We start from the raw sequence: 56414 nt of genomic DNA on the forward strand, positions 1-56414 counted from the left end.
CAAAGCCATCCTCACCCTCGAACAAACACGATGAAAAAGGCTCAATGAAGGGGCCTTTCATAGCGTTCGGGGACGAGTTAAACGGGCGTCGACTCCTTCACGTCCGGCTCCGCGAGCGGGTCCTCACTGCGGTGCCGCAGCGAGAGCAGCCCACCCACGACGAGCGTGATCACCACGCCGCACAACGTGTACCAGGGCCACGCCAGCGCCACCTTGGTCCCGGCGGCCCGGCCGAAGTCGATGCCGATCAGGCTGCCGTCCGGTTTGTTGAACTTGACGCCGAGGATGATGAACGCCATCACGATCACCGTCGACACGAACGCGACGATCGCGTCCGCCTGCCTCGCCCGCTTGAACAGCAGGCCCAGCAGGAACGCGCCGAGCAGCGCGCCATAGGTGTAGCCGGTGATGCCGAGCGCCTGCACCACGATCGGGTCGGCCGAGGTCTTGTTGGACGAGGCGAAGAAACCCGCGCACAGGATCAGCGCGCCCGCCCAGACGATCGTCCAGATCCGGCCGTGCTTCAGCCGGTCGGCTTCCGGCAGCTGCCTGCCGATCACCCGTTCGTAGACGTCGGTCACCGTGGACGAGGCCAGCGCGCCGAGTGACGAACTCAGTGCGGCGGCGAGGATCCCGGCGATCACGAAGCCGGACAGACCACTCGGCAGGTCGTTCACGATGAAGTTCGCGAACAGTTCGTCCTTGTTGGCGAGGCCGAGTCCTTCCGGCTTCGGTTTCGTGGGGGCCAGGCCGTTGTACAGCGCCCACAGCAGCACCCCGATGAACAGGAACAGCGCGAACTGGACGAACACCACGAAACCGCTGGCGACCAGCGCCTTCCGTGCGGCGCGCAGGTCGTTGGTCGCCTGCAGGCGCTGCACGATCAGCTGGTCGGAGCCGTGCGACGCCATCGAGAGCACCGCGCCGCCGATCACGGCGGTGAAGAAGGCGTACTGCCCGGTGAGCATGTTCGAGGTGAAGTCGAAGAGCTGGAACTTGTTGGCGTCGACGGCCTTGCCGAACCAGCCGTCCGGCAGCCGCCCGGCGATCACCCAGATGACCACGACCGCGCCGAGGATGTACCAGAGCATCTGGATCGCGTCGACCCAGACGACGGCGCGGACCCCGCCGAAGAAGCTGTAGATCACCATCGCGATGCCGAGCCCGACCACGATGGTCCAGTACGAGACCGTCAGGCCGTAGGCGGCGAGCACCACATTGATCGGGATGGCGGTGGCGAACAGCCGGATGCCGTCGGCCAAGGTGCGGGTGAGCAGGAAGGTCACCGACGCGGTGCCCTGCAACCCGTTGCCGAACCGTTTGCCCAGGAAGGCGTACGCGGTGACGAGGTTGCCCGCGACGTAGCGCGGCAACAGCACCATCGACACCACGATCCGGCCGGCGATGTAGCCGACCGCCAGCGCCAGATAGGTCATCCCGCCTTCGCCCGGGGTGGCGATGTAGGCCACCGTCGGCACGGAAAGCACGGTGAGGGTGGACGTCTCCGCGGAGACCACCGACAGGCAGGCCACCCACCAGGAGATCTTGCCTTCGCCGACGAAGTAGTCGGAGCCGGATTTCTGTTTGCCGCCGATCCAGATGCCCAGCAGGGGCATGCCGACCAGAAAAAGCCCGATGATCGCGAGGTCAAGTGCGCGCATCCGTATCTCCTATCGCTCGCCGGTCGCCGCCGCTACCCGTAGCCGGGTCACGGTTGAGGCATGAGGCGCGGGAAGCCGCAGGGATCCCGCGCCCGGGGTGATGTTGCCGAGAAGCCGGTCGCCACGGGCACCGGTCGCCGACGGGAGGTTCCCCGGGACGCCGGACCAGGTCAGCCAGCCGAGCAGAATGGTCAGGTATGCCTCTTTGCCCGCTCGTGGCAGGCCGTGGTCGTCGCTGGTCTTCAGTGCCGTACCGGGCAGATTCCGGGCGAGCGCGGCCATCAGCGCCGGGTTGTCGGCGCCGCCGCCGGAGACGATCAGCGTCGCGATCGCGTGGCGTCGGCATTCCGCGGCGATCGTCACGGCCGTGAGTTCTGTGAGGGTCGCCAGGAGGTCTTCGGCGCCGACGGGTGGGAGACCATCGAGCGCGGTGTCGAGGTAGGTGCCGTGGAACAGTTCCTTGCCGGTCGACTTCGGCGGCGCGGCCGCGTAGTACGGGTCGAGCAGGAGTTTCGCCAGCAGGTCGGGCCGGATGTCCCCGCGCAGGGCGAGCGCTCCGTCGATGTCGGCACGCCGTCCGGTGGCGCGGTGCGCGACGAGGTCCATCAGGGCGTTGCCGGGCCCGGTGTCGTAGGCGAGGACGTCGCCGTCGGCGGGGACCACGGTGATGTTGGCGATGCCGCCGATGTTCAGTGCGGCGATGGGGCCGGAATCGGCCATCTCCCGGAGCCACAACGCGTCCAGCGTGCTGGCCAGCGGTGCGCCGTGCCCGCCCGCGGCGACGTCGCGCACGCGCAGGTCGGCCACCACGGGTAGCCCGGTGCGCTCGGCGATCCACGCCGGATTCCCCAGTTGCAGCGTGCCGCGCGCGGTGCCGTCCTCGACCCAGTGGAACACGGTCTGTCCCAGTGAGGCGACGACGTCGGCTTCACCACCGGCCAGTTCCTCGATGCCCCGAGCGGCGGCCTCGCCGAAGGCCTGTCCTACCAGGGTGTCGAGTTTTGTCAGCTGCTCGGCGCTGCAGGGATTCGGCGGCAGGGCGGCGAGCAAGGCGTCACGGAGCGGTCCGGGATAAGGGACTTCGAGCTGACCGAGCGGGGCAAGCTCCACAGTGTCCCCGTGGGCGCGCAGTTCGGCGGCCGCCACGTCGATCCCGTCGATCGACGTGCCGGAGATGAGTCCGATCACCCGGACCCCAGTGCCGGAGAAAACCGTCATTCTTCAGTGGTCTAGCCCTCGTTCCGGAGACCGCGCAAGCAGGACTGTTTCTTCTTGTCCGAAATGAGTCCTATCCAGTGGGTGTCTGACGAGATCGGCTGCCTCGCAGTGGGGCGCCTGAGCCGGGCCGGGTGCGGATGCGAAGATGGCGCCGTGTCGAGCTCCCCCTGGTTCTGGATCGTTGTCGTTGCCGTCGTGGTTCTGGTCGCCGTCTTGGTGGCCGGGCTGTTCATCGCGCGCCGCCGCCGGATCAGCCTGGACGAGTCCAAGGCTGCCGAGGCTGTCGAGCGCGCGAAGCCGAAGGGCGGCGGATATGCCGCGACCGGCGGGATCGCCCTCGCTCCAGGCGGTGAGAAGACCGAGGAGCCCGTCGAGCCGGAGCATCCGGTCGAGGAACGTCCCGAGACCGACGGCCAGCCCGCGGTCGGGGACGACGCGTCGGTGCCGAGGGATTCCGCGCAGCGCACGGTGCGCGACGTCGAACTCCCCGAACCCGTGGAGCCTGCCGAGCCCGCCGGGGAGCCCGCACCCGCCCGCGAGGAGATCGCCCCCGCGACCGGTCGGATCGAGCGGCTGCGCGGCCGGCTTTCGAAGTCGCGTTCGGTGTTCGGGCAGAGCCTGCTGGGTCTGCTGGGTGCCGGTGACCTGGACGAGGATTCCTGGCAGGACGTCGAAGACACGCTGCTCATGGCCGACCTGGGTGCCGCGACGACCACCGAGATCGTCGAGCGCCTGCGTGAAGAGCTGAAGCGCCGCGCCGTGCGGACGTCCGAAGAGGCACGCGCGGTTCTGCAAGAGGTCCTCACCGCCGCCCTGTCGACCGACGCGGTCCGCGCCGTCCGCGCGTTGCCGCACACCGTCGACGGGGCGAAGCAGCCCGCCGTCGTCCTGGTCGCCGGTGTCAACGGAACCGGCAAGACCACCACCACCGGCAAGCTCGCCCGGGTGCTCGTCGCGCAGGGGAGCACCGTCGTACTCGGCGCGGCCGACACCTTCCGGGCCGCCGCGGCGGACCAGTTGCAGACCTGGGCCGAGCGCGTGGGCGCGGAGGTCGTGCGCGGCAAGGAAGGCGCGGACCCGGCGGCGGTCGCCTTCGACTCCGTCAAACGCGGCATCGAGGCGGGCGTGGACGCGGTACTGGTCGACACCGCCGGCCGTCTGCACACCAAGACCGGCCTGATGGACGAGCTGGGCAAGGTCAAGCGAGTCGTCGAGAAGCTGGCGAAGGTCGACGAGGTGCTGCTGGTGCTCGACGCCACCACCGGGCAGAACGGGCTGATGCAGGCGCGCGTGTTCTCGGAGGTCATCGACGTCACCGGCATCGTGCTGACCAAACTGGACGGCACCGCGAAGGGCGGCATCGTCTTCCAGTTGCAGCGCGAACTCGGGGTGCCGGTCAAGCTGGTCGGTCTCGGCGAAGGCCCGGACGACCTGGCGCCCTTCGAGCCGGGCGCGTTCGTCGAGGCCCTGCTCGGCAACTAGGACGCACGCAGGCGGGGGAGCAGCACTTCCACCAGGTAGCGGGAGACCTGAAGACGGTGGTCCAGGCAGGGTAAGTACATCCCGGCGCCCCCGCACATCGGGCATCCCGGGTTCCTCAGGCTGACCGACCGAGGAGAGGCGTGCAATGTCGGCGCCACGCCTTGCCAGGGGACAGTTCGAGGATCGACGCCGTGATCCGGTACCTGCCCCGGTTCAGCCGCACGCGGGCGGTTTCCCCCAGCACCATGGGCAAGGTCAGGATGACCGGTGCTTTCGCGCCCCGGTAGTACGGCAAGGTGTACTTCACGGTGATGTCGAGGTCGCTGGTCGCTTCGGCGCCTTGGCCGCTCAGATCGTGCCACTGTGGTTTCCGGCCGCCTGCGGTCACTGCCCGGTCGAGTGCCTTCTCCGCGAGCTTCCGCCCCACCCAGGCGATCACCGGCTCGACCATCTGACTTCCCCCTCGCTCGGCCCCTCTCGAGGTTACGGCGGAGGCCCCTCTCCCGGCTCAGCCGAAAGAGGGGCCTTCACGGACTTCGCCGTCACACGGAGACCGGAGCGTCGGCCGGGGCGGTTTTCTTGTCCTGCATCACCAGGAACGCGACGACCGCCGCGGCCAGCACGCCCACGGCGCTCACGAGGAACGTCGTCGACATCGCCGAGGTGAATGACTCGCGGGCCGCGCTCATCAGGCCACCGTCGCCGGTGGCGAAGGCGTCACCGATTGAAAGCCGCGCCTGCGCCGGAGCGGACTCGGGCATCCGCGAAGTGAACAAGCCGGACACGATGCTGCCGAGGATTGCGATGCCGAGCGCGGCGCCCAGCTGCTGGATCGTGTCGTTGAGCGCGGAGCCGACCCCGGCCTGCTCTTCGGGAACCTCGCCCATCAGCGCCGCGATCGCCGACGGCATCGCCAGTCCGCCACCGGCGCCGAGCAGGAACAGCGCGATCGCGGGCAGCAGGAAACCTTCGCTCGCCGACATCGTCGCGAGCAGGGCGAAGCCGCCGGCCATCACGATCATCCCGAAGGTGGCCAGTGCCCGGTTGCCGATCTTCTGACCCAGCGTGGCGCCCAGAGTGTTGAACAGCAGCGACGCGATGGCCATCGGGATGAACGCCAGACCCGCCTCGGTGGGGGTGTAGCCGAGCACGAACTGCAGGTACTGGGTCAGGAGCAGCAGCAGACCGCCGTTGCCGATCTGCACCAGTGTGAGCGACAGGCTGCCACCGCTGAAGTTGCGCTTGCGGAACAGCTTGAGCGGGACCATCGGCGACGGTGTGTGCCGTTCCCACACCACGAAACCGGCCAGGCTCACCACCGCGATCGCCAGCGGCACGAGCGTCCCGGCCTCGGTGAAGCCGTGCTTGGGCAGCTCGATGATCGTCCAGACCAGCGCGACCATCCCGGTCGCGGACAGGATCGCGCCGAGCGGATCCGGCTTCTGCCACGGACCCTTGGACTCGGGCATCAGCGTGAGCGCGGCGAGCACGGCGATGGCGACGATCGGCACGTTGATCAGGAACACCGCGCCCCACCAGAACCACGCGATCAGCACGCCGCCCAGCACCGGGCCGCCGACCAGGCCTAGCATCGCGACCGCGCTCCACGCCGCCATCGCCTTGCGGCGCTCTTCGTCGTCGAAGACGGTGATCAGGATCGAAAGGGTGCTCGGCATGATTAGAGCGCCGCCGACGCCCATCACCGCGCGGGCCACGATCAGTTCGAGCGGGTCCGCCGCGAACGCGGCGACGAGTGAGGCCGCCCCGAAAAGGGCCAGGCCGATGATCATCACCTTCCGGCGGCCGAAGCGGTCGCCGAGGCTGCCCGAGGTGAGCAGCAGTCCGGCGAACACCAGGATGTAGGAGTCCAGGATCCATTGCGTCTCCTGGGCGCTCGCCCCTAGGTCTTCGGCGAGCGGCGGCACGGCGACGGTCAGCACCATGTTGTCCACGACCAGCACGAGCGTGCTCAAGCACAGCACGATCAGGACCCACCAGCGGCGCGGATCGCGCCCTTCGATCACCTTCATCGGGAAACCCCCAGAGTCGTTCGCGTACATTGTTCCGTTGCTGCGCACACTGTACGCAAACTGCGAGATCGTTCGCAAGGGGGTACGTCGTGCGCTAAAGTGGGCGGTATGCCCACTGAGGAGAAGCCGATTCAGTCGGTGTGGACCCGTCCGCGCCGTAAGCGGGAGCAACCCGCGTTGAGCCAGGCTCAGATCGTCGCCGAGGCCGTCCGGCTCCTGGACGTCGAAGGCGTCGACGCGCTGAGCATGCGCAGGCTCGGCACCGCGCTCAACGCGGGCGCGACCTCGCTGTACCGGCACGTGGCCAACCGTGACGAGTTGATCGAGCTGGTTGTCGACGAGGTCTACGGCGAAATCACCGTGCCGGAAGAGGGCGTTTCGTGGCGCGAGGCGGCCGTCGTCGGGGCGCGGAGTGTGCGCGCGATGATCCTGCGGCACCCGTGGATCGCTGCACTGCTCGGCTCGGTCGGCCTGTCGTACCTGGGGCCGAATGTCATGCGGCTCAACGAGCGGCTGCTGGCCGTCTTCGTGGCCGCGGGCTTCCCTGACGACGAGGCGGATCAGGCGATCAGCGCGGTGATCTCGTACGTCATCGGCATGGGGACCACCGAGGCGGCATGGCTCACGACGGTCGCGAAGAGCGGCCGGAGCGAGCGTGAATGGGCGGAGCATCTGCGTCCCGCCGTCGAGGAGGCGGCGCGGGAGTATCCGCACCAGCGGGAGCGGCTCGTCCGCGACGACGTCGAGGCGGACCCGGAGCAGCTCCGCGACGAGAAGTTCCGTTATGGGCTGGACAGGATGCTCGACGGCTTGGAGACCCGCCTCAAACGGTGACCCCGTCACGCGAAAGGGTCGAACCGAGCGCGGTCGCGATCCGCTGGACGGCGGGAGCGATCCGCTCGACGGCCTCCATCGTGAGCCGTCCTGAGGGTCCGGACACCGAGACCGCCGCCGGCACCGGCGCGCCCGGGACCGCGACGGCGACGCAGCGGACGCCGAGTTCCTGCTCGGCTTCGTCGAGGGCGTAACCCTGCTGGGCGATTTTCGCCAGCTCGCGCAGGAGCGCGTCCTGGTCGGTGAAGGTGTGCTCGGTGTAGGAGGGCATGCCGGTCCGCGAGAGCAGGGCCGTGACGTCCTTGGGCGGCAGATGCGCGAGCATCGCCTTCCCCACGCCGGTGCCGTGCGGCAGGAGCCGACGTCCGACCTCGGTGAACATCCGCATCGAGTGCTTCGACGGCACCTGGGCGACGTAGACCACCTCGTCCCGCTCCAGCACCGCGAGGTTCGCCGTCTCGCCGACCTCCTCGACGAGTTCCGCGAGCAGCGGCCGCGCCCACGAACCGAACTGCATGCTGGCGTTCTCACCCAGCCGGATGAGCCGGGCGCCCAGCGCGTACCGGCGGTTGGTGTTCTGCCGGACGTAACCCAGATCCAGCAGTGTCCTGATCAGCCGGTGGATGGTCGGCATCGGCAGCCCGGACAGGGTGGCCAGCTCCGAAAGACTGGCCTCGCCTCCGGTGTCCGCGAGATGCTCGAGGAGCTCGAAGGCCCGCTGAAGTGACTGGACGCCGCCATCGCGTCCGTTCTTCTCCGCTGCCACCGTGGCACTCCTTACGTCGGCGTTGAGGTTCCGCTATGCAGAAACTATAGTCCGTCATGTAAAACCGTAGGGACGTCTTGCTTGTAGGAATGTCACTGTTTATCCGAACTCGGGGTGTTACTCATGTCTGAAGCTCAGGTGCTCGGCGATCCGGTCGAGCGCGGGAACGAAATCCTCACGCCGGAGGCCCTCGCCTTCCTCGCCGGCCTGCACGAGGCCTTCGCCGCCCGCCGCGACGAGCTGCTGCAGGCCAGGAGCAAGCGCCGCGAGGAGGCCAGGACCACCGGCAAGCTCGATTTCCTGCCCGAGACCAAGGAGATCCGCGAGGGCGACTGGAAGGTGGCCGAGGCCCCGCCCGCCCTGCGTGACCGCCGCGTCGAGATCACCGGTCCGACCGACCGCAAGATGACCATCAACGCGCTGAACTCCGGCGCCAAGGTCTGGCTCGCCGACCTCGAGGACGCCAACACGCCGCACTGGGCGAACGTCATCTCCGGCCAGGTCAACCTGTACGACGCCGTCCGCGAGACCATCACGCTGGAGAGCGGCGGCAAGAGCTACGCGCTGAAGGACGACGTCGAGCACGCGACCATCGTCGTCCGCCCGCGCGGCTGGCACCTCGACGAGCGGGGCCTGTCCTTCGGCGGGCGTCAGGCCGTCGGCGCGCTGGTCGACTTCGGTCTGCACTTCTTCCACAACGCGCGGGAACTGCTGAACCGCGGCAAGGGCCCCTACTTCTACCTGCCGAAGATGGAGAGCCACCTCGAAGCCCGGCTCTGGAACGACGTCTTCACCCACGCGGAGAAGACCCTCGGCATCGAACACGGCACCGTCCGCGCGACCGTGCTGATCGAGACCATCCCGGCCGCGTTCGAGATGGAGGAGATCCTCTACGAACTGCGCGAGCACGCCTCCGGCCTCAACGCCGGCCGCTGGGACTACCTGTTCAGCGTGATCAAGTACTTCCGCGACGCGGGCGAGAAGTTCGTCCTGCCGGACCGCAACTCGGTCACCATGACCGCGCCGTTCATGCGCGCCTACACCGAACTGCTGGTGCGCACCTGCCACAAGCGCGGCGCGTTCGCGATCGGCGGCATGGCCGCGTTCATCCCGAACCGCAAGGACCCGGAAGTCACCGCCGCGGCGCTCGACAAGGTCCGCGCCGACAAGAGCCGTGAGGCCGGCGACGGCTTCGACGGTTCCTGGGTCGCGCACCCGGGCATGGTCGACATCTGCCGCGAGGAGTTCGACAAGGTCCTCGGCGACAAGCCGAACCAGCTCGACCGGACCCGCGACGAGGTGTCGGTGACCGCCGAGCAGCTGCTCGACGCCGCTTCGACGCCCGGGAGCGCCACCGCCGCCGGTCTGCGGGCCGCGGTCGACGTCGGTATCCGCTACATCGCCTCCTGGCTGAGCGGGAACGGCGCGGCGGCGATCCACAACCTGATGGAGGACGCGGCCACCGCCGAGATCTCGCGTTCGCAGGTGTGGCAGTGGGTGCGCAACGGCACGTGGCTCGACACCGGCGACAAGGTGACCGAGGAGTTGGTGCGTGGTGTGCTGACCGACGTCCGCGGCGAACTGGCCGCCGAGATCAAGGCGGAGCTGCTGGAGCCTGCCGTCGAGCTGTTCGAGCAGGTCGCGCTCGCCGACGAGTTCCCGGACTTCCTGACGCTGCCCGCCTACGAGCGGATCAAGTAGCGCGATGGGGAACGGGCGGCTCACCGAGGACGTCTACACCGCCGCCGACGCGCGCCTCGCCGAGGCCGACGCGCGCGTCGCGGCCAAATACCCTGGTGAGCCGCCTGGCCGCCAGCCCGTGCACACCGTGTACGTGCCCGCGTCGCGGTACAAGACGCGGCTGGTGGCGGATTGGGGAAAACAGGCACTGCGGGTCTTCGGCGAACACGCCGATCAGCTGGGCCTGGACGCGGAGGTCGCCGACCGTGTCCGTACCAAACTCCTCACCGAGCCGATCGAGGATCTGCGGATCGACTTCGAGGACGGCTACGGCAAACCCGGCGACGCCGAGGAGGACGCCACCGCGCTCGCCGCGGGGCGGACGCTGGCCATCACGGGCGGGACCCCGTTCGTCGGCATCCGGTTCAAGAGCTTCGAACAGGCGACCCGGCGTCGTGGCATCCGCACACTGGACCTGTTCTTGGCCGGGCTGCTGGAAAGCGGGCCGTTGCCGGAAGGTTTCGTCGTCACGCTGCCGAAGGTGACCGCGGTCGAGCAGGTCGAGGTCGCGGCGGATGTCCTGGAGCGCCTGGAATCCGCGTACGGGCTGGCCGACGGCACCCTGCGGTTCGAGGTCCAGATCGAGACCGCCCAGTCCATTGTGGACGTCGATGGCACGGTCGCGGTGCCGCGGATCATCGAAGCCGCCCGCGGCCGGTGCTCGGGACTGCACTACGGGACCTACGACTACAGCGCCGGTCTCGGGATCAGCGCCGAGTACCAGAGCATGGAACATCCGGCCGCCGATTTCGCCAAGCAGCTCATGCAGGTTTCGGCGGCGGGCACCGGTGTCCGGCTTTCCGACGGCTCGACGAACAAACTGCCCGTCGGAGACGGGATCCTCCCGGCCTGGCGCGAACATCTCCGCCTGGTGCGGCGTTCCCTGGAGCGCGGGTTCTACCAGGGCTGGGATCTGCATCCGCATCAGCTGCCGACCCGTTTCGCCGCGACCTACGCCTTCTTCCGGCAGGGTTTCCCGGCGGCTTTGGCGCGGTTGCGGGATTACGCGGACCAGACCGGGCGCGGGGTGCTGGACGAGCCCGCGACGGCGCAGGCCTTGGCGAGTTTCCTGCTGCGAGGACTGGATTGTGGCGCGGTGGACGAAGGGGAGCTTTCGTTCTCGAGGTCCGAATTGGACGGTTACGCGCGACGGATTCCGTAATCGTGAGTGGCGATTCGGGTCTTGCTCGCGTGAAGTACATGATGGCCCCCTTCCTTGCGCTAGGCGCAAGGAAGGGGGCCATCATGTACTACCTGAACGACCTCGGCCAGACCCCGAATCGCCACTCACGACCCCGTGGTCACCTGCTTGCGGCTCAGCCCACCGCTTTCGCATAACGCTGACACGCGACCGTGATCTCCCCATCGGTGCCCGGCGGCTGATGTGCGAACCGGCCCTCGTCGACCCATCCGCACCGTTCGTAAAAGCGCCGCGCCCGCGCGTTCCCCGGCACCACGGCGAGCCACGCGCGGGAATGCCCGCCCGCGCTCACGCGCCGTTCCGCCTCGGCGAGCAAGGCCGGCGCCACCCCGCTCCCGCGATGAGCCGACGAAACGTAGACCTGCTCGACCTCGTCCGCGACGACCATCACGAAGCCGGCGACTTCGTCCTCGACCAAGGCGATCGCCGTATCGGCGACGCGTTTGCCGGCGCGATCCCAGAACGACTCCCGGGTCCGGGCCCACACGAGCGCGCCGGGCACGTTGCCGAGGTGTCCGTCCCGCCAGCCGTGGTACCAGATCTCCGCGACGGCGTCGGCGTCGTCCGGGGTCGCCGGGCGGATCACCACAGAAGTAGGCATGACGGGAGTTTAAACAGCCACGGAACGTAGGAAACCCTAGCGGAGCCGGGGGAGCGCGTCGCGCGCGAAATGGCTCAGTGTCCGCAGGTCCTGCGTGAACTGTTCGCGGTGGTCGGCGGGCAACGGGTCGAGGAAGAGCCGCTGGATGTTCTCGACGTGGATCCGCGCCGCCCGCACGGTCATCTTCTCGCCTTCGCTCGTCAGCCGGACGAGTTGTACGCGGCGGTCGTCGGGATCGGAGGCGCGCACGACCAGGCCGAGCGTCGTCATCCGGTCGACCAGCCGCGTCGCGCCGCCGGTGGTCAGCACCTGCTCCTGCGCGATCGCGCGCATGCTCATCCCGGCCTCGCCCTTCCGGCCGACGATCAGGAGGACCTCGAACATCAGATGCGTGATGCCGCATTCGGTCTCCAGCGCGCGGCCGAGCAGGTATTCGAGCCGGTTCGCCGCGCCCATCATCCGCCCGAACGCGACCACCCGCGGGTCGTAGGCGGCTTCCTTCGCCGTGGTGATGCCCATTTCAGCTCCCTGCCGACAAGGCCAGATAGACGTCCAGCTGCTCGGTGAACTCGGTCAGATCGACGCCGAGCAGTTCGCTCGCCCGTCCGATCCGGTACCGCAAGGTGTTGACGTGGACGTGCAGGGTCCGCGCCGCTCGCGTCGGCGAGCCGGAGCACTCGAGGAAGACGCGCAGGGTGTGCACCAGATCCGTGCCCTGTTCGGCGTCGTAGCTCAGCAGCGGGCCCAGTACCCGTCGCCGCAACGCCGCCCGCAGGTCGTCGGACGCGCCCGCCAGCAGCAGCCGGTGCATGCCGATCTCGCCGCCGGGGACGACCTCGACCGCGCCCGCCCGCTCCGCCGCCACTGCCAGCGCGTAGCGCGCGACCTCTTTCGCGCCTCGCAGCGCGGAAACCGGGGAGCGGTCACTGATCCCGATGAGCACACGACGGCACGGCAGCAGCGATTCCACGCCCACCAAGGCCGCGGTGACGGTGGCAGGCCAGTCGTCCGGCCACTCGCCGTCGTCCTCGGCCACCGCCCAGGTCGTTTCGCCGGCGGGGCCGACGAGGGCGCCGGGCGGCAGCAACTCGGTCAGGATCCCGCGCGCCGCTTCGGATCCCTCGGCACGGGCGACGACGACACGCAGATCGCCGCGCAGCCCGGTCGCGGTCAGGGCCGCGTGCGGATCGCTCCCCTCGTCGAGGGCGGCCAGCAGCGGTTCGACCACCCGGTCGGTGACCGCGCGGACCTCGTCCGCCCGGGTGCGCGCGAGCCCGATCAGCCCGGCGAGTTCTTCCGCGATCTCCGCCTGAGCGGCGGTGAGCCTGCCGCCGATCGCGAGCAGCCACGGCACCGCGTGCCGTCCGCCGACCGGCCGGATGGAGACGTCGTCGGCTTCCAGCGAGCGTCCGCCCGCGGCGACGAACCGGCGCACCAGTTCGTCCGGCGCGGTCGCGGGGACCACCCGGCAGGGGAGGCCGAGTTCCGCGCGGGCCCGGTCCAGCAGCGTCTCCATCGGCACGTCTTCGGTCGCCGCTGAAAGCAAACGTTTGCGCGCGCCTTCCGCGGCGGCTGCCAAGGCCAACACGACCCGTTCGGTGACGACCGAGAACGACAGATCCGCCGGCACCTCCAGCAACGGGATCCGGTGTCGCGTACAGGCCTCGACGAGGTCTTCGGGAATGCCGTCGGAGTCCGCGCCGGAGGCCGCCAGGCCCGCCGCGCCCGCCTTCGCCAGCGCGGCGACGAAGGCCTCGGAATCGCCGGGCCCGCGCCACCACAGCAACCCGCTCAGCACGAGTTCGCCCGCCGACACGTACCGACCGGGATCGGGCAGTTCGGTGACGTAGATCCGGGACACCGGACGGTCGAGCAGGGCCGCCCCGGCGCGAACGCGCAAGCGCAACCCGGGTAGCGAGAGCAGAGTTTTCACGGTCGTCATCAGGTTTGTAGGAAACCACAAATCGACCGGCAGGTGCTGGGGAGATTTCATGCTTCGGCACCGTTGCCGCCGTACGGGCGGAGGGCGTCTACTGAGTCAGCCGTCACAGCCCGCCGCCGAACCGAGGAGCCCGAGAGTGGATTTCCTGCGCCCCAGCTCGCTGACCGAGGCGCTCGCCGTCAAGGCCGAGCGGCCCGACGCGGTGCCCATCGCGGGCGGCACGGACGTCATGGTGGAGCTCAATTTCGACCACCGCCGCCCCGGCGCGCTGCTCGACCTCAACCGCGTCGCCGAACTCGCCGAATGGACCGAGACCGACGGCAAGATCCGGCTCGGCGCCTCGGTGCCCTACGTCCGGGTGATCGCTGAGCTGGGTGAAGTCCTGCCGGCGCTGGCGATGGCCTCTCGCACCGTCGGCTCGCCGCAGATCCGCAACCGCGGCACCGTCGGCGGCAATCTCGGTGCCGCGTCGCCCGCCGGCGACACCCATCCCGTGCTGCTCGTGCTCGGCGCCGAAGTCGAGGTTGCTTCCGTACGCGGGACACGGCTGATCCCGGCCGAGGAGTTCTACCTCGGCGTCAAGCGCAACGCCCTGGAATCCGACGAGCTGATCACCGCGGTGCACCTGCCCGCCGAGGTCGGCCCGCAGCAGTTCGCGAAGGTCGGGACGCGCAACGCGATGGTCATCGCGGTCTGCTCGTTCGCGCTGGCCCTGCACCTCGGCACCCGCGAGGTCCGCGCGGCGGTCGGCTCGGCGGCGCCGACCCCGCGCCGGGCGACCGCGGCCGAAGAGTTCCTCTCCGCCGAACTTCCCTGGTCCACCAAGGCGTCCGTCGCCGACTCGGTCAAACGCCGGTTCGGCGAGCTGGTCGCACAGGCATCGTCGCCGATCGACGACGTCCGCGGCAGCGCCGACTACCGCAAGCACGCGTTGTCCGTCCTGGCCCGGCGGACGCTGACCTGGGCGTGGAACGACTTCCAGAAGGGTGAACGCGAGTGCGCGTGAACGTGACGATCAACGGCGAATCCCGGCAGGCCGACGACGTCTGGGAAGGGGAGAGCCTGCTCTACGTGCTCCGTGAGCGGCTCGGTCTCCCGGGCTCCAAGAATGCCTGTGAACAGGGTGAATGCGGTTCCTGCACGGTGTACCTGGACGAGGTTCCGGTGTGCTCGTGCCTGGTCGCGGCCGGTCAGGTCGAGGGCCGCGAGGTGCGCACCGTGGAAGGACTCGCCGACGGCGACGAGCTCGACCCGGTCCAGCAGTCCTTTGTGGACACGGGCGCCGTCCAATGTGGCTTCTGCACCCCCGGCCTCGTCGTGGCCGCGCACGATCTGCTCAACCGCGTCGGCAAGCCGAGCGACGAGGAGATTCGCGAGGCGCTGGCGGGGAACCTGTGCCGGTGTACCGGATACGAGAAGATCCTCGACGCCGTCCGGTTGGCCGCGACCAGGGGAGAGACCACGTGAAGACCGTCATCGAGAACGCCGCCATCGCCACGGTCGATCGCGCGGGCACCGAGCACGCCTCGGGCCACGTCGTCATCGAAAACGACCGCATCGCGGCGGTCGGCGGTGGCAGGGCACCCGAAGGCGATTACGACGAACGGATCGACGGCTCCGGGTGCCTGGTGACGCCGGGCCTGATCAACACCCACCATCACCTCTATCAGTGGGCCACGCGCGGTCTCGCCGCCGACCACACGCTGTTCGAATGGCTCGTCGAGCTCTACCCGATCTGGAGCAGGCTCGACGCCGACATCACGCACGCGGCGGCCACGGCGGGACTCACCCGGCTCGCCACCACCGGCTGCACCACGGTCGCCGACCACCACTACGTCTTCCCGCGTGACGGCGGCGACCAGGTGGAAGCCCTCGCCGCCGCCCGGATCCGCGTCGGCGTACGACTGCACGTCGTCCGCGGCTCGATGGACCGCGGCGAGTCGCAGGGCGGGCTCCCGCCGGACAACCTCGTCGAGGAGACCGAGGCCGCGCTGCTCGGCACCGAGGCCGCGATCAACCGGTTCCACGACGATTCCGCCGGAGCGCATCTGCAGATCGCGGCCGGGCCGTGTTCGCCGTTCTCGGTGAGCGAGCGGCTGATGACCGGCGCGGCGGAACTCGCGCGGCGCAAGGGAGTCCGGCTGCACACCCATCTCGCCGAGACGATCGACGAGGAGAAGCAGTGCCTCGCGGAGGCAGGCTGCACACCCGCCGAGTACGCCGACAAACTCGGCTGGCTCGGCGACGACGTCTGGCTCGCGCACTCGATCCACCTCGCCCCGGAAGCGATCCGGCGGATGGGCGCCACGGGTACCGGAGCGGCGCATTGCCCGACGTCCAACGGGCGGATCGGCGCCGGAATCGCGCCGGTCCGGCAGCTGCTCGACGCCGGCGTGCCGGTCGGCCTGGGCGCCGACGGCGCCGCGTCCAACGAATCCGGCGGGCTGGGCGAGGAACTGCACCAGTCGCTGCTGCAGGCACGCCAGCGCGGCGGGCCGCGGGCCCTGACCACGCGTGAGGCGTTGTGGATGGGCACGATGGGTGGCGCACGGTGCCTGGGCCGGGCCAAGGAGCTGGGCTCGATCGAGGTCGGCAAGCTCGCCGACCTCGCGGTCTGGGATCTGAACGGGCTGAACTACGCCGGGATCACCGATCCGGTCGCCGCCCTGGTGCTCGGCACGACCCCGCCGATCGCGCGGCTGTTCGTCGGCGGCGCGACCGTGGTGACCGACGGGACGCTGCGCGAGGAATCCGAAGACGAGATCGCCCGCGAGCTGGCCGTGGCCGCCGCCCGGCTAAGGGAGACGGTATGACCTCGACTGAAACGTCCAAGCAGACCACCACCGCGACCGGTACCGCCAACGGCGTCGGCGCGAGCCCCCGGCGTCCCGACGGCACGGTCAAGGTGCGCGGTGAATTCGCCTACTCCTCGGACCTCTGGCACGAGGACATGTTGTGGGGCGCCACCCTGCGCAGCCCGCATCCGTACGCGCGGATCACCGGCATCGACCTCACCGGGGCCCTCGCGGTGCAAGGGGTTTACGCGGTGCTGACGCACGAAGACGTGCCCGGGCTGAACAAGTACGGCCTGGAACACTCCGACCAGCCGGTGCTGGCCGTCGACGTCGTGCGCTACGAGGGCGAGCCGGTGGCGCTCGTCGCGGCGGATCATCCCGAAACCGCGCGGCGCGCGATGAAGCGGATCAAGGTCTCCTACGAGGTCCTCGAACCGGTGACGGATTCCGAGAAAGCCGCCGCGGGCGAGGGCGCCGAGCTGCACCCGGGCGGGAACGTCGTGCGGCACGCCAAGATCCGCCACGGCGACCAATCCGTCACGGCCGACGTCGTGGTGTCCGGGGTGTACGAGGTCGGCATGCAGGACCAGGCCTTCCTCGGTCCCGAGTCGGGCATGGCGATCCCGGACACCGAAGGCGGTGTCGACCTTTACGTGGCCACGCAATGGCTTCACGTCGACCAGCAGCAGATCGTCGCCGCGCTGGGCCTGCCCAAGGACAAGGTACGGCTGACGCTCGGCGGCGTCGGCGGCGCGTTCGGCGGCCGCGAGGACCTCTCGATCCAGGTCCACGCGTGTCTGCTCGCGTTGCACACCGGCAAGCCGGTCAAGATGGTCTACAACCGCGAGGAATCCTTCTACGGTCACGTGCACCGCCACCCCGCGAAGATGTACTACGAGCACGGCGCGGACAAGGACGGCCGGCTCGTCTATGTGAAGGCGAAGTTGTACCTGGACGGCGGCGCGTACGCCTCGTCCACCGGCGCGGTGGTCGCGAACGCCGCCACCCTCGGCGTCGGTCCGTACAATGTGGACAGTGCATCGGTCGACTGCTGGGGCGTGTACACCAACAACCCGCCCTGTGGGGCGATGCGCGGCTTCGGCGCGGTGCAGGCGGCGTTCGCCTACGAGTCCCAGATGGACAAACTCGCCGAGGCCTGCGGTATCGACCCGGTCGACATCCGGATCCGCAACGCGATGGCCGAAGGCAGCGTCATGCCGACCGGCCAGGTGGTCGATTCGGCCGCGCCGGTCGCCGAACTGCTGGAACGCCTGCGCGCGAAACCGCTTCCTGTCCAGGACAGGGATCTCGACCTGCGCCGGATGCCCGGCGGCGTCTCCAACACCACACACGGTGAGGGCGTCGTCCGCGGGGTCGGCTACGCCGTCGGAATCAAGAACATCTGCTTCTCCGAGGGATTCGACGACTACTCGACGGCCCGCGTGCGGCTGCAGCTCGTCGGCGGCGAACCCGCGGCGACCGTGCACACCGCGGCCTGCGAGGTCGGCCAGGGTCTGGTGACGATCATGCAGCAGATCGTGCGCACCGAACTCGGCATCGAGCAGGTGACGATCCTGCCGATGGACACCACCATCGGCAACGGCGGCTCGACGTCGGCCTCCCGGCAGAGCTACGTCACCGGCGGCGCCGTCCAGGCCGCGTGCGTCGCGGTGCGGTCGGGGCTGCACAAGCAGCTCGCGGGCAAGCTCGCCGCGGACGGGAAGCTGAACGTCGTCGGGAACAAGGTCGTCTCGGCGGACGGCCGGGTACTGGCGGACCTCGCCGACGTCCTCGGTGACGAGGTCTTCGACGAGACCGTCGAATGGCGGCACCGCCCGACCGTGCCGATCGATCCCGAAACGGGGCAAGGCGACGCGCATGTCCAGTACGGCTTCGCGGCGCACCGCGCGGTCGTCGACGTCGACACCGAACTCGGGCTGATCAAGGTCGTCGCGCTCGACTGCGCGCAGGACGTCGGAAAAGCCCTCAACCCGCAGGCGGTACTCGGCCAGATCCAGGGCGGGTCCGCGCAGGGCCTCGGCCTCGCGGTGATGGAGGAGATCCAGACCGTCGACGGGAAGATCCGCAACCCGTCCTTCACCGACTACCTCATCCCGACCGTGCTGGACATGCCGCCGATGGACATCGACGTCCTGGAACGGCCGGACCCCAACGCGCCGTATGGTCTGCGCGGGGTCGGTGAACCGCCGACGATCTCGTCCACCCCGGCGATCGTCGCGGCCATCCGCGCGGCCACCGGGCTGGCGCTCACCCGGGTCCCGGTACGCCCCGAACACCTCACCGGCACCTGAGCACCACCGTACTTTTCGAACTAGGAGTCCAGCTGTGGGTACCCGTCTGTCCATTTCGGAGTCCGACGAGCGGAAATGGCTCGCCGAGGCCGTCGACCTGGCCACCGCGAACGTCGAACGCGGCGGTGGTCCGTTCGGCGCGATGATCGTGCGGGACGGTTCGGTGCTGGCCACCGGGACCAACCAGGTGACGCCGAGCCTGGACCCGACCGCGCACGCCGAGGTGGTCGCGATCCGCGCCGCCTGCCAGGCGATCGGCGACTACAAACTCGACGGCTGTGTCCTCGTGACCTCCTGCGAGCCTTGCCCGCTGTGCCTTTCCGCCGCGCTCTGGGCGCGCGTCGGCAAGGTGATCTACGCCGCCGACCGGCACGACGCGGCCGAGGCGGGCTTCGACGACCGCGAGTTCTACGAGCTCTTTTCCCGCCCGCGTGAGACCTGGTCACTACCCGTCGGCCAACTGTCCCTTTCGGACTCTTTCGCGCCTTTCCAGGCCTGGCTGTCGAAACCCGACAAGAAGGCTTACTGATTAGGCGAATCGTAGTCGGCTGGTTCGGCTGCCCACACCTGCTCCGCCGACCGTTGGCTTACTGATTTTCTTCCCGCCCCACAACGTTGTGGAGTAGGCATGACCCAATTAGGTACAGAGCGTCCCCACCTGCCCTCGCCCGAGCCGAGGCGGCTGTCCGGGCTCGACCGCTGGTTCAAGATCTCCCACCGCGGCAGCACGATCGGCCGCGAAGTGCGCGGCGGGATCACCACCTTCGTCGCGATGTGTTACATCGTGCTGCTCAACCCGCTCATCCTCGGCGCGTCGGCCGACATCACCGGCGCGCGGCTGAGCACGGAGGCGATCACCACCGCGACCGCGCTGGCGGCGGGGGTGACCACCATCCTGATGGGACTCGTGGGCAACGCGCCGCTGGCGCTCGCGGCCGGTCTCGGCGTCAACGGCGTCGTCGCCTTCCAGATGGCACCCGCCATGACGTGGGCGCAGGCCTTCGGGCTCGTCGTCCTCGAAGGTGTTTGCATCGTGTTCATGGCCGTTTCCGGGATCCGGGAACGGATCATCAACGCGATCCCGATGCCGCTCAAGGTCGCCATCACCGTCGGCATCGGGCTCTACATCGCACTGGTCGGCCTGGTCAGCGCCGGGTTCGTGACGCGGACACCGGACGCCGCCCAGTCGACGGTGCCGGTGCGGATGGGGATCGGCGGACATCTGGAAGGGTGGCCGATCGCGATCTTCTGCCTCGGCCTGCTGCTGATGATCGTGCTCGTGAGCCGGGGGGTGCCGGGGGCGGTGCTGATCAGCATCGCGGTCGCGACCGGGCTCGCGGTGCTGGTCAACAGCGTGTTTCACGTCGGCGGCTGGGGTCTGGTCGAGCCGAAGGTCCCCGAGCACGTCGTGGCGAATCCCGATTTCAGCCTCCTGGGCGACATCGATCTCTTCGGCGGGTTCGGCTCGGCGGGCGCGGTGACCGCGGCGGTGTTCCTGTTCACCCTGGTGCTTTCCGGGTTCTTCGACGCGATGGGCACGATCACCAGCGTCTCGGAGGAGGCAGGCCTGACCAAGGACGGCAAGGTCGAAGGGATGGGCCGCATCCTGCTGGTCGACGGCGCGGGCGCGCTCGCGGGCGGTGTGACCGGGTCCGCCCCGAACACGGTCTTCCTGGAATCCGCCGCGGGAGTCGGCGAAGGTGCGCGGACCGGGCTGGCCAGTATCGTCACCGGCGGTCTGTTCACCGCGACCCTGTTCCTGACCCCGATCGCCGCGATCGTCCCGGCACAGGCGGCGGCGCCCGCGCTGGTCGTCATCGGCGGGATGATGATGGCGCAGTGCGCGCGGATTCCCTGGCGGGACCTGGATTTCGCGATTCCGGTGTTCCTGACCATCGCGCTGATCCCGTTCACCTACTCGATCACCAACGGTATCGGCGCCGGACTGGTCGCCTACGTGCTGATCAAGATCTGCACGGGCAAGTTCCGTGAGATCGGCTGGATCCTGGGGATCCTGGCCGCCGTGTTCGGCTTGTACTTCGGTATCGAAGGGATCATGTCGTGGTTCTGATGTTCCTCAACGGCGGCGGGATGCGCGGCGGTCCGCTGCACGGACAACTGCAAGGCGCGCCGTTGTGCTGCGTGGCGCGTTCGGCCCCGAAGTACCGGTATTTCTCGGTGGGGGACCGGTTCCCGGCGATGTACGAGGGCGGCACCGGATCCGTGGTCGGCGAGGTCTACGACCTGCCGCTCACGGTACTGCGGGATCACCTCGTCCCGGCCGAGCCGCCGGAACTGGAGCTGGGTGTCGTCGAACTGGAGGACGGCGCGGCCTGCCTCGCGACCGTTCTGCGCTCGTCCTTTGTGGACTCGCCTGAGCTGACCGACATCACCGAGGTCGGGGACTGGCGGGCGTATTCGGCCTCCCGCTAGCGGCGGGACGGCCAGCGTTCGGCGCCCGGGGCCGAAGTACATGATGGCCCCCTTCCTTGCGCTAGGCGCAAGGAAGGGGGCCATCATGTACTGGGAAGGGAGCCTTCGCGACCCCGAATACTCACGAGCCGAGCAAGGTCCGGGCCAGTGCGACCGACGAAGCCCCGGCGACCTCGAGCGCCTCCGTGTTCCGCAGTGACCGGCTCAGCACGAACGCCCCTTCGAGACTGTTCACCAACGCGATCGTGAGCTGCCGTGCGGCAGCGGGTGCGAGGCCGTACTTGCCCAGTTTCCCGGTACCCGCTTCGATCCACGCCGTGAAGACGTCGGCCGTCGCGACCCGCAGCTTTTCGTTGGTGCTGGCGACCTCGAGCGCGACGGTCGCGATCGGACAGGCATCGGCGTAGTCGGTCTCGCGGAGTGTTTCGGCGGCGCCGGCGAAGCACGCCTCGATCCCATGGATCAGGTCCGGCTCGTCGGCGAAGAAGATGTCGAACAGCGCGACGTACATCATCCCGGAGGTGCGGATGACCTCCTCGCCGAGTTGCTCCTTGCCGCCGGGGAAGAAGTGGTACAGCGAGCCGAAGGGCGCGTTCGCGGCCTCGACGATCTGCTTCACCCCGGTGCCGGTGTACCCGTTCCGCCGGAGCAGTTCGGCGCCGGCGTTGACGATACGTTCCCTGGTCCCTGTCACCCCCTCATGATAGAGCGTTCTATCAAGAGTCGAACGTCCCCTTATCCCTTGGTTCAGCATCCGGTGCGACCTGCGGTCGATGTCCGCCCGGTATGCCGCGTCCTAGCGTCGTGAGCCGTGGGAATCCAAGGAAAAGGGGAAAGAGATGAAGCGGCTCATGGCCGTCGGCATGCTCCCGGTGATCGTGGCCGGGCTGGTCGCCGGAGCCACCCCGGCTTCGGCGAGCATCCCGGCTCACTACGCCGATCAGAAGCTTGCCTGGCGTCCCTGCGCGGAAGAGGAGCTGATCTCGTTGCCGCCGGGCACCGACATCGGCGGCCTCGAATGCGCGACCTACCGCACACCTCGCGACTGGGACCGTCCGCACGAGCGGCAGGATCTGACGATCGCGATCAGCAGGCTGAAGTCGACCGAGCCGTCGACGGCCTCGTTGCTCACCAATCCCGGCGGGCCGGGTGGCGCCGGTCGTTGGCAGCCGACGATGTTCCGCGGGCAGGCGAAGCTGCGCGAACATCAGGACATCATCGGCATCGACGTCCGGGGGACGGGCAAGAGCACCAATGTCACCTGCCGGGGAGCCGTCGGCGCCATCCGGCAGCTGGACCCGCGCGATCGCGATCCGCGCAACCTGGCCCAGATCCTGGCGAACGCCGAGTACGTCGCCAAGAGCTGTCAGAACGCCAATGGCGAACTCGGTCCGCTGATCACCACGTATCAGACGATCAGGGACTTCGACCTGCTCCGGACGCTGCTCGGTCGGGATAAGATCAACTGGGTCGGCTACTCGGGCGGCACTTGGCTGGGGGCGCATTACGCGCAGCGGTTCCCCCAGCGGACGGGGCGGTTCGTGCTCGACTCCTCGACGGAGTTCACCACGGACTGGCAGAAGACGTTCGACCGGCAGCCGGTCGGCTTCGAACGACGCTGGCGGCAGGACTTCCTGCCTTGGATGGCGCGGTACGACGCCAAGTATCACTTCGGCACCAGTGGTGAAGAGGTCCGGCAGACCTACGAGCGAGTGCGTTATGCCTTGTCCCGCAACCCGATCGACGGGAAGGGGCAGATGGACCTCGATACCGCCATCATCTACCTGCTTTACAAGAAAGCCGTGTTCCCGGCACTCGCCGACTTGCTGGTCAAGATCCGGGCGGCGGTGGAGAACGGGGCGCCGGAACAGGCCATGGCCGACGCTCGCGCCGCGGCGAAGGACGCGGGTGACTTCTCCGACGCGCAGGACGCCACCTTCTGGAACACCGTCTGTGGTGAAGGGCGCTTCATCGGTACCCGCGAATCGCTGATCCGTGAATCACAGCGGAACCTCGACCGCGGCCTGCTCCTCGCGGGCGGTGGCACGTTGAACGCTTCGGTCTGCCTGTTCTGGGACAAGGAACCGCGCCCGCTGCCGAAGCTGGACGGCAAGGGGGTGCCGCCGGTGCTCATCGTCCATTCCGAGCACGACCCGGCCACGGCGATCGAGGGTGCCAGGCGGGCACACGCGAAGTTCGCGAACTCGCGGATGCTGACCGTGACCGGTGAAGGCGACCACGGGCTCTACGCGGACGGGAACCCCGCGGTGGACGAGATCGTGAACGCCTACCTGGTCGACGGGATCGTCCCCGCCGACCAGAGCGTCCCCGGAATGCCGCTGCCCGTGCCCTAGAAAGCGGCGAGGGTGTGCCAGGCCAGGCCCGGGTCTTCCGCGTCGTCGCGGAGGACCACACCCTCGATCAAGCCGTACGGACGGTCTGCGGCGTAGAAGACCTCGTTGTCGTTCTTCAGTCCGAACGGCGACAGGTCCACCAGGAAATGGTGCTTGTTCGGCAGGGACAGCCGGACTTCGGCGACCTCTTCGCGTTCCTTGAGCACAGCCTCTCCCATCGCGTACAGCGTCTGCTGCAGGGAGAGGCTGTGCTTGTCCGCGAAGGTCTCCAGCAGGATCCGCCGGACCTCGGCGTGGCTCGTGGCCCAGTCGATCCCGTCGCCCTGATAGCGCCAGCGCGCGGTCACCGCGGTCGCGAGGATCCGGTCGTTCGTCTCGGCCAGTGTCGTGTACTTGTCACGCGGGAAACCGTGGAACTCCGAGCCGGTCGACTTGAGCACCACGAGATCGTCCAATCCGGACACCACCCACGCCTGGCCGTCCTGAATGGTCACCGCGGTGGTGCGCTTTTCGCTACCGGCCTGGGAGAACGCGTGGTCATGGCCGGAGATGCGGTTCCAGCCGTGCTCGTCGATCAGGATCCGCGTGCCCGAGATGTGCTCGAACGAGTCGACGAAATGCCGTCCGAGACGCAGGGCGAACTCCTCGATCTCGCCGACCGGCGCCTCCTTTGCGAAGGCGTAGACGGTGTTCTTCTGGGTATCGGTCGCGACGACGTCGGCGTTGTCGCCGGTCAGATGGGTGGCCGCGAGGTCACCGCGCAGCGACGTCGACACGGTGAGGTCCTTGAGGTGGTGGACGCTGCCCTCGCGCCGGACGGTGACGAGCCGGACTTCGGCCTTGCCGTACTGGTTGGGGCCCAGGGTGATGGCCACGGGCGATCAGCTCCCTCGATAGGTGGAATACGCGAACGGGCTCAGCAGCAACGGCACGTGGTGGTGCTCGGTTCCGTCGGCGATGCGGAAGGTCAGGGTGATTTCGGGGAAGAACGCGTCCGGGCCGAGGTGGGCGCCGGTGTCGAAGACCAGCCGGTACACCCCGGGTTCCAGGGTGTCCGGGCCGAGGTCGCGGATCCGGCCGTCGGCGTCGGTCCGCCCGTCGGCGACAAGGTCACCCGCGCCGGTTTCGAGCCGGACCCCGACGCCCGCCGCCGGTCGTCCCGCGGCGGTGTCGAGGATGTGCGTGGTCACGAGACTCATGCCGTCACCGCCTTTTCCAGCCGCAGTGCGGCGATCTTGGCCAGCTCGCGGCCGGCGACTTCGAGTTCCTGGTCAGGGTCGTTCGACAGCCGCGACCGGAGGTTCTCCAGCAGTTCGGCGCCGCTCCGGCCGCTCGCGCACACCAGGAAGACATGCCCGAACGTCGCTTCGTACTCGGCGTTGGCCGCGGCGAACTCGCGCGCGGCGTCACCGTCCACACCGGACTGCTCCGACCGCGACCAGCCTGCCTCGGTGCTCTCGCCGCCCGCTTTCTCCCCGATCCGGGGATGGGCGGTCATCGCCTGCCGCACCTCTTCGGGACGCAAGGGGGTGAGTGCTTCGGACATGGCGAGCAGCGCGGCCAGGTCGGTGTAGGGGCGCCTGGCCAGCAGGGTTTCCACCCAACGCGGGACGTCGAGGCAGGCGGTCAGCACCGGCCGGACGTCCTGTGCGGGCGCCTGGTTGAACTCTCGGATGGTCAGCGGCACGGGAATGGACGGTACGGTGGCGCGTCCACCGTCGTCAACATTTTGTTGAAACGGCTCTTCAGTCTTGGTCGCGATTGAGGTAGTTGTAGACCGTGAACCTCGTGACCCCCAGCGCCTCGGCGACGGTCGACACCGATTTGCGGAGGCCGAACGCGCCGCGTTCCTTGAGTAGCCGTACCGCGCGTTGCTTGGCGGCGCGATCAAGGGTGTCGAGCTTGGCGCCGAGTTCGCGTTCGACGTCGCCGATGAGGCGGGCGAGGGCGTTGTGCAGTTCGAGGGCACTGTGCACTTCGACGGCGGGTTCGCCCGTGTCGTCGCCGATCTGGCGGAGCTGGAGGGTCACGCGGGTCGCGCCGCCGTCCAGTGCCGCCCTGGCGATGGCGGGCAGTGCGTCGAGCAGGGTGTCGGCGTCACCGCGGACGAGGGTGCCGAGTGGGCCGAAGTCGGTGGAGAGCCCCGCGTCTTCCGCCTTGTCGCGTGCTTTGACGGCATGTTCGGGTGGCGGGCCCTCGCCGTGGAACGGTTCGCTGGTGAACTCGGCTTCTAACTGCACCAAGCGAAGGTAGCGCCGCTCGCGCTCATTGACGAGCACAAGTGGCCGGAGTTAATGTCGGAGTGCGAAACCTCGATTCCACTGAGTGGAAATTGGGAGTGCAGATGGACTTGGTGATCAAGGCCGCCAGGGCGATTACCGCCGCCGGTGAAGTCGCCGCGACGGTCGGCGTCGAAGGCGGCCGCATCGTCGCCGTCGAGCCCGCCGGTGCCGCGTTCGACGGCGACCGCGTGCTCGAACTCGGTGAGGACGTCGTCCTGCTGCCGGGTCTCGTGGACACCCACGTCCACGTCAACGATCCCGGCCGTGCCGAATGGGAGGGCTTCGCTTCGGCGACCCGCGCGGCCGCGGCGGGCGGGGTCACCACGATCGTGGACATGCCGCTGAACAGCCTGCCGCCGACGGTCGACGTCGCGGCGCTGGAAGTGAAGCGCAAGGCCGCCGAAGGGCGCGTGCACGTCGACGTCGGATTCTGGGGCGGCGCGATCCCGGGAAATCTCGCGGAGTTGCGCGGGCTGCACGAGGCCGGGGTGTTCGGCTTCAAATCCTTCCTGCTGCATTCCGGCGTCGACGAGTTCCCGCCGCTGGACGCGCGCGGGCTCGAAGAGGCGATGACCGAACTGCGGACCTTCGACGGCATGATCATCGTGCACGCGGAGGACTCCGAGGCGATCGACCACGCGCCCGACCCGCACGGCGAGAAATACGACGACTTCCTGCGTTCGCGCCCGCGTGGCGCGGAGAACGTGGCCATCGCCCAAGTCATCGAGCTGGCCAGGAGAACCGGTGTACGCGCGCACATCCTGCATCTGTCCTCTTCGGACGCGCTGCCGATGGTCGAGAGCGCGCGCCGGGACGGCGTCCGGCTGACCGCCGAGACCTGTCCGCACTACCTGAGTTTCACCGCGGAGGAGATTGGCGACGGCGCCACCCAGTTCAAGTGTTGCCCGCCGATCCGCGAGGCCGGCAACCGCGAACTGCTGTGGCAGGGGCTGGCGGACGGCGTCATCGACTGTGTGGTGACCGACCATTCGCCGTGCACGCCGGAGCTGAAACGCTTCGACAGCGGCGATTTCGGACTCGCCTGGGGCGGGATCGCCGGCCTGCAACTCGGCCTGCCCGCGGTCTGGACACAGGCGCGGCAACGCGGCTTCGCGCTCGCCGACGTCGTCCGCTGGATGGCCGAACACCCGGCCGAGCAGGCGGGAATGCGCCGCAAGGGTCACCTCGCGCCCGGCTATGACGCCGACTTCAGCGTGTTCGCGCCCGACGAAGCGTTCGTCGTCGACGTCGCGAAGCTGAAACACCGCAATCCGGTCAGTGCCTATCACGGGCGTCCGCTCGCCGGCGTCGTGCGGAGTACGTGGTTGCGTGGTGAGGAGATCACCGGTGACGACCCGGCAGGCGTCCTGCTGACCCGGGGTGAATGCTGAGATGGAGGCGACCGTGAACGACCGTCCTGAGTGGACAGCCCGGCCCGATCTGGCCTCGCGCAGGTTCGGCGGGACCGTGATGTGGGCGACGGACGAGTTGTTCGCCGAGAAGGAGAACCTGGTCAACCCCTGGACGCCCGCGCACCGGGCGGAGACCTTCGGGCCCAAGGGGCAGGTCTACGACGGCTGGGAGACCCGGCGGCATCGTGAACCCGGCGACGACCAGGCCATCGTCCGGCTCGGGCTGGCGGGCGCGATCACCGGCGTCATCGTCGACACCGCCTTCTTCAAGGGGAACTACCCGCCGTTCGTCTCGGTCGAGGCGTGCGCTGCCGAGGGCTACCCCAGTGCCGCTGAACTGTCCGAAATGGACTGGGACGTCCTCGTGAAACGCGGCGCGGCCGCGGGGCACACGGAGAACTTCTTCGAGATCGGCGGGAGCAAGCGCTACACGCACGTCCGGCTGACCATGCATCCCGACGGCGGGGTGGCCCGGCTGCGGGTGCACGGCACGCCGATCCCGGATCCGCGCCTGCTCGACCTCGGCGCGCTCGACCTCGCGGCGCTGGAGAACGGCGCGGTGGTCACCGGGTGCAGCAACATGTTCTATTCCTCGCCCAACAACCTCTTCTCGCCGGGGCTGGCGGCGCATCAGGCCGAGGGCTGGGAGACGGCGCGGCGCCGGGACGACGGGAACGACTGGGTCACCGTCCGGCTCGCCGGCGCGGGGGTCGTCCGGTTCGCCGAGTTGGACAACAGCAATCTCAAGGGCAACGCGCCGGGCTGGGCGGCGTTGAGCGGACGGGACGGCGACGGCGAGTGGGTCGAGCTGCTGCCGAAGACGCGCCTGCAGCCGGACACCCGGCACCGGTTCGCGCTCGCCGAGGGACCGGAAGTGACCGAGGTGCGGCTCGACATCTATCCCGATGGCGGCATGGCGCGCCTGCGCCTCTTCGGCGCCCTGACCGATCGAGGCCGCGCCGACGTCGCTTCGTGCTTCGAGGCTTCGCGCTCCTGATGCATTTCGTCCTCTGAATGCGGTGGTTCGCGATGCCAACCACCGCGTTTAGAGGACGAAACGCTGGGTCAGGGGCGCGCGCCCGGCCGGTTCAGGTACACGGAGAAGGCCGACAGGACGATACCCACCGAGAAGATGGCGGTCAGCCACCACGCGCCGCCGATGGACAGGTTCCACACCAGGGCACCCGCCATGAGCAGTGCCATGACGATGTTCCTGAGCTGCAGCGGCGTCGGTTTGGCCATGGGGCCACCTTCTCACGCGGCCGGATTTTTTCGAGCGGCGGGCGACCCTCGCGGGTATGACATGCGTAAGCGGCATGTCAACTTCACCCACCCTCAGCGGAAGATCGAAGCGGAAGCCCGAACCCGAAGAATTCCGCGGCGAGGCCTCCTGTGTTCGCCGCGTGCCTGGCCGGGAGCGCCGTGCTCACCGCTCCCGCGCGAGCGACGTCGTCCGAATCCGCGGCGCGCTCGCAGGACAAACCGGTCGAGATGCTTTCGGAACGCACCGGGACCTCGTCCACCTTCGCCAATCCCGACGGCTCTCGCACCACCCAGGTGCACGGCGGTCCGGTCCACGTCCGCCGCGACGGCGACTGGGTCCCGGTCGACCTTCGGTACGCCGTCCAGAACGCGGGCAAGTTGCTGGACCAGGGCTGCACCGCGACCCAAGGGGCACCGCTGTTCATCTGGGACCGGATTCCCGGGCGCGGCTGCCAGAACTGGCGGATGCCGGTTTCCCCGGCGAACGGGGTCACGGTGCAGTGGCTGCCGTTCACGGTGAACACCGCGGCCGGGTAGGGACTAGGGGGCGGACTGACGTCGTGAGCTGATCACGCCGGTGTTGAAACCGGCGAGATGGAGCCCGCCGGCGAACCGGGCGTGCTCGATCTTGACGCAGCGGTTCATCACGACGTCCAATCCGGCTTCCTTGGCCTGGTCGGCGACCGCTTCGTGCCACAGGCCCAGCTGCAGCCAGAGCGTGCGCGCCCCGGCCTTGACGACCTCCTCGGCGACGCCGGGGAGGTCGTCGTGCTTGCGGAACACACTGACCAGGTCGACCTCGCCGGGCACGTCGGCCAACGACGGGTACACCGGCTGACCGAGGAGTTCGTCCAGCCGCGGGTTCACGAAGTCGACCTGGTACTTGCTGGACGAGAGCAGGTAGGTCGCGACGAAGAAGCTCGGCCGCGCCGGATTGTTCGAGGCGCCGACGATGGTCACCGATTTCGTCCGCGAAAGGATGCGGCGGCGCTCGACCGCGCCGACGTCGTGGCTCATCCGGCCACCGCCTTGCCGAGTGCCTGATCGAGGTCCCACAGGATGTCGTCGACGTCCTCCAGCCCGATCGACAGGCGGATCAGGTCCGGGCCGGCACCCGCCGCGCGCAACTGGTCCTCCGAAAGCTGCTGATGGGTGGTGGACGCCGGATGGATGACCAGTGTCCGCGCGTCCCCGACGTTCGCCAGATGCGACAGCAGTTCCACGGAGTTCACGAACGTCTCGCCCGCCTCGCGACCGCCGTCGACACCGAACGAGAACACCGCGCCCGGCCCGGCGGGGAGGTACTTCTTCGCCCGCTCGTGATGCGGATGACCGGGCAGTCCCGCGTAGTTGACCCAGGCCACCCTCGGATCCGCCGCGAGGTACTCGGCGACGGCCCGCGCGTTGGCGACGTGGGCGTCCATCCGCTGAGGCAAGGTCTCCACCCCTTGCAGCAGCAGGAAGGCCGAATGCGGGGAGAGGACGGCGCCGATATCGCGCAGCTGCTCGGCACGGAGCCGGGTGCAGAAGGCGTACTCGCCGAAGTTCTCCCAGTATTTCAGGCCGCCGTAGCTCTCGACGGTCTCGGTCATCCGCGGGAACTTCCCGTTGCCCCAGTCGAACTTCCCGGATTCGACGACGACCCCGCCCAGCGTGGTCCCGTGTCCGCCGAGGAACTTCGTCGCCGAATGCAGCACGATGTCCGCGCCGTGTTCGATCGGGCGGCACAGGTACGGCGTCGCGAGGGTGGCGTCGACGACCAGCGGGATGTCGTGTGAGTGCGCGAGTTCCGCCAGCGCGGCGATGTCGGCGATCGAGCCGCCCGGATTGCCGATGACCTCGGTGAAGATCAGTTTCGTCCGGTCGGTGACCGCGGCCGCGTAGTCCTCGATGCGGTCTCCGCTGACGAAGGTGGTCTCGATGCCGAAGCGGCGCAGTGTCCCGGTGAGCTGGGTGACCGTCCCGCCGTAGAGCCCGCCGGCGGAGACGATGTGGTCGCCCGCCTCGGCGAGCGCGGAGAAGGTCAAGAACTCGGCCGCCTGACCGCTGCCGGTGGCGACGCCGCCGATCGCGCTTTCGAGGCTGGCCAAGCGTTCCTCGAAGGCCGCGACCGTCGGATTGCCGATCCGGCTGTAGATGTTCCCGTACTTCTGCAGGGCGAACAGGTTCGCCGCGTCCGCCGCGTCCTCGAACACGAAGCTCGTGGTCTGGTAGATGGGCACGGCGCGGGCGCCGGTCGCCGGATCGGGCGTCCCGCCCGCGTGCAGGGCGCGGGTGCGGAAGCCCCAGGTACGTTCACTCATCGCCCCCGACGCTACCTCGCGTCCCACCCGGTGACCATCGTTCCCAACACGTGACCTGGCCCGCTACTCGCGGTCCAGGGTGATCACGCTGCCCGGGCGGTGCCCGTTCCGGTTCGGATCGCTGCCCAGCTCGTTGGCGAGCTTCCCGGCGACCCGACCGCGCAAGGCCGCGACCCGGTCGAAGAGTTCCCGGTATTCCTTTTCCGTGCCCATCGGCTTCCTCCCGTGCGGGTGCGGCTACTGCCCGGTCCGCTTGCGCGTGGTCCGGGGTTTCGGCGGTTCCTCCGCCTCGGTTTCCGCGCATATGCGGCGGATCTTCACCAAACTGGGGGTCGGTTCCCGCGCGGCGATGGTGGCCGCGTTGACCAACGAGAACCCGTGACACTTCACCGTCCCGAATCGCGTTTAGTGGCGATTCGGGCTCTAGCGGGCCCTCGGGGCAGGTGTGGTGATCACAAAGGCCGCGAAGGCCTCCTTCCCTACCTTCGCGGTAGGGAAGGAGGCCTTCACGGCATGGCCGCTCACGAAAGGCGGCCGGTCAGCCGAGCGCCGCGCGAAGGCGCCGCTCCCGCTCCTCCGGAGTCTGCCGGGGGCAGCTGGTGCACTTCGGGTTCCCCGCCTCGTAGATCAGGCAGCAGGAAGCACGGCGCACCACGGTGTTCCGCCCGACCCGGGAGAACCGCGGCTCCGGCATCCCGAGGCCGATCGCGGCCACGAGCGGCGCCGCCAACGCCACCGCGCGTTCGGTGTCGCCGGTCCACAGCAGGCGGTTGCCGATCGAATCCGTCGCGATCGCGCCCAGCGCGCGCGGATTCGCGCCCGTGACCGCCGAGATGGTGTCGATCGCCGTACCCAGCGCCCCGGCGAACGCCTCCCCGAGTTCGGCCAGCCCGCCGGAGAGGACCCGTGACGAACGGGCGCCGGTGAAGCGGCCGTCCGGGACGAGATCGATGGTCACGGCGTCGAGCGAAGGATCCAGCGGCTCACCGCGCACGAGAGACTCGACGGAAGGAGCGACGAGTACCGAAGACAACGAGTACCACCAGATCGTGCCCAGGACCTCCGGCCGGGAGCAGCCGTAGAGCTTCGCGGCGCCGCCGACGCGGGCGCTGACCCATGCGGCGTCGGCGAGCAGGGTCGCGGGTGCCTCCATCAGGGCACCGGCCGGTACAGCGTGACACTGAACGAGGTGGTGACGTCCACCGGTTCGGTGATCGCGTCGAGCCGTTCGCGGCGACCGTCGCGGTGGAGATGGTGCGCGCTCGGTCCCATCTCGACGACTTGGCGGAGCTGGGCGGGCGACAGCGTCACCCGCTGGGTGACTTCGCGGCGGTCCACCCTGCCGAAGCGGTCACCGAGGGCTTCTTCCAGCCGCGCGTCCTTTCCGTCGTCGACGGAGATCACCAGGTCGCCCAGCTCCTGGAGATGACCGGGATTCGGCGTCGCGACGACCAACACCCCGTCCGCGGTCAGGACGCGATGGAACTGCTCCGCGTTGCGGGGGGCGAAGACGTTGAGGATCAGTGACGCGCTCGAGTCGGCCACCGGCCAGGGCTCCCACAGATTCCACACGGCCGCGCCCGCGCGCGCGTGCGCGCGGGCGGCCCGGCGCAGCGCGACGGCGGAGACGTCCAGCGCCAGTCCGTACGCGGCGGGGACGGCGTCGAGTACGTGCGCGAGGTAGTAACCCGTTCCCGCGCCGGCGTCGATGATCAGCCCGCTCTCGATGTGCTCTGAGGCGACCTTCGCGAGGGCCTCGGCGAGAGGGAGATAAGCGCCGGAGGCGAGGAGGTCGACGCGGGCCGCGACCATCGTGGCCGTGTCCGCCGTCCCTGCCGGGATGCGCGCGTGGAGAAGATTGACGTAACCCTGCTTCGCTACGTCGAACGAGTGGCCGCGCCCACAGCGCACCGTGCGGTCGGTCACCCCGACTGGGTCACCGCAGACCGAGCACAGCAGCGACCGGACGATCTCCGGGGGCAGTGGGTCATCGCCGAGGTCGCGGGGGCTCATGGGGATATTCGACCACGACGTTTCGCAACCGGACAGAACGCACCGGGTTTCCGGAAACCTGGACGTAACAACGCCGCGCCGACAGTTCACGCGGGTGAAACACCAATCGCCACCCGAGGAAACACCGCGGACCAAAAATTCCTGCGCAGTACACCCCAGGCACGGGAGGAAGATTGTGCTGAACGCAGGAGACACGGCATGGGTATTGATCAGCGCCGCGCTGGTCATGCTCATGACCCCAGGACTCGCGTTCTTCTATGGCGGCATGGTCCGCGCGAAGAGCGTCCTGAACATGTTGATGATGAACTTCATCGCGCTGGCCGTCGTCGGTGTCCTCTGGACGCTGTACGGCTTCACGATGGCGTTCGGCAACGACGTGGGCGGAGGTCTGCTCGGTAACTTCGATTTCGCCGGGCTGTCGACCATCTCCGGCAAGCTCGCCGGGTTCGCCACGGCCGCGACCGGCACCACGCCCGAAGTGGCCTGGCCCGGCGCCGACGCGCTGCCGTTGTTCGCCTTCGTGATGTTCCAGCTGATGTTCGCGATCATCACGCCCGCGCTGATCTCCGGTGCCATCGCCGACCGCGCCAAGTTCTGGGGCTGGACGCTGTTCGTCGCGGTGTGGGTCACCGTCGTGTACTTCCCGGTCGCGCACTGGGTGTTCTCGTTCAACGGCTTCATCAGCGCCGACTCGGTCGGCGGCTGGATCGCCAACCAGCTCAAGGCGCTCGACTTCGCGGGCGGTACCGCGGTCCACATCAACGCCGGTGCGGCGGGTCTGGCGCTCGCGCTCGTCCTCGGCAAGCGCCGGGGCTGGCCGAAGAACACCGGCCGCCCGCACAACGTGCCGTTCGTGCTGCTGGGTGCCGCTCTGCTGTGGTTCGGCTGGTACGGCTTCAACGCCGGTTCGGCGCTGGCCGCCAACGACCTCGCCGCCGTCGCGTTCACCAACACCACCGTCGCCACGGCGGCCGCGGTGCTCGGCTGGCTGGTCGTCGAGCAGATCAAGATCGGCAAGCCGACCACTCTCGGGGCCGCTTCCGGTGCCGTCGCGGGTCTCGTCGCGATCACCCCGGCCGCCGGGTTCGTCAGCCCGCTGGGTGCCATCGCGATCGGCCTCGTCGCCGGTGCGCTGTGCGCACTGGCGATCAGCCTCAAGTTCCGCTTCGGTTTCGACGACTCCCTCGACGTCGTCGGCGTCCACCTCGTCGGTGGTCTCGTCGGTACGCTGCTCATCGGCTTCTTCGGTACCACCAGCGTCAACTCGCTCGGCGTCGACGGCCTCTTCTACGGCGGCGGGCTCGGCCAGCTGGGCAAGCAGGCCGCGGCGGCGGCAGCCGTCCTCGTGTACTCGTTCGTGCTCACCTTCATCATCGGCTGGGTGATCAAGAAGCTCGGCGGATTCCGCGTCAGCGCGGAGGACGAGGTCAGTGGTATCGATGAGGCCCAGCACGCGGAGAGCGCGTACGACTTCACCGGTTCGGGCGGCGGCCTCGGCCAGCCGAGCTCCATCCCGGTCAAGTCGTCCACCGGCAACGCGGCCACGAAACTCGAGGAGAGCAAGGCATGAAGCTGATCACCGCGATCGTCAAGCCGTTCACGCTCGACGACGTCCGTTCCGCACTGGAGCAGCTGGGTGTGCTCGGCATGACGGTCAGCGAGGTCCAGGGCTACGGCAGGCAAAAGGGCCACACCGAGGTTTACCGGGGTGCGGAGTACTCCGTCGACTTCGTGGCGAAGCTTCGGTTGGAGGTCGTCACCGACGATTCCAACGTGGAAAAGGTCCTCGACGCGATCACCACCGCCGCCCACACCGGCAAGATCGGCGACGGCAAGATCTGGGTGACGCCGGTCGAGACGGTCATCCGGGTACGGACGGGTGAACGCGGCTCGGACGCCCTTTGACGCTCGGCGTGTGCCGGTGTCTTGGAATTGACCGGAACGGCGCTTCGCCCGAAGGGCTCGCTAACGCGGAGGCGGGCCGCCGTACAGCTGAAGGTGAGGGTTACATGCCAACGAGGGATCCGGCTACGCGTTCGCGATCGCGCCACCCGATGAGCGCGGCCCTATAGGCGTCAGGGATGGCCGACGGGGGTGAACTGGTCAAGGCCACCGAGCGATTGCTCGAGGGCAGGCACGGGAGACTGGGGGCTGCCGCGTTGCGGGCGGCGTGCGTCGATCTTTACGAATTCTGGTTGGGCAAGGGCGCCGCGGCGGCCGGCGTCGACACCGCTGATCCCGGTGTCGCGCTGGCCGCCGTCGGCGGTCTCGGGCGCAGTGAGCTGGTGCCCTTCTCCGACCTCGACCTGCTGTTGCTGCACAACGGCAACTCCCGGGTCGGCAAGATCGCCGACGCGATCTGGTACCCGTTGTGGGACGCCAAGATCGGCCTCGATCACTCGGTCCGTACGCCGGGTGAGGCGCTGAAGGTGGCGTCCGAGGATCTGCGGACCGCGATGGGGTTGCTCGACATCCGGCATATCGCGGGGGACGCCGAGATCACCGCGAGGCTTGCGGCCGCGGCTCGGGATCAGTGGCGGCGGACGGCGCGGAAACGGGTGGGCGAGCTGTCGGACGCGGTGCGGCAGCGCTGGGCCCGCAGTGGCGAGATCGCGCAGTCCGCCGAGCCCGATCTCAAACACGGTCGAGGCGGGCTCCGTGACTTCGCCGTCCTGGAGGCGATGGCCGCGGCGCAACTGACCGCGCGGCCTGGCGAGGAACTGCTCGCGGCCAAGGGGCTGCTGCTCGACGTCCGGACGGAATTGCGCCGGGAACTGCGCCGGGAGCGGGACATCCTCAGCGCGCCGGAAGCCGAGACGGTGGCTGGCGAACTCGGGTTCGGTGACCGGTTCACCTTGGCGCGCAAGCTTTCCGGCGTCGGGCGGACGATCGCCTACGCGGTCGACGTGGCGCTTCGGTCCACTGTGGAACCGCCCAAGGCGCGGTTCGGACGGCGACCGTCGCGGACACCGCTCGACGAAGGCGTGGTCCTGCACGGAAACGAGGTCGCGCTGGCGCGGGACGCGGTGCCCGCCAAGGATCCGGCGCTGTTGCTGCGGGTCGCCGCGGCGTCGGCCCGGATCCGCAAGCCCATCTCGCTCGGAACCCTGCGTGCGCTCGCGGAGACGGCGCCGGAACTGCGCGCGCCGTGGCCGGCCGACGCCCTCAAGGCGCTGGTGGAGATGCTCGGCGCGGGTGAAGGCCTGATCGACGCCGTCGAGGCGCTCGACCGGACAGGACTGTGGGCGCGGCTGTTCCCCGAATGGGGTTCGGTGCGGGATCTCCCGCCGCGGTCACCGGTGCACGCGTGGACCGTCGACCGGCATCTCGTGCGGGCCGCGGTGGAAGCGTCGAAACTGACGACCACCGTTTCGCGGCCGGACCTGTTGCTGATCGGCGCGCTGCTGCACGACATCGGCAAGGGTCGCGACGCGGACCACTCCGAACTCGGCGCGAAGATCAGTGCTCAGGTGGCGGCCCGGCTCGGTCTCCCGGAACCGGATGCCGCCCTGGTTTCGGGGATGGTGCGGCATCACCTGCTGTTGCCGCACACCGCGACGCGGCGGGACATCAGTGACCCGGCCACGATCCAGCGGGTGACGAAGACGCTCGACGAGAACCTCGTCCTGCTGGAACTTCTGCACGCGCTGACGACGGCCGATTCGCTGGCCACCGGTCCGGGGGTGTGGACCGACTGGAAGGCCCGGCTGCTCGCCGAACTCGTGTCCGGTTGCGAGGAGGCGTTGCACGGCAAGGGTTTCGTGCCACCGGAGCCGATGGGAGCCGAACAGCGGGAACTCGTCGCCGAGGCCGTCGCTTCCGGCCGCGGCGAAGTGCGGATCACGGCGGCGGGCAAGGTCGTGACCGTGGTGCTCGCGGTCCCGGCCCCTGCGGAACTGCTGGCCCCCGCCGCCGGAGTCCTCGCGCTGAACTCGCTGGAGGTGCACGCGGCGGTGCTGCGCGGGCACGACGGGGGACGGGCGGGCGTGTTCACGGCGTCGCCGAAGTTCGGCTCGCTGCCCGACGTCACGTTGCTGCGTGAGCAGTTCGCGCGGGCGGTGGCCGGGACGCTGCCGCTCACCCAGCGGCTCGCGGCGAAGGAACGGGACTACGGCGGTGCCGAGACGCCGTCGGCCGGGGCGAAGGTGATCTGGTTCGACGACGAGACCAGCGGGCAGGACACGGTCGTGGTCGAACTGCGGGCCGCGAACCGGATCGGGCTGCTGTACCGGGTCGCGGGCGCGCTGCGGCGGTGTGAGGCCGAGGTGCGCTGGGCGAAGGTGGCCACGCTCGGTGGCGCCGTCGTCGACTCGTTCGCCGTCGCGCCGCGGACCGGCCGGGTCGACCAGGCCTGGCGGTCGAAGATCGAGGCGGCGCTGCTGTCGGCCGCTTCCTGATCGTTTTGGGGGCGACGAGCCCGCTCCGGGGTGTCGCGCGGGTGGCGGACGGTAGCGGTGGCAGGATGTTCGCGGTCGGGACCCGAAGGATCCGGAGGGGCGGTGAGCGCGTGCTGGGGCACGAGCAGAACGCACCCCGACCGCAGCGGCTCACGCTGCCGCCGACGGTCGTCGCCTCCCATCTCCGCGGCTGCGCGGACGACCTCGCCGCTTCCCTGACCGCGTCGGGCACCGCCGCGACCGTGCCCGAACTGCTCCAGGTGGTCGAGCACCTCGTCGCCGGGCAACAGGCCTTGGCCACCGCGCTCGAAGGCATGGCCGTCCGGGTCGAAGGGGGCGGTGCGGGCGCGCTGGCTGCCGCTCCCCAAGTGGACGTCGAGGTCGTCGCGGAAGTACTCCGAGCGGCCGCCACCGCTGTCGGCTGTTCGGCCGACGCGCTCGCCGAAGCACGTCCGTCATTCGAATGTGTGAGCGAATCAGTAGCCCCTGACACCCGTTTGTAGCTGTCCCGGCGCTTCGCGGCCTGGATACGCTGACCAGGCGGAGGTGGGCCATGCGGGCGGTGTGGAAAGGCACGATCGGCTTCGGAACGTACGCCATTCCGGTGAAGGCGTACAGCGCGACCGAGGAGCACAACATCCCCCTCCACCAGGTGCACGAGCCGGACGGCGGCCGCGTGCGGGTGAAGTGGGTCTGCGAGGTCGACGGCGCCGAGGTCCCGCCGACGGAAATCGTCAAAGGCCACCCCGTCCCCGGTGGTGACGTGGTTTTGCTGACCGGCGGCGACTTCGCGTCGCTGATCGCCCCGACCACCCAGTCGATGGACGTCGTCGGTTTCACCCCGGCCGAGCAGGTCGACCCGACGTACTTCGCGCGCAGCTACTACCTCGAACCGGAGCCGGCGGGCACCAAGCCGTACGTGCTGCTGAGCGAGGCGCTGCAGCAGTCCGGCCGGATCGCGATCGTGAAGGTGACCCTGCGGCAGCGCGAGACGCTGGGCGCGCTGCGCGTACGGGACCAGGTGATCGTGCTCGAGACGATGCTGTGGCCGGACGAGATCCGCCGCCCGGACTTCCCGTTCCTGCACGAAGACGTCGACCTGCGGCGCGGGGAGCTGCGGAACGCGGTCTCGCTCATCGAGGACCTCACGCAGGACTTCGAGCCCGGCAGGTACACCGACCGCTACCGGGAAGCGCTGGAAGCGCTCATCCAAGCCAAACTCGACGGCGACGACGTCCTCCAACCGACCGCCGCCGAGCAGGCGGAAGGCGTGACGCGGCTACTGGCGGCCCTGCAGCGAAGCGCGGTCGAAGCCGACAGTGATCCGGTCGGGAAAGCCAAGGAAGCGTCGGGCAAGGCGCGTGAGGCGCGTACGCGCGCGAAGAAGGCTTCGGCCAAGATCAAATCCCGCGCCAAGACCAGTTGAGTAGTTCTACCCAGGGATAGTTGGGGGTCTTCACGCTGCCGTGACCCCACGGTGACCGGGCAAGGTTATGCCATCGCGCGGCGAGCGCGCGGGGATGCGAATCGCCTGGTACTGGGGGTCCGGCGAGCCGATTTCCCGCGAACTTCGCCAAGTGTGCTTACGGTCGGCTCGCGGGGAGGCGAGCCTTCCGTAGGGGCTCCGACACCGGCTTGCGAGGGGCGGCCGGTCTCGGAGCCCTTCTTCGGCCGGACGCCCGCTTCAGAGTCGCTTGGCGGCGCGGAACGCCTTGGCGTAGGTGCCTTCGCCGTCGATCAGCGACACACCGCCGGCGTCACCGAACGTCGGCCCATTGGCGACCTTGCGGCTGGACAGCACCCGACGCCTCCCGTCGCCGTCGATGCCGAGGTAGATCCCGGTGTGCGAGACCTGCGGCCCGAGGTGCGGCTCCAGATTGAAGAAGAGGATGTCGCCGGGCTGCAGGGCCGAGTAGTCCGTGGCCTGTTTCTTGGTATCGGCGATCACTTGTGTCCCGGGACCGAGTTCGGACATCGCCCAGGCGCGTCGCGGGAGGCCCGGCCCCTTCGTGTTGCCGCCGAGCATCGGATAGCCCGCGCGGTAGCCGTAGACCATCCGCACGAAACCGGAGCAGTCGAGCGAACCGAACCGCGCCGGTTCCGCTTTCTCGTGCTTGTCCGGGAAATCCCAGTCGACGCCGAGGTAGTCGTAGAAGTCCGACTTCTCGAGCCGTCCTTCGGCGCTGTCGGGACCGAAGCTGGCGTCGCCACCTATCCGGAGCTTCTTGGCCGTCTGAGGCGCGGCACCGTCGGTGTACTGCAGCGCGATGGCGAGGAGGTCCGGGGAGGTGTCACCGACGGCCTTGGGCAGCCAATCGCGGAACCATGGTTCCTTCTCCGCGCCTTCCTTCCAGGGCTGCGGCGCGAAGCGCACCCACGCCGACGAGGTGATCGTGACCGTGGTGAACTTCGGTTCGGTGAAGGTCCGGCTCCGGCCGGTCAGCATGACCGTGCGCGAGCCGTCGGTGAACGACGCCAGCTGCGTACCGGCGGAATCGCGGACGATCGTCCGGCCGGGGGCTTCGAGCCGCTCGTACGAATACTCGCCGGTCGCCGCGACACCCGGCGTCACCAACGACGCCGACATGGCGGTGATGGCTTGCTTTTCCTGCGTCGCGACGTAGACCGCGGCGGTTCCGGACACACCGATCACCGCGGCCAGTACCCCGATCCGGATCGCCCTGCGCATCGCCGACCTCACACCTCGGGGACCAGCCCGACCAGCACTCCGCTGATCAGGATCGCGTAACAGCCGAGGCTCACCCCGCCGGTGGCGAGGACGGTCGCCGCCGGTGGCTGCCGGACCAGCTGGTAGGCCACCAGGCCGGGCACCACGAAACCCAGGGTCTGGTGCACGAACAACAGCGGGAAGTCGGCCTGGAGGAAGAGCAGCAAGGTCGTCTGCAGCACTACCCCGAGCAGCACGACCGCGGCGAACAACCGCTTACCGTACAGGATCACCAGGCGCTGCAACACTTTCGTGCCCGCGTAGGTCAGCGCGGTCATCAGCACGATGATCGCCGCCCGCCGGAAGTCCTCGACGATGGTCAAGGCGATCCAGCCGGGGGTGATCATGCCGCCGGGTGAGAGGTTCGTGGTCAGGTAGCAGACCAGTGACAGCAGCAGCCCGATGGCGAGACCGATGGTGGCGACCTCGGGGGAGAGGGACGTGGTGAGCATCAGGAGGCGACCGCTTCCAGTTTGGCGAGTTCGTCGATGAGGAGTTCGCCCTGTCCGTGGATGTTGCCGATGGCGACCAGCGACGCCTGCCGGTCGATACCGCCGACGATCTTGCGCAGCAGCTCCTCCGGCGGTCGCGAGCCACCGAGGTCGAGGACGCGGTCCTGCCATTCGCTCGGGATCGCGTTCCGCGCACTGCGCGTCGGGTCGCCGATCAGCACCACCCGGTCCGGGGCGATCCGCGGGATCAGCGCGCCCATCTGGCCGTTGCGCTCGACCCGGTCGGGGCGGCAGTTGATGATCACGTGGAGCGGATCGGCGATCGCGCCCTGCGCGCGGAGCTGGTCGATGTTCATCAGTGTCGATTCGGGGTCGTTCGCGGCGAAGACGTTCGCGAAGCGGAGCTTTCGGCGCCCCGCGCGGTAGTGGTGGACCTGGAGGACGCCGGGGTCGGGTGGGGCGGCCCACATGCCTTCGAGCGCCAGCCGCCGGTTGACCTTGAGGAGGTCGGCGACGGCCAGCGCGATGGCGACGTTCTCCTTGAACGTGATCCAGCTGAACCCGCGCATCTCCTCGTCGGTGACCGTTTCGGGGTCGACGGCGATCAGACGGCAGTTCCGCTTGTCCGCCTCCTCCTGGAGGATCGCGAGCCGGTCCTTCTCCGCGGTGAGGCAGATCCCGCCGATCGGCATCGAGCGGCTCAGCGAGCGCGCGACGTCGTCCAGCGTCGGGCCCATCTCGGCGAGGTGGTCCTCGCGGACGTTGCAGAGCACGCCGATGGTGGACCGGATCAGCTTGCTCTGGTTGATCTCCTGGAGGTCCGGCATGACGGCCATGCACTCGATCACCAGCGCGTCCGGCCGGTACGCGGCGGCGCGGCGCACGATGCCGATCTGCTCGACGACGTTGGCGATGCCGAACTTGCGGTAGACCGGCTCTTCGCTGCCGTCGGGGTGGATGAACCGGGCCGCGGTGCCGGTGGTCTTCGCGGTCGTCACCAGCCCCCCGCCGCGGAGCGCGCCCGCGCAGAGACGGGTGATCGACGATTTGCCGCGAATGCCGTTGACCAGCACCCGCGTCGGGATGCTGTGCAGGTTCCGGTAATGGTTGCGCTGCTCGGCGATCCCGGCGGCCAGCATCGCCGCCGACGCGGTGAGCAGTACGAAGTAAAGAAACGTCACTTCGGGCTCCGGCCCCGTTCGGCCAGGTGTGGTTGCCGGCTTTCGCCCGGCCCTCGCTGGCGTCGTGGCGCCCGCGGCTGTTCCGGCCGGGGTTCGTCGCGGGCGGCCCGGGGGAGGTCGCGGTGCGGCCGCGCCGGGCGACGGGGCGCGACACGCGGTTCTGGTCGCCGTTCGGCCTTGGGCGCGTCCTTCACCCGCTGGAGCAGCGCGGTCTCGTCGGTCGCCGCGCCCGCCGGACGCCGGACCTCGCCGAGACGCGCCTTGCCTTCGGTCAACGCCTGGCGGCAGATCTCGACGCAGGAGGCGATGCTGCCGATCTCGTCCTGGCGCTGCGGGTAGACCACGGCACCCATCCCGATGCCCTTGGCGATCGGCACGGCGGATTCCGCGACGCGCCGCAGCGGCCGGATGACGACGAGCAGATGCCAGGCGAACAACATCAGCGCGACGACGGCGGTCAGGAGCGCGGCCACGCGGGCACCCGCCCGCACCGTGTTGTCCGCGACGCCGAGCGAGCCGATCGGCTGCTCGGCGACGACGACCCACTTCAGCTCGGCCACACTGCCCTCGCCGGCGAGGCGCTCCGCCGCGACCAGGGTCGTCGACGTGGTTTCACGGGCGTCCTCACCGGTCTGCGCGGTGGTGAAGTTCTTGACCAAGACGGGGTCGGTGAGCTGGGAGAAGGCGAAGTAGCCCTCGGTGTCGGCGATGGTGCGCTTGCCTTCGTCGACCACGCGGACCCGGCCGCCCGCCGAGCCGAGCATCGAAGCCATCCGCGGCACGTCGTATTCGCCGACCAGGACCTGTGCCGAATCCGGCAGATGCGTGAAGGCGTAGACCACGGGCACCCGGCCACTGGTGTTGTGCTGGCGCAGGCCCGCGCCGTCGGGCAGCTTGCCCGGATCGCGCAGTGCCTCACGCCCGGCCGACTGGAGCACCCCGCCGTCGGCGTCGGTCAGGTAGACGCTGCGGAACCGGCTCTCGTTCATGGCGAGCTGCTCGAGCATGCCGCGCAGCTGATCCGGTTGCTTGCCCGCGCTGAGCCTCGCGACGGCCCGAAGGTCACCGAGGCCCTGCGAGAGGCTTCGGCGCAGCGTGTCGGCCGAGTGCGTGACGCGGCCGCCGTACTCGCTCAGCACGGTGGGCGAGACGGCGGCGTTCTGGCGACCGAGGGTCGCGGCGACGGTGACCGACCAGCCGAGCAGCGCCAGGGAAACGAGCGCGACGACGGCCTGTGCGGAGATGAACGGCTTGACCTTGGCGCCGACCTTGCGCCGCCTCAGCTTCGACCGGCAGCGCTCGACGGCACGGGTCAGCCGGTTCACCTCGTGGACGCGGGATTGGCGCACCGGCCGGTCGAGCACCCCCGCCGCGACGGCGAGCGCGTCGGCGCGCAGGCGCAGGATCGGCGCGACGACCGTACGCCGCAGCAGCACGAAACCGCCGACGGCGAGGACCAGCAGCGCGGCGGCCGGGATCAGGCCCGGCCAGCGCGCGGGGACCGGTTCGACCGGGAAGCGGCTGATGGTGACGGCGGTCAGCCCGAGACTGCCCGCGGTGCCGTCCGAGGTCACCGGGGCGAAGGACACGACCGGCGCGATCCGCTTGTCCGGTTTGGTGGGTTCGGCCATCGCTTCACCGGTGAACGCGCCCGATTCCCCGGCGGCCCCGGCGGCGGTGGCGCGGGTGAGGAGCTCCTGTGCCGTCTTGTCGTTCTCGGGTATTTCGGCGCCGTACGAGTAGAGCAGCGCGCCGTCCGGGGTGACCAGCCGGAGCTGTTGTTTCGCGTCCTTGTCGAGCTCCGGCTGCACACCGCGCAGCGCGGTCGAGACGACGAGGAGCTTGCCCGCTCGGGCACCGGTGAGCGGGAGCGCCGTGAGGACGAGCGGCGAGTCGCCGGGCCGGGCGATCGGGCGGACCGTGAGTGTGGAGACGGCGACGTCGCGAAGGCTTTCGACGGCCACCGGTTCGCCGTGCGTGGCCAGGACCTTCCGGGCGGCGGGGTCGAAGACGACGATGCCGCGCCAATCCGGATACGTCTCGCCGAGGCGGTTGAGGACGGCTTCGTCGTCGGTGTTGTCGAACAGCCCGGAGCCGGTGCTGACCTGCAGATCGCTGGCGGCGGTGGTGGCGGAGGTGGCCAGCGCCTGCGCGAGGGCGACGGTCGCGCGCCGCTGGCCCTCGGTGACCTCGTGCGGGACGAGGTCACCGGATTTCCCGCCGATAGCCGAAAGCGGACCGGAGGTGGACAGATAAAGGGCGGTGAAGGCGGTGATCAGCAACAGCAGGACGAAACCCGTGGCGGACGCCACTCCCACGCCACGCGGAAAGCCCGCCTCGGGGATCTGATCGCGAAGCCGCGCCACCGGGTCGAGCTGGTCCTTTTGCCGATTCACCTGGCCCCCAGGCCTTTCAGTTCGAAGATCGGGGGTGATCGCGGCCCTGATCGGCCACTAGCGCAACCCGCACCCAATCGGGTTACACGCGGATATCAAATTTGCCCTCAGTGACGTTACAACTCACTCATCGGGCCAAATCGCGGCTAAGGCTACCTATTCGGGTGAGCCAGTAGGCTTCGGGTGGTGATCAGCCGAAAACGGATGTTGCTCAGCGTGACCGGTATCGCCGTCGCGCTGGCCCTGGTGCTGACGCTCGTGCTGATCCTCGGCGAGGACGAGTCGCCCAAGCCCGGTCCGCCGCCGGACGGGAGCCTGCGTTCCGTGATCGCCGGGTTCACCTCGGCACTCTCCGCCGAGCAGGATCACCGTTCGCCGAAAGCCGACGAACGTCGTGAAGCGGCTGCCGGTTTCACCACACTGCTGGACGCCGGGCGCGCGACGCCGTCCGATCTCGAGAAGCTCGGGTTCTCGGTGCGGGACGGCGTGGACGCGGACACCGGGCGGCCGTACACGATCGCCACGAACGAGTCCGGCACCGAGCGGGCATGGGGGCTGTACCTGATCGACCGCTCCGCGCCGGCGTCACTCGTCATCGAGGTCCCGCATCCGGCGTCGGACCTGAAGACGGAGTTGTTCGGCCTCGACTACTTCCAGCGGGTCCCGGGCGCGGTCCTGCTGATCGCGGGCGCGCACCGGAAGGCCGACGACGGCCACGCCGATGTCGCGCATGAAGTGGACTCGGTGTTCCACGTCGTGGCCGCGACCCTCGCCGGACGCGGGATGACACAGGTACAGCTGCACGGGTTCGACGACCAGAACATGCCGGACGACGACATCGTGCTGTCGTCGGGAATGTCGATGGCCGGAGATCCCATCCGGCGCGCGGCGGACCGGCTCGCCGGCGGTGGGTTCTCGGTTTGCCGGGCGTGGACCTCCTCGTGCGGCGCGCTGGAAGGGATGAAGAACGTCCAGGGCAAGGCCGCGGCCGAGGAAGGCACGGCCTTCCTGCACGTGGAGATGAGCCGCACCGTCCGCGAGTCCGGCACCGCCCGCGCCGACGTGATCCGGGCCCTCACCGAAGCCGACCTCCGCAAGCCCTGAGCCACGGGCGGCCGCAACCGCGTCAAACGCCTGCCCCGCACACCGACTACCCTGGAAAGCCGCCGGTCCGTACCGGCTCGCCACAAACGACCCAGCTGGAGCGTGCACACCCGTGTTCGACACCCTCTCCGATCGGCTCACGTCCGCCCTGCAGACCCTGTCGCGCAAGGGCAGGCTCTCCGACGCCGACATCGACGCCACCGCGCGTGAGATCCGGATCGCGCTGCTCGAAGCGGATGTCGCGCTGCAGGTGGTCAAGGACTTCATCGCCCGCATCAAGGACCGCGCCAAGGGCGCCGAGGTGCACGGTGCGCTGAACCCGGCGCAGCAGGTCATCAAGATCGTCAACGAGGAACTGGTCACCATCCTCGGCGGCGAGACCAGGCGGCTGTCGTTCGCGAAGAACCCGCCGACGGTCATCATGCTCGCGGGTCTGCAGGGTGCCGGTAAGACCACCCTCGCCGGAAAGCTCGCGCTGTGGCTGAAGAAGCAGGGACACGCGCCGCTGCTGGTCGCCTGTGACCTCCAGCGCCCCAACGCCGTCACGCAGCTGCAGGTCGTTGGCGAGCGCGCGGGCGTCACCACATTCGCGCCCGAACCCGGCAACGGCGTCGGCGACCCGGTCGACGTCGCCCGCCGCGCCATCGACGAGGCCAAGCGCGCCCAGCACGACATCGTCCTCGTCGACACCGCCGGTCGTCTCGGTGTCGACGAAGAGCTGATGAAGCAGGCCGCGGACATCCGCGACGCCGTGTCGCCGGACGAGACGCTGTTCGTCGTCGACGCGATGATCGGTCAGGACGCGGTCACCACGGCCGAGGCGTTCCGCGACGGCGTCGGGTTCAGCGGCGTCGTGCTCACCAAACTCGACGGTGACGCCCGCGGTGGTGCCGCGCTCTCGGTCCGCCAGGTCACCGGCCAGCCGATCCTGTTCGCGTCGAACGGTGAGAAGCTCGAGGACTTCGACCTCTTCCACCCGGACCGGATGGCCAGCCGGATCCTCGGCATGGGCGACGTGCTCAGCCTCATCGAGCAGGCCGAGGAGCATTTCGACCAGGAGAAGGCCGAGCAGACCGCGGCCAAGCTCGGCAGCGGCCAGCTCACCCTGGAGGACTTCCTCGAGCAGATGCTCGCGGTCCGCAAGATGGGCCCGATCGGCAACCTGCTCGGCATGCTGCCCGGCGCCGGGCAGATGAAGGACCAGCTCGCGCAGGTCGACGACAAGCACCTCGACAAGCTGCAGGCGATCATCCGCGGGATGACCCCCGCCGAACGCGACGACCCGAAGATGATCAACGCTTCGCGCCGCCTGCGGATCGCGAAGGGGTCCGGCGTCGCCGTCCGCGACGTCAACGAACTGGTCAACCGGTTCTTCGAGGCGCGCAAGATGATGGCGCAGATGGCCGGCCGCTTCGGCTTCGGCGGCGGAGGCGGCAGCAAGAACCGCAAGGGCAAGAAGGGGAAGAAGGGCAAGGGGCGCGGCCCGACGCAGCCCAAGGTCCGCGGCGGCTTCCCCGGCGGCATGCCGATGTTGCCCCCGGGCGGGATGCCCGGCGGCCCCGGCGGCGGCATGCCCGACCTCTCCCAGCTCGGCGGGATGAACGACGTACCGGGCTTCGACCCCAAGAAGTTCAAGTTCCCGAAGGACAAGTAGGCGTGGAGGCGCTGCACCTGGCGGGCGTCGTCCTGCCGGACGGCGAGCACCGCGAGCTGTGGATCACCGGCGGCCGGATCACGAGTGAACCGGTCGCCGGAGCGGAAACCGTTGTCCGGGAAGGCTTTCTCGTGCCCGGGCTGGTCGACGCGCATTGCCATCCCGGCATCGGGGTCGGCGGCGCCACCACCCTCGAAGAGGCCGCCGACCAGGCGATCACCGATCGCGACGCCGGAACCCTGCTGATCCGCGACTGCGGGCTGCCGATCGACGTCCGGCCGTTGCAGGAACGCGCCGACCTGCCGCGGATCATCCGCGCCGGACGGCATCTGGCCCTGCGCAAGCGCTACATCCCCGGTCTCGGCATCGAACTCGACGACCCTGCCGAACTGCCGAAGGCGGTCGCCGAGCAGGCCCGCGACGGCGACGGCTGGGTCAAACTCGTCGGCGACTGGATCGACCGCGGCATCGGCGATCTCGCGCCGCTCTGGCCCGATGACGTCCTCGCCGAGGCCATCGCCGTCGCGCACGCCGAGGGCGCCAAGGTGACGGCGCACGTGTTCGGCCAGGCCGCGTTGCCCGGCTTGATCGACGCGGGGATCGACTGTCTGGAGCACGGCACCGAACTTTCGGCCGATCAGCTGGATGTCCTCGCCGAACGCGGTATCGCGCTCGTGCCGACGCTGATCAACATCGAGAACTTCCCCGGAATCGCCGACAAGGCGGGCAAATACCCGGTGTACGCCGACCACATGCGGGCATTGCACGCCGGTGTGGGGCAGATGGTGTCGACGGCGATCGAGGCGGGCGTGCGGGTGTACGCCGGTAGCGACGCGGGCGGCATGGTCGAACACGGCAGGCTCGTCGACGAGATCGAGGCACTCCACAAGGCGGGCATGTCCGCCGGACAGGCGCTGGCTTCGGCTTCGTGGGCGGCCCGCGAATGGCTTGGCGTGCCAGGAATCGTCGATGGCGCTTCGGCCGATCTGCTGGTCTACCCGTCCGATCCGCGTGAGGATCTCGCGGTGCTGCGGCATCCGAGTCACATCGTCCTGCGTGGCAAGATCTACGCCTGACCCGACTCCACCCGTGACCGGAGCGGTGCTTAGCGTGGAGGCGTGGTGGACGACGGGCAGGCTCGCGAGCGTCTGGTGCTCGGAGCGCACTGGGGATTCGTAGCGTTCTTCGCGGGCATCGCCGGATACCACCTCGTCACTCTCGTCATGAGTTTCCTGATGTCGGGCCGCTTCGGCGGCTACGACCCGCTCGAACTCCGCGACGTCGGCCCGCTGCTGATCCTCGCGTTCCTCCCGACCCTCGTGCTCGGCCTCGGCCCCGTGGCCGGTTCCCGGGTCTGGGGACGAGGACTCCGCGCGGACTTCGGCCTCAAACCCACGTGGCGTGACGTCCGGATCGGGCTCGCCTGCGGGGCGGCCGCGCTCGCCGCCGGCTACCTCCTCAACCTGCTCCTGCTCGCCGTCTACGGGACCGACAGCACCGACAGGACCATTTCCGACGTCTCGCCCGGCCCGATCACGGAACTGTCCGGCACCACCGAAGGCGACACCGTCTGGCTGGTGGTCGCCGCGGCCATCGTCGTCTTCGCCGCCCCGGTCACCGAAGAACTGCTCTTCCGCGGCACGCTCTGGAACGCGATGGGCTTCCACCGGTTGCCCTCATGGGTGATCCTGTTGGTCACCGCGCTGGTGTTCGCCCAGTTGCACGGGGAGGCCGCGCGCACGATCGCGCTGTTCGGCCAGGGCATCGCGATCGGCCTCGCCCGCTATCTTTCGGGCCGGGTGAGCGCGGCGGTCATCGCGCACGCGGCCAACAACCTCCCACCGGCGGTATTGCTCTTCAGCGGAGGGGTGATCGCCAGTCCTGGCGGCTAGGGCGTGTCCGGCAAATCACGTCCCCGGCCTCCGCGCCCAGGCGGCCCCTGGCGGCACGGGCCCTTCGCCCGAGTACGCCCGGTACGAGGACGAAGGGCCCGCACCCCCAGGAACCACCTGGATCACGAAGTCCATGGAACAGATTCGCCGGACACGCCCTAGAGTCTGTGAGTAACCGAACGATCACCGGAGGATCGGCGTGACCGTATCTCAGCCAAGGGAGCCGATCCCCGAGGCGGCGCCGCCGGACGAGCTCCCGGAAGAAGTCACTGCCGGAGGTGAGGTGGCCGCGCCCGACACGCCACCGCCGCATCGTTGGGGGTTCGGGGCCTTTCTCCTGGTGGAGGCCGTCCTGCTCGCCTCGGCGGCGTTCATCAGCGTCCTGCTCGGCGACGTCCAGCCCGGCCAGCCGCTGCCGATGCGCATGGTGCTGCTGGGCACCATGGTGCCGACGATGATCGCCGCCGGAGTCGCGTTGCTGATCACCAGGCTGCGCGGCAACGGCCCGTTCACCGATCTGCGGATCGGCTGGAGCTGGGCCGACGTCAAGCTCGGGCTCAAACTCGGCGTGCTCGGACTCGGGTTCACCTCGCTCGCCGCCTACGTCTGGACGCAGGTCGTCGGCGACGCGAACGCGACCTCGGCGATCAGCGCGCTCGTCGAAGACCGCCGGATGTCGGTGTCGGCGGCCGTCGTCATGTTCATCTACCTGTGGCTGGTCGGGCCGATCTGCGAAGAGATCATCTACCGCGGTCTGCTGTGGGGCGCGGTCGAACGGCTGCAGTGGCGTACCGAGCGCTGGGGGAGGATCGCGGCGTTCCTGGTCTCGACGGCCATTTTCGCGGCGAGCCATCTCGAACCGCTGCGCACCACGTTGCTGCTGGTGATCGCGATCCCGATCGGGCTGGCCAGGGTGTTCACCGGACGGCTGCTCGGCAGCGTGGTCGCCCATCAGGTGAACAACTTCCTCCCGGCCGTGACGATCCTGCTCGCCTCGCTCGGGATAGCCGCGTTCTGACAGTCAGCCGGCGTCTGGCAGAATGTACGCTTGCCTGCTTTGGCCGGACCCTCTCACCGTGCCCGAGCTTCGGACCTTCGGGTGTGCGCAGCCGTTCCCCACTCGGCTGGCGTGCGCCTTCCACCTGCATCAGAGAGAACTGAGGAGTACCCACACCCGTGGCCGTCAAGATCAAGCTGCAGCGTCTCGGCAAGATCCGTGCGCCGTACTACCGCATCATCGTCGCCGACGCGCGCACTCGCCGTGATGGCAAGGCCATCGAGACGATCGGCAAGTACCACCCGAAGGAAGAGCCGAGCTTCATCGAGGTCGACACCGAGCGTGCCCAGCACTGGCTGTCCGTCGGCGCGCAGCCGACCGAGCCGGTCCAGCGCATCCTCGAGATCACCGGCGACTGGCAGAAGTTCAAGGGCCTCCCGGGCGCCGAAGGCACCCTGAAGGTCGCCGAGCCGAAGCCGTCGAAGCAGGACCTGTTCAACGCCGCGCTCGCCGCGGCCGGTGACGCCCCCTCGACCGAGGCCACCACGCCGAAGAAGAAGTCCGCCCCGAAGAAGGCCGAAGCCGACAAGGCGGAGGCCGCCGAGGGTGACAAGGCCGAGGCGTGAGCTTCCTCGCTGACTCCCTCGAACACCTGGTGCGCGGGATCGTCGACAACCCGGACGAGGTCCGGGTCGAGCTGCTGACCACACGTCGTGGCCGCACGCTCGAGGTGCATGTGCACCCCGACGATCTCGGCAAGGTGATCGGCCGGGGCGGTCGCACGGCGACCGCCTTGCGCACCGTCATGGGCGGCATCGGTGGCCGCGGCGTCCGCGTGGACGTCGTCGACACCGATCGCTGACCGGGGAACCAACGGGATGGACGTCGTAGTCGGCCGGATCGCCAAGGCGCACGGAATCCGCGGTGAACTCGCGGTGGACGTGCGCACGGACTCGCCGGAACAGCGGTTCGCGGTCGGTTCGGTCGTCACGACGAAGCTGCGTGACGGCAGCAGCAGAGACCTCACCATCGCAGCCGCCCGCGAACACAGCGGGCGGCTGCTGGTGCGTTTCGAAGAGGTGCTGACCAGGGATGTCGCGGAGACCCTCCGCGGCGCCCTGCTGATCGCCGACACCTCGACGCTGCCGCCGACCGAAGACCCCGACGAGTTCTACGACCACGAACTCGAAGGCCTGCGGGCCGAACTCACCGATGGCACGGTCATCGGCAAGGTGCTCGAAATCGCGCATTCGCCCGCGGGGGAACTGTTGTCGATCGAGTACGACGGACGTGAGGTGCTCGTGCCGTTCGTGAAGGCGATCGTCCCGGTGGTCGACGTCGCGGGCGGCCGTGTGGTCCTCGACCCGCCGGAAGGCCTGCTGGACGCCTGATGCGCCTCGACGTCGTCACGATCTTCCCCGAATACCTCGATCCGCTCCGCGCCGCACTGCTCGGGCGTGCGATCGACCGCGGCCTCATCGAGGTCGGCGTCCACGACCTGCGGGACTGGACGCACGACGTCCACCGCGCGGTCGACGACGCGCCGTACGGCGGCGGGCCCGGCATGGTGATGAAACCGCAGGTCTGGGGCCCCGCCCTGGACGACGTCTGCGGCGAGAACACCCGCCTCGTGGTCCCGACCCCCGCCGGACGCCCGTTCACGCAGGCCATGGCGCATCAGTACGCCGCGGAAGAGCACCTGGTGTTCGCCTGCGGCCGCTACGAGGGCATCGACCAGCGGGTGATCGACGACGCCGCACGGCGGATGCCCGTCGACGAGGTCTCGATCGGCGACTACGTGCTCGTCGGCGGCGAGGCCGCGGTACTGGTGATGGTCGAGGCCGTCGTCAGGCTGCTGCCCGGAGTACTCGGGAACGCCCGCTCCGCCGAGGAGGACTCCTTCTCCGACGGCCTCCTCGAAGGCCCCAGCTACACGCGGCCGGAAGTCTGGCGCGACCTGGCCGTGCCGGACGTCCTGCGTTCGGGCAACCACGCGCTGATCGACCGCTGGCGCCGCGACCAGGCACTGGAACGCACCGTCCGCCGCAGGCCCGAACTGATCGGCCGGTTGCCGGAAGGTAGTCTCGACAAGCACGATCGTGGGGTCCTCGAACGATTGAACGAGGGCACCGGCCAGGCCGGGTCGAACACCTGAGACCTGGTCTGCAATACTTGACAGGTTGGCGTGAGCAGACGCGCGAATTTTTACCTTGGCCAGTGGCCGAAGTAAAAGCCGCGAGGTCCGCCGGAACGCCATCAGCCCCCGGGTAGGTCGCAGTGCCCGACACTGCGCGCCCAAGCTGCACGTAAGCCATACGAAGACGAGGACGGACCACCGATGAACACCCTGGACGCGCTGGACGCGCAGTCACTGCGTTCCGACATCCCGGACTTCCGACCGGGCGACACGCTCAAGGTTCACGTCCGCGTCATCGAGGGCAACCGCGAGCGTAACCAGATCTTCCAGGGCGTCGTGCTGCGTCGCCAGGGCGGCGGCATCCGCGAGACCTTCACGGTCCGCAAGGTGTCGTTCGGCATCGGCGTGGAGCGCACCTTCCCGGTGCACTCGCCGAACATCGCCGAGGTCGAGGTCTTCAAGCGCGGCGACGTCCGCCGGGCGAAGCTGTACTACCTCCGCGAGCTGCGCGGCAAGGCCGCCAAGATCAAGGAACGCCGCGAAAACCGCGAGACGACCTCCGCCAAGTAGGTAGTCACACGGTTACCGGTAACCTGGCGTCGTGGTCGAACCCGTGTCCCAGAACACCTCCGAAGACGAGCCCGATCGCCCCGAAGAGGAGCGCCCCACCCGGGCCTCCCGCCGGGGCCGATCCGGCGCCAAGAAATTCGGCAAGGTCAACAAAAAGCGGTCGTTCTGGAAGGAACTGCCGATCCTGATCGTCGTCGCACTCGTGCTGACGATCTTGATCCAGCAGTTCCTCGCCAAGGTCTACATGATCCCCTCGGGCTCCATGGAGACCACTCTGCACGGCTGCAGCGGGTGCACGGGCGACCGGATCCTGGTCGACCGGATCACGTACGACTTCACCGATCCCGGCCCGGGCGACGTGGTGGTCTTCAAGGGACCGCCGGCGTGGGCGGGCGAGATCGACACGCCGGAGTCCAGCAACATCTTCGTCAGCGGTTTCCGCGCACTGGGTTCCCTGATCGGCTTCGCGCCGCCGGACGAACGTGACTTCGTCAAGCGGATCATCGCGGTCGGCGGTCAGACGGTGCAGTGCTGCGACGACAACCGTGTCGTCGTGGACGGCAAGGCACTGGACGAGCCGTACGTCCACTGGGAAGAGGGCATGCCCCCCACCCAGAAGACGTTCGATCCGGTGAAGGTGCCCGCCGGCTACGTCTGGGTGATGGGCGACAACCGCAACAACTCGAGCGACTCCCGGTTCCAGGGCGGCGGTGGCGTGAACGGCGCCGTCCCGGTCGACAACATCATCGGCAAGGCGCGCGTCATCGTGCTCCCGCCCGGCCGCTGGGGTGGCGTTTCGGACCACAACCCGCAGGCGACCGCTCAGCCGGTGGCGCTCGGTGCGCCGGCGTGGCAGCAGGGGCTCCCCCTGGGTGTCGGCATCGCCGCGGCGTGGCCCGTCGTCTTCCTCGGCAGGCGGATGTCGTCCGGAGTGCGCAAGGCGGTCGACCGGAGGCGGTAAGGCCTTGAGAGTTCCTGTACCGCTCACACCGGCCGAGCCGCTTCGGCCGCCGAGAGCAGTGGTGCGTGGCGACCTCTTCTGGGGGTTGCAGAGTGCGCTGGACCGGCGTGGCCTCGGGCCCGTCGCCGGAGTCGACGAGGCAGGGCGCGGTGCTTGCGCCGGCCCGCTCGTCGTGGCCGCGTGCGTCCTGCGTTCCGGAGACGCCGCCCGGCTGCCCGAGCTCACCGATTCGAAGGTGCTCACGGCCAAGGCCCGCGACCGCGTCTACGACCGGGTCGTCCAGCGCGCGCTCGACTATTCGGTCATCGTCATCCCGGCGGCCGAGGTCGATCTCTTCGGTATCCACGTCATGAACATCGAAGGCATGCGGCGCGCCGTCTCGGCGTTGCGAAGCACGCCGGGTTACGTCTTGACCGACGGATTCCGTGTCTCCGGGCTGCCCGCCCCGAGCGTGCCCGTGATCAAGGGCGACAAGGCCGTCGCGTGCGTGGCGGCGGCATCCGTGCTGGCCAAGGTCACGCGGGACCGGATCATGAGCGACCTGCACGACGCCCACCCGCACTACGGCTTCGACGTGCACAAGGGCTACAGCACCACGGAGCACAGCGCGGCGCTGAACACGCACGGCCCGAGCCCGGTGCATCGCTGGTCGTACGCGAATGTGGCCACCGCGGCCGCCGCGCACCGGGCGCGGCCGCCTCACCCGGTCGTGCTGACCGTCGCGGCGCTGGAAAACCCGAGCGTGCCGATACGTGCCCTCAGCCCTTACGTGGGTAACAATGAACGCTCCGCCGCTGGAGTAGCAGCAGAATCGCGAGGAGGGGCGCGGATTTCATGAGCGCAGAGGATCTCGAGAAGTACGAGACCGAGATGGAGCTCTCGCTTTACCGCGAGTATCGCGACATCGTCGGCCAGTTCTCGTACGTGGTGGAGACCGAGCGGCGGTTCTATCTGGCCAACGCCGTCGACGTCCAGGTGCGCGACGGTGGCGGTGAGGTGTACTTCGAGGTCCGCATGTCCGACGCGTGGGTCTGGGACATGTACCGGCCGGCCAGATTCGTCAAGCACGTCCGGGTCATCACGTTCAAGGACGTCAACGTCGAAGAGCTCGACAAGCCGGATCTCCGGTTGCCGGAAGACGGTCCGTTCTCCGGCTGAGCCGCTGGAAGTCTTTCTCCCAAGTACATGAAGGCCCCCTTCACTGCGTCTAGCGCAGTGAAGGGGGCCTTTATGTACTTCCAGCACGGCCGGGGGCGGCCCTAGCACAAGGCTCTGACGATTCTGGCCGCCGGAGCCCGGTCGCGGTCGAATCATCCACAACACCCCGGTTGTCCACAGGCGGGCGAATCGAGCCTGGCCGGTGCCCGATCACCCTGGCACCGTTGGTCGCACACGCACTGTGACGATCGCTGAGGGGGATCGAGATGATGAGCACGGCCGAACAGCCGTCCACCGGCGCATCGCGCGCCGAGCTGGGGCGTTGGGGTGAAGACCTGGCGGTCCGGCATCTGGAGAAGGCGGGCTATGTCGTCCTGAGCCGTAACTGGCGCTGTCGGGACGGTGAGCTGGACCTCGTCGCGACCGACAAGAAACGGCTCGTCTTCTGCGAGGTGAAGACCCGGACCGGGCTCGGTTTCGGCACGCCCGCCGAGGCCGTGACCCCGGACAAGGCGGATCGCATCCGCCGTCTCGCGCATCAGTGGCAGCGCGCGTTCATGCTCCGCTGGTGCCCGGTCCGCTACGACATCATCGCGATCGTCGCCCCGCCCGGTACCCGGCCGCAGGTGCGGCATATCAAGGCGGCGTTCTGAGTGGCACTGGCGAAAGCGTGGTCCGTCGCGCTGCTCGGCGTCGACGGCAAGATGATCGAGATCGAGGCCGACATCGGCGGCGGCTCGCCGAAGGTGACGATGGTCGGCCTGCCCGACGCGGGATTGAAGGAGGCCAAGGACAGGGTCCGCTCGGCCGTCCGCAATTCGCGGCAGACCTGGCCGGACGAACGCGTGATCCTCGGCCTGTCGCCGGCGAACCTGCCGAAGGTGGGCTCCGGCTACGACCTGGGCATCGCGGCGGCGGTCCTGGCCGCGACGGGGTCGGTTCCGGCCACGAAGCTGCTCCACACCGTGCTGCTCGGCGAACTGGCCCTCGACGGCCGGGTCCGGGCCGTTCGAGGGGTACTGCCGGGATTGCTGGCGGCGCGCAACGCCGGCTACCGGCGGGCTGTCGTCCCCACCGAGTCGTTGTTCGAAGCCGCTCTCGTGGACGGTGTGGAAGTCGGCGGGGTGGCTCGGCTGAGCGATTTCGTGGACTGGCTCAAAGGCGAAGGCGAACTCGCCCGGCCGGAGCCGTCCGTGGTCCAGGAGCCGGCGAAGATACCTGATCTCGCCGACGTCGTGGGGCAGCCGGAAGCACGGTGGGCGCTGGAGGTGGCCGCGGCCGGCGGACATCACCTGCTCATGACCGGGCCTCCCGGGGTGGGCAAGACGATGCTCGCGAAACGGCTGCCAGGACTCCTCCCGCGCCTGACCGCGGAAGAGTCGTTGCAGGTCACCGCGGTCCATTCGATCGACGGTTCACTGTCCCGGTCCGCGCCGCTGGTCACCGTGCCGCCGTTCGTCGCGCCCCATCATTCGATCAGCGTGCCAGCCCTGATCGGCGGCGGCAGCGGGCTGGCCGTGCCCGGAGCCATCAGCAGGGCGCACCGGGGCATTTTGTTCCTCGACGAAGTCTGCGAGTTCGGGCCGGAACGGCTGGAGTCGCTGCGCACGGTGCTCGAAGAGGGCGAAGTGCGGATCGCGCGGGTCAAAGGCGCGGTCTGCTACCCGGCCCGCTTCCAACTGGTCCTCGCGACGAATCCTTGTCCTTGCGCGCCGACGAAAGACGCCGATTGCACGTGCTCGGCGGCCGCACGGAGGCGGTACTTGGGCAGACTGTCCGGACCTTTACTCGATCGGGTGGATCTGCGGGTCCGGCTACGGCCCCTTTCCGCGCTCAGCGCACACCTGAGTGAGGTGCCCGAGGCGTCGGCGGCCGTCCGTGAACGCGTGCTGGAAGCTCGTGAACGAGCCGCGAAACGCTGGGCGGAGCACGGCTGGCCGACGAACGCGGAGGTGCCCGGCCCGGCTCTGCGTCGCGAGTTCGCGCTGCCCGCGCCGGTCACGGCGTTGCTGGACCGGGCGCTGGAGCGGGGAGCGATCACCGCGCGCGGCGCGGACCGCTGTCTCCGTATCGCCTGGACGCTCGCCGATTTGAAAGGTGCCGAAAGGCCGGAGAGCGACGAGGTCGCGGCGGCTCTGAACTTCC

At 69.1% G+C, this 56414-nt stretch carries 59 protein-coding genes (1 of these 59 running past the window's edge); 36 read left to right on the plus strand and 23 right to left on the minus strand.

Features of this window, described 5'->3' with window-relative positions:
• Positions 1-77: 77 nt before the first annotated feature.
• Together AVL48_RS31925 and AVL48_RS31930 are read right to left on the minus strand one after the other, a co-directional pair.
• Positions 78-1661: a sodium:solute symporter gene (locus AVL48_RS31925; RefSeq protein ID WP_061990363.1), complete on the minus strand. Its 1584-nt coding sequence runs from the start codon at positions 1659-1661 to the stop codon at positions 78-80.
• A 9-nt stretch (positions 1662-1670) separates the two neighbouring features.
• Entirely contained in the window at positions 1671-2879 is a 1209-nt protein-coding gene (locus AVL48_RS31930) for an anhydro-N-acetylmuramic acid kinase (RefSeq protein ID WP_061990361.1), read from the minus strand.
• Positions 2880-3032: 153 nt separating this feature from the next.
• On the opposite strand from AVL48_RS31930, the gene ftsY reads away from it, so the two are divergent.
• Positions 3033-4361, plus strand: a complete 1329-nt coding sequence (gene ftsY / locus AVL48_RS31935; RefSeq protein ID WP_061990357.1) for a signal recognition particle-docking protein FtsY — start codon at positions 3033-3035, stop codon at positions 4359-4361.
• 115 nt (positions 4362-4476) lie between these two features.
• Here the strand turns inward: ftsY and AVL48_RS31940 are convergent, their stop codons facing one another.
• Together AVL48_RS31940 and AVL48_RS31945 are read right to left on the minus strand one after the other, a co-directional pair.
• Entirely contained in the window at positions 4477-4812 is a 336-nt protein-coding gene (locus AVL48_RS31940) for a hypothetical protein (RefSeq protein ID WP_061990350.1), read from the minus strand.
• A 91-nt stretch (positions 4813-4903) separates the two neighbouring features.
• Positions 4904-6391: an MFS transporter gene (locus AVL48_RS31945; RefSeq protein ID WP_061990349.1), complete on the minus strand. Its 1488-nt coding sequence runs from the start codon at positions 6389-6391 to the stop codon at positions 4904-4906.
• Positions 6392-6499: 108 nt separating this feature from the next.
• Here AVL48_RS31945 and AVL48_RS31950 point away from each other — a divergent pair, with 108 nt between their 5' ends.
• Positions 6500-7225: a TetR/AcrR family transcriptional regulator gene (locus AVL48_RS31950; RefSeq protein WP_061990365.1), complete on the plus strand. Its 726-nt coding sequence runs from the start codon at positions 6500-6502 to the stop codon at positions 7223-7225.
• On the opposite strand, the gene AVL48_RS31955 is transcribed toward AVL48_RS31950, so the two are convergent.
• On the minus strand, positions 7215-7991 hold the full coding sequence (locus AVL48_RS31955; RefSeq protein ID WP_061990348.1) for an IclR family transcriptional regulator: 777 nt from the start codon (positions 7989-7991) through the stop codon (positions 7215-7217). The two genes, AVL48_RS31950 and AVL48_RS31955, sit on opposite strands and share 11 nt — an antisense overlap.
• A gap of 123 nt (positions 7992-8114) precedes the next feature.
• Here AVL48_RS31955 and aceB point away from each other — a divergent pair, with 123 nt between their 5' ends.
• Together aceB and AVL48_RS31965 are read left to right on the plus strand one after the other, a co-directional pair.
• Positions 8115-9692 carry a malate synthase A gene (gene aceB / locus AVL48_RS31960; protein WP_061990347.1) on the plus strand — a complete coding sequence of 526 codons (1578 nt, stop codon included), beginning with the start codon at positions 8115-8117 and terminating at the stop codon, positions 9690-9692.
• 4 nt (positions 9693-9696) lie between these two features.
• Positions 9697-10893 carry a DUF6986 family protein gene (locus tag AVL48_RS31965; protein WP_061990346.1) on the plus strand — a complete coding sequence of 399 codons (1197 nt, stop codon included), beginning with the start codon at positions 9697-9699 and terminating at the stop codon, positions 10891-10893.
• Between the two features lie 154 nt (positions 10894-11047).
• On the opposite strand, the gene AVL48_RS31970 is transcribed toward AVL48_RS31965, so the two are convergent.
• The 3 genes from AVL48_RS31970 to AVL48_RS31980 are packed head-to-tail and all read right to left on the minus strand — an operon-like array spanning position 11048 to position 13475.
• The gene (locus AVL48_RS31970) at positions 11048-11533 is read right to left on the minus strand and encodes a GNAT family N-acetyltransferase (RefSeq protein ID WP_061984536.1); all 486 of its coding nucleotides are present in this window, start codon (positions 11531-11533) and stop codon (positions 11048-11050) included.
• Between the two features lie 36 nt (positions 11534-11569).
• Entirely contained in the window at positions 11570-12052 is a 483-nt protein-coding gene (locus tag AVL48_RS31975; protein WP_061984533.1) for a MarR family winged helix-turn-helix transcriptional regulator, read from the minus strand.
• A gap of 1 nt (position 12053) precedes the next feature.
• Positions 12054-13475: a PucR family transcriptional regulator gene (locus AVL48_RS31980; protein WP_061984532.1), complete on the minus strand. Its 1422-nt coding sequence runs from the start codon at positions 13473-13475 to the stop codon at positions 12054-12056.
• 136 nt (positions 13476-13611) lie between these two features.
• On the opposite strand from AVL48_RS31980, the gene AVL48_RS31985 reads away from it, so the two are divergent.
• From AVL48_RS31985 to AVL48_RS32015, 7 genes are all read left to right on the plus strand, one after another.
• Positions 13612-14481, plus strand: coding sequence for an FAD binding domain-containing protein (locus tag AVL48_RS31985; protein WP_061984530.1), 870 nt, complete (start codon positions 13612-13614; stop codon positions 14479-14481).
• Positions 14472-14942, plus strand: a complete 471-nt coding sequence (locus tag AVL48_RS31990) for a (2Fe-2S)-binding protein (RefSeq protein WP_061984528.1) — start codon at positions 14472-14474, stop codon at positions 14940-14942. The genes AVL48_RS31985 and AVL48_RS31990 overlap by 10 nt, the downstream gene beginning before the upstream one ends.
• Positions 14939-16288, plus strand: a complete 1350-nt coding sequence (locus tag AVL48_RS31995; RefSeq protein ID WP_061984526.1) for an 8-oxoguanine deaminase — start codon at positions 14939-14941, stop codon at positions 16286-16288. The genes AVL48_RS31990 and AVL48_RS31995 overlap by 4 nt, the downstream gene beginning before the upstream one ends.
• Entirely contained in the window at positions 16285-18582 is a 2298-nt protein-coding gene (pucD, locus tag AVL48_RS32000) for a xanthine dehydrogenase subunit D (RefSeq protein ID WP_061984524.1), read from the plus strand. The genes AVL48_RS31995 and pucD overlap by 4 nt, the downstream gene beginning before the upstream one ends.
• A gap of 34 nt (positions 18583-18616) precedes the next feature.
• Positions 18617-19111, plus strand: coding sequence for a nucleoside deaminase (locus AVL48_RS32005; RefSeq protein ID WP_082857832.1), 495 nt, complete (start codon positions 18617-18619; stop codon positions 19109-19111).
• A gap of 99 nt (positions 19112-19210) precedes the next feature.
• The gene (locus tag AVL48_RS32010; protein WP_061984522.1) at positions 19211-20653 is read left to right on the plus strand and encodes an NCS2 family permease; all 1443 of its coding nucleotides are present in this window, start codon (positions 19211-19213) and stop codon (positions 20651-20653) included.
• Complete coding sequence (locus AVL48_RS32015) at positions 20644-21015, plus strand: allophanate hydrolase-related protein (RefSeq protein WP_061984520.1); 372 nt, start codon at positions 20644-20646, stop codon at positions 21013-21015. Before AVL48_RS32010 ends, AVL48_RS32015 begins: the two co-directional genes overlap by 10 nt.
• Positions 21016-21136: 121 nt before the next feature.
• On the opposite strand, the gene AVL48_RS32020 is transcribed toward AVL48_RS32015, so the two are convergent.
• Positions 21137-21709, minus strand: coding sequence for a TetR/AcrR family transcriptional regulator (locus tag AVL48_RS32020; RefSeq protein ID WP_061984518.1), 573 nt, complete (start codon positions 21707-21709; stop codon positions 21137-21139).
• A 145-nt stretch (positions 21710-21854) separates the two neighbouring features.
• Here AVL48_RS32020 and AVL48_RS32025 point away from each other — a divergent pair, with 145 nt between their 5' ends.
• The gene (locus AVL48_RS32025; protein WP_061984515.1) at positions 21855-23369 is read left to right on the plus strand and encodes an alpha/beta hydrolase; all 1515 of its coding nucleotides are present in this window, start codon (positions 21855-21857) and stop codon (positions 23367-23369) included.
• Here AVL48_RS32025 and pucL read toward each other — a convergent pair.
• From pucL to AVL48_RS32045, 4 genes are read right to left on the minus strand one after another with little or no spacing between them, the layout of a single operon-like run.
• Positions 23366-24244 carry a factor-independent urate hydroxylase gene (gene pucL, locus AVL48_RS32030; protein ID WP_061984513.1) on the minus strand — a complete coding sequence of 293 codons (879 nt, stop codon included), beginning with the start codon at positions 24242-24244 and terminating at the stop codon, positions 23366-23368. The genes AVL48_RS32025 and pucL overlap by 4 nt on opposite strands.
• 6 nt (positions 24245-24250) lie before the next feature.
• On the minus strand, positions 24251-24568 hold the full coding sequence (gene uraH / locus AVL48_RS32035) for a hydroxyisourate hydrolase (protein ID WP_061984512.1): 318 nt from the start codon (positions 24566-24568) through the stop codon (positions 24251-24253).
• Positions 24565-25056, minus strand: coding sequence for a 2-oxo-4-hydroxy-4-carboxy-5-ureidoimidazoline decarboxylase (uraD, locus tag AVL48_RS32040; protein WP_082857833.1), 492 nt, complete (start codon positions 25054-25056; stop codon positions 24565-24567). The genes uraH and uraD overlap by 4 nt, the downstream gene beginning before the upstream one ends.
• 58 nt (positions 25057-25114) lie before the next feature.
• Entirely contained in the window at positions 25115-25609 is a 495-nt protein-coding gene (locus AVL48_RS32045) for a helix-turn-helix domain-containing protein (protein WP_061984575.1), read from the minus strand.
• Positions 25610-25713: 104 nt separating this feature from the next.
• Here AVL48_RS32045 and allB point away from each other — a divergent pair, with 104 nt between their 5' ends.
• Positions 25714-27042 carry an allantoinase AllB gene (gene allB, locus AVL48_RS32050; RefSeq protein ID WP_061984573.1) on the plus strand — a complete coding sequence of 443 codons (1329 nt, stop codon included), beginning with the start codon at positions 25714-25716 and terminating at the stop codon, positions 27040-27042.
• 1 nt (position 27043) lies between these two features.
• Positions 27044-28060, plus strand: a complete 1017-nt coding sequence (gene alc / locus AVL48_RS32055; RefSeq protein ID WP_061984510.1) for an allantoicase — start codon at positions 27044-27046, stop codon at positions 28058-28060.
• 68 nt (positions 28061-28128) lie between these two features.
• Here the strand turns inward: alc and AVL48_RS39730 are convergent, their stop codons facing one another.
• Positions 28129-28305 (minus strand): hypothetical protein, encoded by a 177-nt coding sequence (locus AVL48_RS39730; RefSeq protein ID WP_167386368.1) that lies wholly within the window; start codon positions 28303-28305, stop codon positions 28129-28131.
• 150 nt (positions 28306-28455) lie between these two features.
• On the opposite strand from AVL48_RS39730, the gene AVL48_RS32060 reads away from it, so the two are divergent.
• Complete coding sequence (locus AVL48_RS32060; protein ID WP_061984508.1) at positions 28456-28863, plus strand: hypothetical protein; 408 nt, start codon at positions 28456-28458, stop codon at positions 28861-28863.
• 3 nt (positions 28864-28866) lie between these two features.
• Here AVL48_RS32060 and AVL48_RS32065 read toward each other — a convergent pair whose 3' ends face one another.
• The 3 genes from AVL48_RS32065 to AVL48_RS39300 form a co-directional block, all read right to left on the minus strand.
• Positions 28867-29343: a CoA-binding protein gene (locus AVL48_RS32065; RefSeq protein ID WP_061984506.1), complete on the minus strand. Its 477-nt coding sequence runs from the start codon at positions 29341-29343 to the stop codon at positions 28867-28869.
• Positions 29340-30629 (minus strand): O-acetylhomoserine aminocarboxypropyltransferase/cysteine synthase family protein, encoded by a 1290-nt coding sequence (locus AVL48_RS32070; protein WP_061984505.1) that lies wholly within the window; start codon positions 30627-30629, stop codon positions 29340-29342. The genes AVL48_RS32065 and AVL48_RS32070 overlap by 4 nt, the downstream gene beginning before the upstream one ends.
• A 63-nt stretch (positions 30630-30692) precedes the next feature.
• Positions 30693-30842, minus strand: a complete 150-nt coding sequence (locus AVL48_RS39300) for a hypothetical protein (RefSeq protein ID WP_156515789.1) — start codon at positions 30840-30842, stop codon at positions 30693-30695.
• On the opposite strand from AVL48_RS39300, the gene AVL48_RS40350 reads away from it, so the two are divergent.
• Positions 30835-31011: a helix-turn-helix domain-containing protein gene (locus AVL48_RS40350; protein ID WP_244162537.1), complete on the plus strand. Its 177-nt coding sequence runs from the start codon at positions 30835-30837 to the stop codon at positions 31009-31011. The genes AVL48_RS39300 and AVL48_RS40350 overlap by 8 nt on opposite strands.
• Before the next feature lie 156 nt (positions 31012-31167).
• On the opposite strand, the gene AVL48_RS32075 is transcribed toward AVL48_RS40350, so the two are convergent.
• Both AVL48_RS32075 and AVL48_RS32080 read right to left on the minus strand, forming a co-directional pair.
• Positions 31168-31782 (minus strand): (2Fe-2S)-binding protein, encoded by a 615-nt coding sequence (locus AVL48_RS32075; RefSeq protein ID WP_061984503.1) that lies wholly within the window; start codon positions 31780-31782, stop codon positions 31168-31170.
• Positions 31782-32642, minus strand: a complete 861-nt coding sequence (locus AVL48_RS32080; RefSeq protein ID WP_063054167.1) for a putative RNA methyltransferase — start codon at positions 32640-32642, stop codon at positions 31782-31784. Before AVL48_RS32080 ends, AVL48_RS32075 begins: the two co-directional genes overlap by 1 nt.
• Before the next feature lie 175 nt (positions 32643-32817).
• Between AVL48_RS32080 and AVL48_RS32085 the strand changes: the two genes are divergently transcribed.
• The 5 genes from AVL48_RS32085 (at position 32818) to ku (ending at position 38465) form a co-directional block, all read left to right on the plus strand.
• Positions 32818-34212: an ammonium transporter gene (locus AVL48_RS32085; RefSeq protein WP_061984501.1), complete on the plus strand. Its 1395-nt coding sequence runs from the start codon at positions 32818-32820 to the stop codon at positions 34210-34212.
• Positions 34209-34547, plus strand: a complete 339-nt coding sequence (locus tag AVL48_RS32090; protein WP_061984499.1) for a P-II family nitrogen regulator — start codon at positions 34209-34211, stop codon at positions 34545-34547. Before AVL48_RS32085 ends, AVL48_RS32090 begins: the two co-directional genes overlap by 4 nt.
• Before the next feature lie 176 nt (positions 34548-34723).
• The gene (locus AVL48_RS32095) at positions 34724-37039 is read left to right on the plus strand and encodes a [protein-PII] uridylyltransferase (protein ID WP_061984497.1); all 2316 of its coding nucleotides are present in this window, start codon (positions 34724-34726) and stop codon (positions 37037-37039) included.
• Positions 37040-37149: 110 nt separating this feature from the next.
• Positions 37150-37542, plus strand: coding sequence for a hypothetical protein (locus AVL48_RS32100; RefSeq protein WP_061984570.1), 393 nt, complete (start codon positions 37150-37152; stop codon positions 37540-37542).
• Positions 37543-37592: 50 nt separating this feature from the next.
• The gene (gene ku, locus AVL48_RS32105) at positions 37593-38465 is read left to right on the plus strand and encodes a non-homologous end joining protein Ku (protein ID WP_061984495.1); all 873 of its coding nucleotides are present in this window, start codon (positions 37593-37595) and stop codon (positions 38463-38465) included.
• A 258-nt stretch (positions 38466-38723) separates the two neighbouring features.
• On the opposite strand, the gene AVL48_RS32110 is transcribed toward ku, so the two are convergent.
• The 4 genes from AVL48_RS32110 to AVL48_RS32125 are packed head-to-tail and all read right to left on the minus strand — an operon-like array spanning position 38724 to position 43796.
• Positions 38724-39728 (minus strand): NlpC/P60 family protein, encoded by a 1005-nt coding sequence (locus AVL48_RS32110; RefSeq protein ID WP_061984493.1) that lies wholly within the window; start codon positions 39726-39728, stop codon positions 38724-38726.
• An 8-nt stretch (positions 39729-39736) separates the two neighbouring features.
• Positions 39737-40219 carry a poly-gamma-glutamate biosynthesis protein PgsC/CapC gene (locus AVL48_RS32115; protein ID WP_061984491.1) on the minus strand — a complete coding sequence of 161 codons (483 nt, stop codon included), beginning with the start codon at positions 40217-40219 and terminating at the stop codon, positions 39737-39739.
• Positions 40219-41400 (minus strand): poly-gamma-glutamate synthase PgsB, encoded by a 1182-nt coding sequence (gene pgsB, locus AVL48_RS32120; RefSeq protein ID WP_061984489.1) that lies wholly within the window; start codon positions 41398-41400, stop codon positions 40219-40221. Before pgsB ends, AVL48_RS32115 begins: the two co-directional genes overlap by 1 nt.
• A complete protein-coding gene (locus AVL48_RS32125; RefSeq protein ID WP_061984487.1) occupies positions 41397-43796 on the minus strand; it encodes a HAMP domain-containing protein in 2400 nt (799 codons plus the stop codon). The genes pgsB and AVL48_RS32125 overlap by 4 nt, the downstream gene beginning before the upstream one ends.
• 186 nt (positions 43797-43982) lie before the next feature.
• On the opposite strand from AVL48_RS32125, the gene AVL48_RS32130 reads away from it, so the two are divergent.
• From AVL48_RS32130 to AVL48_RS32200, 15 genes are all read left to right on the plus strand, one after another.
• Entirely contained in the window at positions 43983-44900 is a 918-nt protein-coding gene (locus tag AVL48_RS32130; RefSeq protein WP_244162538.1) for a hypothetical protein, read from the plus strand.
• Between the two features lie 112 nt (positions 44901-45012).
• Positions 45013-46554, plus strand: coding sequence for a signal recognition particle protein (ffh, locus tag AVL48_RS32135; RefSeq protein ID WP_061984485.1), 1542 nt, complete (start codon positions 45013-45015; stop codon positions 46552-46554).
• Positions 46555-46556: 2 nt separating this feature from the next.
• Positions 46557-47630, plus strand: a complete 1074-nt coding sequence (locus tag AVL48_RS32140) for an amidohydrolase family protein (RefSeq protein ID WP_061984484.1) — start codon at positions 46557-46559, stop codon at positions 47628-47630.
• 45 nt (positions 47631-47675) lie between these two features.
• A complete protein-coding gene (locus AVL48_RS32145; protein WP_082857834.1) occupies positions 47676-48446 on the plus strand; it encodes a CPBP family intramembrane glutamic endopeptidase in 771 nt (256 codons plus the stop codon).
• A gap of 199 nt (positions 48447-48645) precedes the next feature.
• On the plus strand, positions 48646-49464 hold the full coding sequence (locus tag AVL48_RS32150) for a CPBP family intramembrane glutamic endopeptidase (protein WP_061984480.1): 819 nt from the start codon (positions 48646-48648) through the stop codon (positions 49462-49464).
• 158 nt (positions 49465-49622) lie between these two features.
• The gene (gene rpsP / locus AVL48_RS32155; RefSeq protein ID WP_061984478.1) at positions 49623-50069 is read left to right on the plus strand and encodes a 30S ribosomal protein S16; all 447 of its coding nucleotides are present in this window, start codon (positions 49623-49625) and stop codon (positions 50067-50069) included.
• Complete coding sequence (locus AVL48_RS32160; RefSeq protein WP_003103110.1) at positions 50066-50305, plus strand: RNA-binding protein; 240 nt, start codon at positions 50066-50068, stop codon at positions 50303-50305. The genes rpsP and AVL48_RS32160 overlap by 4 nt, the downstream gene beginning before the upstream one ends.
• 16 nt (positions 50306-50321) lie before the next feature.
• Positions 50322-50834: a ribosome maturation factor RimM gene (gene rimM, locus AVL48_RS32165; RefSeq protein WP_061984476.1), complete on the plus strand. Its 513-nt coding sequence runs from the start codon at positions 50322-50324 to the stop codon at positions 50832-50834.
• Entirely contained in the window at positions 50834-51598 is a 765-nt protein-coding gene (gene trmD, locus AVL48_RS32170; RefSeq protein ID WP_061984474.1) for a tRNA (guanosine(37)-N1)-methyltransferase TrmD, read from the plus strand. Before rimM ends, trmD begins: the two co-directional genes overlap by 1 nt.
• A 183-nt stretch (positions 51599-51781) precedes the next feature.
• The gene (rplS, locus tag AVL48_RS32175) at positions 51782-52150 is read left to right on the plus strand and encodes a 50S ribosomal protein L19 (RefSeq protein ID WP_005154717.1); all 369 of its coding nucleotides are present in this window, start codon (positions 51782-51784) and stop codon (positions 52148-52150) included.
• Positions 52151-52181: 31 nt separating this feature from the next.
• Complete coding sequence (gene lepB / locus AVL48_RS32180; protein ID WP_061984472.1) at positions 52182-53111, plus strand: signal peptidase I; 930 nt, start codon at positions 52182-52184, stop codon at positions 53109-53111.
• Positions 53112-53169: 58 nt separating this feature from the next.
• The gene (locus AVL48_RS32185) at positions 53170-53949 is read left to right on the plus strand and encodes a ribonuclease HII (protein ID WP_061984470.1); all 780 of its coding nucleotides are present in this window, start codon (positions 53170-53172) and stop codon (positions 53947-53949) included.
• Positions 53946-54269, plus strand: a complete 324-nt coding sequence (locus AVL48_RS32190; protein WP_003096226.1) for a DUF2469 domain-containing protein — start codon at positions 53946-53948, stop codon at positions 54267-54269. The genes AVL48_RS32185 and AVL48_RS32190 overlap by 4 nt, the downstream gene beginning before the upstream one ends.
• A 266-nt stretch (positions 54270-54535) precedes the next feature.
• Positions 54536-54922: a YraN family protein gene (locus AVL48_RS32195; RefSeq protein ID WP_061984468.1), complete on the plus strand. Its 387-nt coding sequence runs from the start codon at positions 54536-54538 to the stop codon at positions 54920-54922.
• A protein-coding gene (locus tag AVL48_RS32200; protein WP_061984466.1) for a YifB family Mg chelatase-like AAA ATPase crosses the window boundary here: on the plus strand, positions 54923-56414 show its 5' portion. 17 nt of this gene lie beyond the right edge of the window; only the first 1492 of its 1509 coding nucleotides appear in the window; its start codon is at positions 54923-54925; the stop codon falls past the right edge of the window.

The sequence above is a fragment of the Amycolatopsis regifaucium genome, assembly GCF_001613935.1.
Taxonomy (GTDB): Bacteria; Actinomycetota; Actinomycetes; order Mycobacteriales; family Pseudonocardiaceae; genus Amycolatopsis; species Amycolatopsis regifaucium.

Coding starts and splice junctions, on each gene's coding strand:
- AVL48_RS31925 (WP_061990363.1), bottom strand. CDS start 1,661: ATGCGCGCACTTGACCTCGCGATCATCGGGCTTTTTCTGGTCGGCATG.
- AVL48_RS31930 (WP_061990361.1), bottom strand. CDS start 2,879: ATGACGGTTTTCTCCGGCACTGGGGTCCGGGTGATCGGACTCATCTCC.
- AVL48_RS31940 (WP_061990350.1), bottom strand. CDS start 4,812: ATGGTCGAGCCGGTGATCGCCTGGGTGGGGCGGAAGCTCGCGGAGAAG.
- AVL48_RS31945 (WP_061990349.1), bottom strand. CDS start 6,391: ATGAAGGTGATCGAAGGGCGCGATCCGCGCCGCTGGTGGGTCCTGATC.
- AVL48_RS31950 (WP_061990365.1), top strand. CDS start 6,500: ATGCCCACTGAGGAGAAGCCGATTCAGTCGGTGTGGACCCGTCCGCGC.
- aceB (WP_061990347.1), top strand. CDS start 8,115: ATGTCTGAAGCTCAGGTGCTCGGCGATCCGGTCGAGCGCGGGAACGAA.
- AVL48_RS31965 (WP_061990346.1), top strand. CDS start 9,697: ATGGGGAACGGGCGGCTCACCGAGGACGTCTACACCGCCGCCGACGCG.
- AVL48_RS31970 (WP_061984536.1), bottom strand. CDS start 11,533: ATGCCTACTTCTGTGGTGATCCGCCCGGCGACCCCGGACGACGCCGAC.
- AVL48_RS31975 (WP_061984533.1), bottom strand. CDS start 12,052: ATGGGCATCACCACGGCGAAGGAAGCCGCCTACGACCCGCGGGTGGTC.
- AVL48_RS31980 (WP_061984532.1), bottom strand. CDS start 13,475: ATGACGACCGTGAAAACTCTGCTCTCGCTACCCGGGTTGCGCTTGCGC.
- pucD (WP_061984524.1), top strand. CDS start 16,285: ATGACCTCGACTGAAACGTCCAAGCAGACCACCACCGCGACCGGTACC.
- AVL48_RS32010 (WP_061984522.1), top strand. CDS start 19,211: ATGACCCAATTAGGTACAGAGCGTCCCCACCTGCCCTCGCCCGAGCCG.
- AVL48_RS32025 (WP_061984515.1), top strand. CDS start 21,855: ATGAAGCGGCTCATGGCCGTCGGCATGCTCCCGGTGATCGTGGCCGGG.
- uraH (WP_061984512.1), bottom strand. CDS start 24,568: ATGAGTCTCGTGACCACGCACATCCTCGACACCGCCGCGGGACGACCG.
- allB (WP_061984573.1), top strand. CDS start 25,714: ATGGACTTGGTGATCAAGGCCGCCAGGGCGATTACCGCCGCCGGTGAA.
- alc (WP_061984510.1), top strand. CDS start 27,044: ATGGAGGCGACCGTGAACGACCGTCCTGAGTGGACAGCCCGGCCCGAT.
- AVL48_RS39730 (WP_167386368.1), bottom strand. CDS start 28,305: ATGGCCAAACCGACGCCGCTGCAGCTCAGGAACATCGTCATGGCACTG.
- AVL48_RS32065 (WP_061984506.1), bottom strand. CDS start 29,343: ATGAGCCACGACGTCGGCGCGGTCGAGCGCCGCCGCATCCTTTCGCGG.
- AVL48_RS32070 (WP_061984505.1), bottom strand. CDS start 30,629: ATGAGTGAACGTACCTGGGGCTTCCGCACCCGCGCCCTGCACGCGGGC.
- AVL48_RS39300 (WP_156515789.1), bottom strand. CDS start 30,842: ATGGGCACGGAAAAGGAATACCGGGAACTCTTCGACCGGGTCGCGGCC.
- AVL48_RS32075 (WP_061984503.1), bottom strand. CDS start 31,782: ATGGAGGCACCCGCGACCCTGCTCGCCGACGCCGCATGGGTCAGCGCC.
- AVL48_RS32080 (WP_063054167.1), bottom strand. CDS start 32,642: ATGAGCCCCCGCGACCTCGGCGATGACCCACTGCCCCCGGAGATCGTC.
- AVL48_RS32090 (WP_061984499.1), top strand. CDS start 34,209: ATGAAGCTGATCACCGCGATCGTCAAGCCGTTCACGCTCGACGACGTC.
- AVL48_RS32095 (WP_061984497.1), top strand. CDS start 34,724: ATGGCCGACGGGGGTGAACTGGTCAAGGCCACCGAGCGATTGCTCGAG.
- ku (WP_061984495.1), top strand. CDS start 37,593: ATGCGGGCGGTGTGGAAAGGCACGATCGGCTTCGGAACGTACGCCATT.
- AVL48_RS32110 (WP_061984493.1), bottom strand. CDS start 39,728: ATGCGCAGGGCGATCCGGATCGGGGTACTGGCCGCGGTGATCGGTGTG.
- AVL48_RS32115 (WP_061984491.1), bottom strand. CDS start 40,219: ATGCTCACCACGTCCCTCTCCCCCGAGGTCGCCACCATCGGTCTCGCC.
- rimM (WP_061984476.1), top strand. CDS start 50,322: ATGGACGTCGTAGTCGGCCGGATCGCCAAGGCGCACGGAATCCGCGGT.
- trmD (WP_061984474.1), top strand. CDS start 50,834: ATGCGCCTCGACGTCGTCACGATCTTCCCCGAATACCTCGATCCGCTC.
- rplS (WP_005154717.1), top strand. CDS start 51,782: ATGAACACCCTGGACGCGCTGGACGCGCAGTCACTGCGTTCCGACATC.
- AVL48_RS32190 (WP_003096226.1), top strand. CDS start 53,946: ATGAGCGCAGAGGATCTCGAGAAGTACGAGACCGAGATGGAGCTCTCG.
- AVL48_RS32195 (WP_061984468.1), top strand. CDS start 54,536: ATGATGAGCACGGCCGAACAGCCGTCCACCGGCGCATCGCGCGCCGAG.